Here is a 55,304-nt window from a genome sequence, read left to right as displayed (position 1 = left end):
TTGCCAGGCAAGCGGGCCGGGCTCTTCCTTGAACGCGAAGCGCAGAAGATGGCTTTCGATCACCGATTTCGTGTCGGCGAGATTGGCATCGTCGGGCGAGCTGGCGCGGATGCCCAGGCCATCGGCTGCGGCCTTTAGATAGCCGGTGCCGCAGGAGAACCGGAGCTCGGCGCGATCGCCCGCCTGTTCAACGTCGATCTTGTGGGCGAAATGCTTGCACAGTTGCGTCAGGTATTTCTGGCCGTCTTCCGTCGCAAAATGGGTGGTCGCTTCTTGCATTGGAACTTCCTGTCTATCGGCTTTCGCTGCCCGGGCGGCCGGAAATGACCGCCTGAGCGTCTTGGGTGCTGCCGCCCGGGAGGATCCGGCAGCAATAGTCGGGACCGTCGCGCTAAAAACTCGCTCTGGCGGTCAGGATGAAGGAACGGCCCGGCTCGTAGAGTGGCGTTACCGCTTTGAACTCCTGGCCGTAGGTTGCCCGGTCCGAATAGGTCTCGTCGAAGATGTTCTTCAGTTCCGCCCGCAGCGTGAGATTGGTCCGCTGCGGTGGCACATATTCGACAAACGCGTTAAAGACCTGATAGCCTTCCAGCGCGCTGCTGCCGTGAGGAACATCGTCGTAGTCGAGCGCAATTTCCGCATCGGCGCCGAGGGTGACGCCCCAGTCCGCCAGCGTGTGGACTGCCTGCAAGGTAATGATCTGGCCGGCCGGGGTGGCAAGATAGGTGCCGAGATCGGAGTCCGCGGGCTTGCCGTCGATTTCGACGTCGATATTGGCGTATTTCACCTTGAAATAGCCATCTCCCCAGGTGTAGCCGCCGCCGATCTCGAAGCCCCGCGAGCGGACGTCGTGCGCGTCGATCCCCTTGGTGACCGCAAAACGCGGCGTGCGGGCGTCATCGATATCCGTCTGGAAAACGCTGCCTTCGACGGTGAAGCCGTTGTAGTTTGCCTCCAGCCCGAGGATGTAATTGTCCGCCGTCACCGGCTTCGGGCCCTGTCCATAATCCCACTTGGGATTGATGATGAAGTTTTCGGCAAGCGGTATGCCGGCCCAGACATGCGAATAGCCGGCCTTGGCCGTCAGCAGGTCCTCGATCAGATCGTATTCACCCGAAACATTGCCGCTGAAGCCGGAATTGGTCCACTCCTGACCGGTGGTTCCGGTGAAGTGCTGATTGTCGCCGCGGGCGCCAAAGGAAAGGCGCGTTCGTTCCCACGGCTCGAGCCGTGCTTGGGCGTAGAAGCCGAGGTTGCGGGCCTTTTCCGAGCCGGAATCGAACATGTCCCTGAGTTTCGCCTCGTCGTCGTAGAAGTCGATGCCGGCGATCACGTTGCCGATGTCGAGGGAGAACTTGTTCTCGAACTTGCCGTTGAAGCCGTCCGATGCACCGATCCCCTGGTAGCTGACGGGTAGACCGGGCGCCGGCTTCGGAAAAACAGGCACTTCGACTTCGGTCTTGCTGTAGGCAAGCAGCAGCGTCGGATCCCACCACCCCTCGGGCGTGCTGTCGGTATAGGTGAAGACCGTGTTGCCGCGTTCGAGCGTATAGTCGCGGATAGGCGGCTCCCACGGCTTGCTGCCCGTCGTCGACCCCATGTTGGCCCGGAACGGACGCGGTGCATCGTCCCTTATGCTGTCGTGGCTGATCTCGAAGCGGTCGCCGCTGTCGAACTCGTAGGCGAGTTTGCCAAGCCCGCTCAGGAGGTCCGTGGAGGTACCTTGCACCTCCTGGCCGTTGCCGGCCGTGAAATCGTTACCCTTGCCGAAATTGAAGTAGCCGAGGAACTCGAGCCCGTCCTGCATGCCGTAGGCCGAGAGCCCCGTCGTCACGGTGTCGCCGTTGAAATTGTAGCTGGACGTGACGAAGCCGCCGAAGCCGTCGCCATCCAGCAGATCGCGTGCATCGATCGTTTCATAGGAAATAGCACCGGCAAGCGCCCCCGGGCCGGCATCGGCCGGCGCAACGCCGGCATCGACGCTGACCGTTTTCAGAAGGCCCGGATCGATGAGGTTCGTGCCGTTGTGATGGAAGACCTTGTTGTTCTGGCGGCCGCCATCCATCGTCACGGCAAGGCTGGTTTCCTCGATACCGTGGACATAGACCTTCTGCGACATCGGCAGCGAGCTGCCGACCGAAATGCCGGGCTCGCCCGAAAATACATCGGCAATGTCGGCCGGGTTCTTCCGCTTAAGGTCTTCCGACGAGATGACGATCTCGCCGGCACCGAGCGGACCGGCACCGAAAGCCGAGATCGGATTGAGCACCGTTGCGCCGTCCGTGGCGACCGCTTCGCTGCCGCCTGCCGAGAGAGGCGCGCCGACCAGCGCGGTACCACCCGATATGCTGTAGGAAATGCCGGTGCCGGAAAGCAGCCGCGCAAGCGCCTGGTCGACCGTGAACGTTCCGCTAACTGTGGCCGAGCGAAGTCCCTGCGAGGTTGCGGCCGCCAAGGTCACTTGTAGGCCGGACTGCCGTCCGAAGGCATTCAGCGCGCTGGCAAGCGGCTGGGAAGGGATGTCGAAAGCGCGGGCATTGCCGACGCGGGATGTAGACTGCTGGGCCGACGCGGTGGAAACGGGTATCAGGGCGAGGGACGAAAACGCGGCGATCGCCGTCGTCGTCAGCAGGCGTCCTCCGCCGTGGCGACGTCCTGCCTTGAAAATCAGATGTCCCTTGCGGCGTTTCGGCAAACGCATTCTACCCCCGTCTCGGCATCCCGCACCGCCTTGCAGGCGTGCGTTTCCAACCAAAGACGACCGGCTCCGGATTTTTTTTCACCGGCGCGCGATTTTTTCCTGATTTTTTGACTCCAATTAAAATTGGGTCAGAACCCGGCCATAGGACGTCACCGCGCGCACCTTGCCGCCGAAGGGCTGCACCAGCGCCTGGAGCGCACGATCAGGATCCTTCAGGTCGTAGACGCCGGTCACGCGCTGCCCTGCAAGACCGGGCTGCGGAACGGCGATCCAGGCGGAATGGTAGCGCTGCAGCCGCTCGGCGGCCGCAGCAACGGTCACGTTGTTGACGAACATCCTGCCGCTTCGCCACGCGCCGATCTCGTCCGGCGCGATTGCGCTTCGCGAAACTGCGCCGGTCGCATGGCTCACCGTCGCCATTTCTCCCGGCGCCAGCTCGAAATTCTGTTTGTGTTCGTTGCCGCTGTAGGAGACGGCAACCGTGCCATGCGCCAGTTCGACCGTGGTTTCCGTGCTCGCCAATTGCACGTCGAACGCAGTGCCGAGCACGGAAACCTCGACGCCGCCCGCCTCGACCACGAAGGGACGCGAAGGATCGCGGGCGACGTTGAAATAGGCTTCGCCCTTCAGAATCCTCACATGGCGGCTGCCGGCACCGATTTCGGTAGCGATGGCGCTGCCGCCGCCCAGTTCGACGGTCGTTCCGTCCGCAAGCGCGATCGTCCTGGATTGCGCGGTATCGGTGACGTGATCCGCGTGCCACCACAGGAACAGGGACGGCAGCGAGACGAACAGGGCGAGGCAGGCGGCGAGCGCGAAAACCGCCGCCCCCGCCACAAGCCCCCCGGCCATGCGGCGGCGGGACGACCGTTCGCGCGCAATCTGCGGCTTTGCTCCGCGCCAGAGGTGTTCGTGGGCAGGCGGCACTTCGCCCAGAAGCCGCCAGGTTTTCAGCGCCGCCTCCCAGGATCGGGCATGCAGTTCCGACCGACTGAGCCAGACCTGGAAAGCCGCTTCGGTATCGCGACAGTTGGGGCGCGCCTTCAGTTCGAGGAACCAGTCCATCGCTTCTTCGAGCAACGCTTCCGGAATGTGGTTGTCCTTGCTCAAAGCTTTGCCTGCTACCTCGGTGGTCGATGCGACACTATCGGATTCACTCGGTTTGTCACAAAGACGAATAGCGCCGGATTTTTTTTCACGACCCCCCTAAAATTTCTATGAGGTATTGCCCGCCAGGGTTGTCGCGACGCGCATCATGGCGGTGCGGACGTGGCGATGCGCCGTCGCAACCGAGACGTCGAGGTGAGCGGCAATCTCCTCCAGCGTGTAGCCGCCGAAGCGATGCATCTCCAGCGCCACCCTGACCTGTTCGGGAAGGTTGCCGAGGGCGATCGAGACCTGCCGGATTTCGTCGGCCGCGACGACGATATCTTCAGGCGACGGCGTCTCGATCGGCATAGACCAATAAGGCGGTTCGCTTCTTTCTTCCCGGACCTCGAGCTTGCGCCGCTTGATGAGGTCGAGGGAAAGATTGCGGACGATCCTGTAGAGATAGGCGGGCAACAGGCCGGACGATTTTTCGGAAGAGACCCCAGTTGCGTTCGCCGGCGTGAACCGGATGAACGCCTCCTGCACGATATCCTCGGCCGTTTCGCGGGATCCGACGATACGCGTTGCGTAGGCAACCAGGGCGGTACGATTGGCGAAATAGACCTGATGGCGTGTTTCCATGTCGACCATGGTGTCTGATCCGATCAAAACAACTTCGATTTGACATCCAGCGCCGCCCGCACTGGCTGCCGAGATACGATCGCCTAGCCGGCCGGCCGCACGAACGGCGTGTCTCTTAGCACGCGTAAATAAACTTGTCTTTAATACTCATGTTATTTTTTCAAGACCCACCCGCACCGCCGGATGCCGGGAGCTCGGCGCCGATCCGGCCCCGGCCCGGGCGCAACTCGCGAACAAGATCGATCAGCGCCCTGAGCTTTGCCGGCACATGCCGCCGGCCGGAAAAATAGAGGCAAAGCCCGTCATAAGGCGGCGTCCAGTCATCAAGCACCGGCACGAGCCGCCCGGCTGCGACGTGCTCTTGCACCGCATGATCGGAGAGATAGGCCAGTCCTGCGCCGCAAAGCGTCGCCTCCAGCATCAGGTCGCTGTCGTCGAGGATGAGCGGCCCCGGCACGTCGATTTCGACGCTTTCTCCGCGGCGGTTGAACTCCCAGTGGTAGATCCTGCCGCTCGCCATGCGCGCACGGATACAGGCATGCTGCAGGAGGTCGCCTGGTCGCCGCGGCACTGATCTTTGCCGAAAATAGTCCGGCGAACCGACCACGATCATGCGCGACTGGTGGAACACCGGAACCGCGATCATGTCCGGCGGAACCGCTTCGGCCAGCCGGAAGCCGGCGTCGAAGCCGAGCGCGATGATATCGACCAGCGCGTTGTCCGTCGCGACTTCCAGCGTCATCTGCGGGTAGCGCTTCAGATATTCGACGAGCAGCGGCCGCAGCACCATCTTGGCCGCCCCTGGCGACGTGTTGAGCCGGAGCGTGCCGGTCGGTCGCGCCTGCGATTCCGTCACCCGCTCGACCGCCCCTTCGATGGCTGCAAGGGCGGGAAGGACCTCGGCAACGAAACCCTCGCCCGCCGCCGTCAGCGCCACCGATCGTGTCGTCCGATTGAACAGGCGCACGCCCAGCCGCTCCTCCAGCGCCAGCACCGCATGGCTCAGCGACGATGACGAGACGCCGAGCTCCCGCGCGGCGGCGCGGAAACCGCCAAGCCGCGCAATCGTCGTCACCGCCTCAAGTTCCGAGAGGCTCGCCTTCACTGCTCTATTTTCCTCATCAGCCTGTCTTTGATTGATGATCTTATCCTGACGGTCGCCCGGATGCATATCCCCTTCATCGCAACAGGAAAACGGACGATGAAACTTATCGAACAGATTTACGTCGACGGCGCCTTCGCAACGCCTCATGGCAGCGAGCGCTTCGATCTTTTCAATCCCGCCACCGAGGAAAAGATCGGCGAGGTACGCCTCGGCGATGCCGAGGACGCCCGCGCCGCCATTGCCGCCGCCAGACGTGCCTTTCCGGCGATGAGACGGACGGAACCGGCCGAGCGCGTGTCCCTGTTGCTGGCATTGCGCGATGCCGTCGCCGCCAGGGCCGATGCGCTCCGCGCGGCCATGGCCACCGAATACGGCGCGCCGCAGTCCTTCCTCGCCTTCTCCGTGCCCCATGCCGCCGGCGTGTTCGAGGCCGCCGCGAAAACCGTGGCCGACTATGCCTTCACGCGCAGGATCGGCAATGCCGACGTGATCATGGAACCGGTCGGCGTGGCGGCCGCCATCACGCCGTGGAACAGCAACATCGGCTTCATCTGCACCAAGCTCGCCACCGCGATCGCCGCCGGAACGAGCATCGTGATCAAGCCGTCGGAAATGAGCGCGATCCAGACCCAGACGCTGCTCGAAGCCCTCCACGAAGCCGACTTGCCACCCGGGGTCCTCAACGTCGTCAACGGCCACGGCCACGTCGTCGGCGCGGAGCTCAGCCGGAATCCGGACATCGCCAAGATCACCTTCACCGGCTCGACAACGACGGGACGGACGATCCTGCGCACCGCCGCAGAGACCTTCAAACGCGTAACGCTCGAACTCGGCGGCAAGGGACCGCAGATCCTGCTCGACGATGCCGACCTCGATCGCGCCATCCCGCACGTTCTCGCCTCGGCCTTTCGCAACAGCGGACAGGCCTGCATCGCCGGAACGCGGTTGCTGGTTTCGAAAAGGCGATACGTGGAAATCAACACGCGTCTCGCAGAGGCCGTCGCGACACTCAAGGTCGGCCCCTCCAGCGATCCGGCGGCCGACATCGGCCCGATGGTAAGCGCCAGGCAGTGGGAACGGGTCCAGTCCTATATCCGTCTCGGCCAGCAAGAGGGCGCGACCCTTCTGGTCGGCGGCGAGGGTCGGCCGGACGGACTGGAGCGCGGCTGGTTCGTCCGCCCGACCGTCTTCACAGACGTCACCAACGATATGCGGATTGCGCGCGAAGAGATCTTCGGTCCGGTGCTGAGCGTGGTTCGCTACCGGGACGAGGACGAGGCGATCGCTATCGCCAACGACACGGACTACGGCCTGCAATCCTATGTTCTTGGCAGCGATGCCGAGCACATGCGCGCCGTTGCCCGCCAGCTTGAGGCCGGGCGGGTGGTGATCAACGAAGCGCCGGCCGACGCCCGGGCACCGTTCGGCGGTTTCAAGCATTCCGGGATCGGCCGCGAGTTCGGTCCGTTCGGCCTTGAGGCCTTCCTCGAACCGAAGGCGATCATCGGCTAGAAGGCGTGGCAGCGGCAAGCCGAAAAACGAAGACGGCGGCCCCTTGCGAAGGCCGCCGCATTTTCTCGTCAAGATCCGCCCAGCGTTATGCGGGCTGCTGCTCTTCGCGCGTCTTCACCAGGCTCCAGACCACGCCCGAAGCGATGATCGCGAAGGTCACGCCGAGCGACAGAGCCGCCGGGAACTTCTCGAGCCCCAGGAGATCGGCGACGAAGATCTTCGATCCGATGAAGATCAGGACGACGGCGAGCGCCGGCTTCAGGTAGCGGAAGCGATGGATCATCGCGGCAAGAGCGAAGTAGAGCGCACGCAGACCGAGGATAGCGAAGATGTTCGACGTGTAGACGATGAACGGATCGGTGGTGATCGCGAAGATCGCGGGAACCGAGTCGACAGCGAAGATCACGTCCGCAACCTCGACCATGACCAGCGCCATGAAGAGGGGCGTGATGAACCAGGTCATCTTGCCGGTCTTGGGGTTGACGAGCTTCACGAAGAAGCGCTCGCCGTGATGTTCCTCGGTGACGTTGAAACGGCTGCGCATGAAGCGCACGAGCGCATTGTCCGAGACGTTGGGCTCGGCCTCCTTCATGACAAGCATCTTGATGCCGGTGAAGACGAGGAACGCGGCGAAGATATAGAGAACCCAGGAGAATTCGGCGACCAGTGTCGCGCCGACGCCGATCATGATCGCGCGCAGCACGATGACACCGAGGATACCCCAGAACAGCACGCGGTGCTGATAGATACGCGGAACGGCGAAGAAGGAGAAGATCAGCGCGATGACGAAGACGTTGTCGAGCGCGAGCGTCTTTTCGACGACGAAGCCGGTCATATAGGCAAGACCGGAATCGGCACCGAGATACCACCAGACGAAACCGCCGAAACTCAGGCCGAGGACGATATAGAAGGCGGAAAGCTTCACGCTTTCAGCAACGCCGATCTCCTTGTTCTCCTTGTGGAGAATACCAAGGTCGAACGACAGGATGGCGATGACAAGGGCGAAAAAGCTCGCCCACAACCAGAGCGGCGTTCCCAGCCACACTACAGACATGAAGGAATAATCCACAGACGGGTCCCCATTCGGCACATGTTGTCGGAATAAGGTCCGACATCGCAAGAGTGCCGAAGCTCTCGCCAGAGGGGCCCGGACCAGCGGGTTAGGCGGGAGATAGGAACTCGGTTTTTCCGCATCAAGTACGACACTGCGATTTTTTTCGTGTAGGGAGTGGGAACGATCCGCGGCCGGTCACACGTGACTTTCGGGAGGTAATATGGAAGACAGCGCTGCACGCTTCGAGTGGCGAGGAGCGTTTGAAAACAAGGAGCTGAACGCCCTGCACGCCGAATGCTTCGAGCATGCATTGAGCGACGACGACTGGTGGACCCAGGTCAATCGCTTCAGTCTGGGCTGGGTCTCGATGCGTATCCCGGGCACGCTTGCCGGCTTCGTCAATGTCGCCTGGGACGGGGGCGTCCACGCCTTCCTGCTCGACACGATGGTGACGTCTTCGTTGAGGCGCAGAGGCTATGCCGCGCGGCTCGTCGAAGAGGCGGTGACACACGCCAGGGCCTCGGGCTGCGAATGGCTGCATGTCGACTTCGATCCGCATCTGCGCGATTTCTATTTCGGCCGTTGCGGCTTCGTGCCGACGGATGCCGGTCTCATCCGCCTTCGATAAAAAAATCCTCCAGTACAGCGCCATTGAGAATGGTCGCCCTCGCCGCTTGCGCAATGTGGTGGCTTGATGAACTTCCTATATAAAGCGAACACGACCGTTCGACGTTTCCGCCACGACAAGGACCGATTTGATGACCGAAAAATCCCCCGCCGACAATTTCCCTGCCGGCTACGACGTTCCCAAGGCCTGGACCTGGGACAAGAGCAATGGCGGAACATTTGCCAGCATCAACCGTCCGATCGCCGGCCCGACCCAGGACAAGGATCTTCCTGTCGGCAAGCATCCGCTGCAGCTTTACTCGCTGGCGACGCCCAACGGCGTCAAGGTCACGATCATGCTGGAAGAGCTGCTGGCCGTCGGCCATAAGGACGCCGAGTACGATGCCTGGCCGATCCGCATCGGGGACGGCGACCAGTTCGGCTCCGGCTTCGTCGACATCAACCCGAACTCCAAGATCCCGGCGCTGATGGACCATGCGCCAAGGGGCGGCGGCGCGCCGGTGCGCGTGTTCGAATCGGCGTCCATCCTCACCTATCTCGCCGAGAAGTTCGGCGCCTTCCTGCCGAGCGAGCTTCGCGCCCGCACCGAAACCTTGAACTGGCTGTTCTGGCAGATGGGCTCCGCACCGTTCCTCGGCGGCGGCTTCGGCCATTTCTACGCCTATGCGCCGATGAAGATCAAATACGCCATCGACCGTTACGCGATGGAGGTGAAGCGCCAGCTCGACGTGCTCGATCGCCACCTCGCCGAAAACCGGTTCCTCGCCGGCGACCAGTACACCATCGCCGACATGGCGACCTGGCCCTGGTACGGTAATCTGGCGCTGGGCCAGGTCTACGGCGACGCCGGCACCTTCCTCGAGGTTCAGAGCTACGAGCACGTCCAGCGCTGGACGGCCGAGATCGCCGCCCGCCCGGCCGTCAAGCGCGGCCGCATGGTCAACCGGCTGAGCGGCGATCCATCCGAGCAATTGCATGAGCGGCACGACGCCTCCGACTTCGAGACGAAGACGCAGGACAAGATCGTCGAGAAGCAGACCGCGTAAGGAGAATAGAATGGCAAAGCTGGCTGATATGACGAAACACCGGGGGTTTCCCTACGCCATGCCGGGCACGGGCATCCAGTTCGTCATCCGTCGGGCCAATCCCAAGGGGGCGACGCCGATCAAGGCGTTGCCCCGCCATGCCCGGCCCGGCTCTGGGGCGCACCGCATCGATGCTGCCTTCCTCCACGCCCTCTGGCATCATTTCGGCGCGGAACCATTCGAGCGCGGCAATCTCGATGCCGCCCGGCTGAACCTCCTGTTCGGACGCGAGGTGCTGCCGGTCGACAAGGATTTCGATCCCGTGTCCTATGAAGCGTTGCTCATCATCAACGAGAAGGTTGCCCGCCAAAGCTTCCCGGAATCGTTCGAAGACGTATTCGAGGTGTGATGTCGGCGGCGGCCTGGCCGCCCCAACTATTCGAGGTGGCGCACCGCTCGCCGGTGCGCCTTCTCTTTTTCTCGGGTCACGCGCCGAGTGCGCCGGTCATCGCAAGCACGTCCTTCAGCGGGACGAGGCCCTTCATCGCGCCGCTGCCGGCGGCAGGTTCGCCATCCTCGATCGCGAGGGCGAAGCGAAACGCCGGATCGGCTTCGATGCGTCGGCGCAAGGCGTGGATGCGCGGATAGTTGCGCTCGTAGTCCTTCGGATCGATCGCCTCATGGAAGTCGACCCAGCGGGCCACGCCGGCAAAGACCGCATCGGCAAGCGTCGGACGATCGCCGAGCAGGTAGTCGCTATCGCTCATCATCGCTTCCAGTTGCTGGTGGCGCTTGGCGACGAATTCGCGGCCGAAGGCGCGCAGCGTCTCGCGGTATTCGTCGCTGGCGTCCTCCGCCTCCAGCGCCACCCACATCGAAAAGAAGGCGCCGGTAAAACCGGTGTTGAGGAAGGCGATGAACTGGTGCATGCGGTCCGCCTCGAAGGTGCCGGGCGCGAAGCTGATGCGACGCTCGCGATCGCGCGCCTCCAGCCACAATGCGATCGCCATGGTTTCGGTCAGCACTTCGCCCTTGTCGGTCACCAGAACGGGCGTCTCCACCCGACCGTTGAACCGCTCGTAGGCTTCGGTGCGCATATCCCCGAGCATGTCGACGCGGGTCAGTCGATAGGGCTGGCCGAGCCACTCGAAGGCGGTGACCAGGCCGGCGGAGCTTCCCAGCGGAAAGCCTGAGGTGAAGATCGGTTCAGAGACAGAGTGCATGGTGTCGTTTCTCCATTGTTGATGTCATGGATATATCGACGTGGACGGCGCCTCTGTAGTCGGCCGAACCTGAACTTATCGTCTGCATATGTGGACGATAGATGACGGCCTTTGGCGAACCGTGCCGGAGTTTGGCCGAACGCCATTGCAGGCGGTCGGGATCTTGTCGGGATCGGCCCCTGACAGGGGCCCGCCACTAGGCGGAGCGAGCCGGAGACGGATAGAGGCCGCCTTCGTCGGCATCGACCGTGATCGACAAGGTCACATGCCGCGGCCGCGTCACCGCGAACAACACCGCCTCGGCGATGTCCCGGTTCGTCGCCGCCGCGCCCTTCTCCCGACTGCCGGCCTCCTCCCATGCGCCATCAAGCGGCGAGATGTCTTCGAGGTATGGCGGATGGACGACGATCGAGCGGATGGGCGTACCGGCGAGCTTCTGGCGCAAGCCGTCGGCCAGTGCCGCCTGCGCCCGCTTGGCGGCATAGAACGGCACGGACACGGAGTGGAGCGCCGCGTTTGGCAGGCCGCTGATCGAGCCGATCGTAACGATATCCGGCCGGGGCGAGTGACCGAGCAGGGGCAGCAGTCCCTGGGTGAAAAGGAAGGTCCCGGTAACGGCCGCATTGACGACGCCGAACACCGCGTCTTCAGGATGATCCTCGTCACTGTCCTCGAGCCACATGGCGCCGTTGTTCACGAGGATATCGACGTGCCCGTACTCGGCCTTGATGCTTTCGATCGCCGTAGCCACGCTTTTCGCATCCGCAAGGTCGAGTGCAACGGTTTGAACCCGTCGCTCAAAGTTTCCGGCGATCGTGGCAGCCACGTCCTTGAGGGCGCTCTGGCTGCGCCCGCACAACACGAGATCGCACCCCGCCTCGGCGAGGGCAAAGGCCAGCGCCGCGCCGAGGCCGCGACCGGCACCGGTCACCACCGCAACAGTTCGATTCAGTTGTTTCATCTCTATCCCCTTAAGCGTGCGGGAGAAGGCTCCCCGCGCCACACATCGAGGCCGCACAGTTAGGTATCACCGGTTGAATTTCCAACGGAAAAGCACCGGATGCGACGACCCGGCGCACGTGCCTGCGACGCGCATTCCGTCAGGCAAAGGCATCCGCTAGCAAAGTTTCGGGTGGAGAAACGGGGCCGCCGACCTATCTCGCAGGGCAGGTGGCGAAGGAAACGGGCCGTCCGGCTTGAAACGAAAGGAACGCGTAATGGCCAAGAACACTATCTGTCTCTGGTACGACAAGGACGCCGAGACCGCCGCTCGCTTCTACGCCGAGGTCTTTCCCGACAGCCGGGTCAGCGCCGTGCACCGCGCGCCCGGCGACTATCCGTCCGGCAAGGCAGGTGACGTGTTGACGGTGGAGTTCAGCGTCGCCGGCATCCCCTGCCTCGGTCTCAACGGCGGCCCGATGTTCAAGCACAACGAGGCCTTCTCGTTCCAGATCGCCACCGATGACCAGGAGGAGACCGACCGCTACTGGAACGCCATTGTCGGCAATGGCGGAAAGGAGAGCGCCTGCGGCTGGTGCAAGGACAAATGGGGCATTTCCTGGCAGATCACGCCAAGGGTCCTGACCGATGCCCTGGCGGCCGGCGGCGCCGAGGCAAAGCGCGCCTTCGAGGCGATGATGGACATGGGCAAGATCGACGTTGCCGCGATCGAGGCGGCACGGCGCGGCTGAGACGTCTTCCCCGACGGAACTTTCTGGCCCGCGCCGGCTTACCCAAGGGAGCGCGGGCCGTGTCAACCGGACGCGACAGGGATGGCGAACATGGCGGTTTTTCCGGTTTCCCGCCATGGCCAACGCAACGGCAGTCGAGCGCCCTACCTGTCCGGTTCGCCTCACGCTGTCGGCGATGCTTCGCCGGCAGCATGAGCCGGGTCCGAGGTGCCGACCGTTCCGGTAGCCCGCTGAGCCGGGATCAGGCGCTCAGGATATCGCGAAGCGCCTCGCCGACGCCGGTCGCCGACTGCGGGTTCTGGCCGGTGATCAGCCGTCCGTCGACAACCACCTTCGATGTCCAGTCCGCCGCCGGGTGATGAGTTGCCCCGCGTTCCACAAGCGTGCTCGCGAGCAGGAAGGGCACCGTCTTGTCGAGGCCGACGGCGCGCTCCTCGGAATCGGTGAAGGCGCTGACGTTGCGACCGGCGACCAGATAGCGGCCGTCCGAAAGCTTGACGTTCACGAGCGCTGCCGGACCGTGGCAGACCGCCGCAACGGCGCCGCCGGCCTCGAAGACCGAGCGGGTGACACGGTCGACGGCGCTGCTTTGCGGCAGATCCCACATGGCGCCGTGGCCACCGGCGAAGAAGACGGCTGCGTAGCGCGAGGGGTCGACATCGTCGAGCCTCGCGGTCGTGCGGATCGCGACCCGAAACGTCTCGTCGTTCCAGTACCGGGCATTGGTCTTGTCCTCCAGATCGAGGCCGTCGACCGGCGGCTCGCCACCCTTGATCGATGCGAACTCGACGGCGATGCCGGCGGCCTCGAGCACCGCCAAGGGATGGGTGACCTCGCCGAGGTAGAAGCCGGTCGGCTGGCCGCCATCGCCCTTGGTGCCATGGCTGGTAAGGACAAAAAGCACGGGTTTTTTCGGACTGGCGCTTGTGTTCGGCATCATTTTCTCCTGGTTGAAGCGGGCCTGAGATTGCGGCCGTCGATTGATACTGCTTATCTATTGCTTCGCTTTGCGGCGATAAATGCGCCGCCGCGGAAATGATTTGGACTTTGGAGGCAAGAATGCGACGTTTCGATCACCTCGCCGACGTCGAGGCCTTCATCACCGTCACGGACAAGGGATCGCTGACCGCCGGCGCGGTTGCGCTGGCCACCACGCCATCCGTGCTCAGCCGGGCAATCACCCGCCTCGAAACCAGGCTCGGCACGCAACTGCTGCGGCGCACGACACGGCGCATCAGCCTTACGGAAGCGGGCAGCACCTATCTGGAGCAGGTCCGCGCAGCCTTCGAGACGATCGATCAGGCCGAACGGGCCGTGCAGGGCGAAGGCGCCTTGGCCGGCCGGGTCCGTCTCAGCGTTTCCACCACCTATGGGCATTTCCGCCTGCCGGAGAAACTGACGCGGTTTGCACTCAGCCATCCCGGCGTTACGGTCGAATTGTCGATCGCCAACCGCAATGTCGACCTTGTCGCCGAAGGCTATGACCTCGCCATTCGCCTCGGCCAGCTTCCCGATAGCGGCATGATCGGGAGGAAGCTTGCGGATGCGCCGTTAAGGCTGGTGGCCTCTCCCGATTACCTCGCCCTGCGCGGGACGCCGCAATCGATCGAAGATCTTTCGGCCCATACCTGCCTGCCCTTCGTCATGCCGAGCACCGGCCGGCCGGCCCCCTGGCTGTTGCGGGTCGATGGTTTAGATGTCGACTGGGTACCCCAAGGCTCCGTTCAAGTCGAAGACGATGTTCTCGGCACCGTATCGCTGGCCGAGGCGGGTCTCGGCATCTGCCAGACCTATGACTTCGTCGTGCGGGATCGGCTTTCTCGCGGAAGCCTGGTCGAACTGCTGCCGGCGTTCGGCGGACGATCGCGTCCCTTCTCGCTCATCTATCCGCCCCATCGCCATCTCTCGGCCGCTACACGGGCGTTGATTGATTGCCTTTTGGAATAGACGCAGCCTGAAGCAAGTTTTGACTTCAATGGTCCTTGCCTGGACCGGCTCTTCCGCGGGGTTGATCGAGGACAGCGAAGACGCTTAGCGCGAACCTTGCCGCTTGCCGAGATCGGCAAACAGGGGAACGCGATCCGAACCTGCGATCGCGGATGGCCGCGCCGGTCAGGCTTACGGACCATCACCTCCATGATGACGGCCCGCGCGCCTGCGGCTCGTCTCAGCCGTGCCAGTGCGAGCAGCGGATCACGTTGCAGAAATTGCCGCGATGGAAATGCGGCTCCCTGTCGGCGATGACGTCGGCCTTGACGTTGCCGAAGGTCGTGTGGGGCTTGTGCTTGATGCCGTCGTAGAAGGCCTGGATGATGTCCTCCTTGAAGGTCGGCGTGCGCGGGAAGGCGCGAACCACCGCCTCGCGCTCGGCGTCGGAATATTGCCTGTAGGTGAGGCCGAGCACGTCCATCTCGACGCCTGCGGTCACCAGTGCCACGACCGGATGCATGTGTTCGGGCACGCCCGGGGTCGTATGGAGCGCAATTGCCGTCCACACCGCGTAGGCATCTGCCTCCGAAATACCGTGGCTGCGCAGGAAATCGCGGGCGGCATGGGCGCCATCGACTTCGAAGCGCTCGTTCTGGCTGCTGTGGCTCGGCATCAGGCCGATGTCATGAAACATTGCGCCGGCATAAAGCAGCTCGCGGTCGAAGGTCAGCCCACGATGAATGCCGGCGAGCGCACCAAAATGGTAGACGCGGCTCGAATGGTTGAAGAGCACCTCCGTCTCCGTATCGCGGATATGCTCCGTGATGGCCCTTGCCAGTTTGCTATCGGGAATGGCGGCCTCTTTGGCGATGAACGGCATGTGCTTTCTCCTTGCGGTTTCCACTCGCCAGCAGGGTAGAAACCGACTAGATTGTCTGCAATCGCCGTAACACGGCAAATACAGACAAATACGGATCGAGGCGGACGCAAATGCAGCAGACGACGAGAACAATCGTGGTGGTGGCGCTGCCCGGCGTACAGCTCCTCGACGTCTCGGGCCCGCTGGATGTCTTTGCCGAAGCGAACGCGCAGGTCGGCCGCGAGGCCTATCACCTGCTCGTCGCCGCAGCAGAGCCGGGGCCGCTGCGCAGTTCGTCCGGCGTCCGGTTGATGGCGGACCGCACCATCGGTCATGGTTTCGATGAAACGATCGACACATTGCTTGTTGCCGGATGCCCGAATGCAGCGGAAGTTCCGGCGGATGGCGTGGTTCTGGATTGGCTGCGGCTACACGCGCCAACTGTGCGGCGCTATGGCTCGGTCTGCAGTGGCGCCTTTTTCCTTGCGGCGGCGGGGCTGCTTGCGGGACGGCGGGTGACGACGCACTGGGCCGTGGCCGAAGAGCTCGCGCGGCGTTTCCCCGATGTGACCGTCGACGAAGATTCGATCCATGTGAGCGACGGGCCGCTGCGCACGGCCGCCGGCGTGACGGCCGGACTGGACCTGGCGCTAGCGCTGGTCGAGGAGGATCTCGGGCACGAAATCGCCAAACGGGTGGCGGGCCAGCTGGTGATGTTCTTCAAACGGCCCGGAGGGCAGATGCAGTTCAGCCGCAAGGGCGAGGCGGCACCGGCCGGCCGCTCCGCGCTCCAGGAATTGCAGCGCTGGATCGCCGGCAATCCCGCACAGGACCACAGCGTCGCCAGCCTCGCGAGGCGTATGGATCTCAGCCCGCGCCACTTCTCCCGGCTTTTCCGCAGCGAGGTCGGTATCACGCCGGCAAGCTGGGTCGAGGAGGCGCGGGTGCACGCGGCCCGCCGCCTTCTCGAAAAGGGCCATGACGCACCCAAGCAGGTTGCGGCTCAATGCGGCTTTGCCGATGCCGATACGCTGCGTCGTGCCTTTACACGCCATGTCGGCGTGACGCCGGCCGAGTATCGAAAGCGCTTCTCCAGCCCGGCTCTGCCCGCCGCGTAAGTCGGCGGGCCATGCCCCTACTCGGCCGCCTGCATCCTGCCTCGCGGCTTGCTGAGATAGGGCAACACGAAGAGATAGAGGCCCGTCGGCAGCAGCACGGCAAGCGGCGGCAGCGGCAGGTAGTAGACCCATTCGGGAAGCGTCGCCAAAGGCGTGCCGACAAAGATGGCGGCAACGGCCAGGGAGAAAAGCAGCGACGTCCAACGATGGATTACGCGGATCAGAGAGGTCATTCTGGCACCTTGAGTTTGTACTTCGTCTCCAAGCGGCAGGGTGATCAGTCGAGTTTCGCGACGACCTCTTCCAACTGGGTGAAAAAGCGCTGCCAGCCGACGGTTGCGCCCTGGAAATAGGACTTCTGGTCCGCCCTGAAGCCGCGCTGTTCCATGCGCAGGTTCGTGCCGCCATTGGCAGGAACGAGCGTCCAGGTGACGACACTGGTGAGGTCCTTGGTGTCCCAACGGTAGGCGAGCGAGCGGTTCGCCTCGATCGTCTCGACCTCGCAGTCGACCTGGCCCCAGTCGGCCGAGAGGGTAAAGCGACGGCCGACCTCGGGAATGAAGTCGTTGCGCATCAGCCATTCGGCGATCAGGTGCGGCTGCGTCAGCGCGCGCCAGATCTTCTCCGGCGGATGGGAGAAATTGCGTTCGACGACGACGGAGCGGGTGGTTTCTGTAGTTTTGGTTGTTTCGATCATTGGTCCATTCTCTTCAGGAGATCATCGAGATCGTCGAAGCGGTCCTGCCAGAAGCCGGCCATCTCCGTCGTCCAGTCAACCAGCGTCGCAAGCGCTTCGCGCCGGGCGCCGTAATAGGTGTAGCGGCCTTCATGCCGGTCGTGCACGAGCCCCGCAGCCTTCAGGATCTTGAGATGTTTGGATACGACCGGCTGCGAAACCCCGGCATCGGCCAACAACCCGACCACGGTCGTATCCCCCTGCCGGCAAAGGCGCTCGAAGAGCCCCCGCCGGGTGGGATCGGCAAGTGCCCGGAAAACCGCATCCTGTAACTCAGACATGTCTCATACCCAATTGGCTATGTAATGACGTATAGCCAATTGGGTATGAGTTTGTCAAACGCTAATGTTTCGCCCGCCTGCTTCCCGTTCAAGCGCGCTCCGCCCGCTGCCGTCCCGCCCCTCCGGCACCGCGAGGAGGCCCCCAAGCTCACGCTTGTTGGCGCAATGCAGCGCCCCTATAGAAGAGGAAAATCGCTAGATGTCCGCGATAGGCGGCCGGAGTTGTCTGATGGTTTCGCATATTCGTGCCGTTCCACTCGAAAAGGCATACCGGCTGCTGAACCATGGCCCGACAGTGCTGGTTTCCGCCCGCCATGGCGGCGTTGAGGACGTGATGGCGGCCGCCTGGGCCTGCGCGCTCGATTATGATCCGCCCAAGCTGACGGTCGTGCTCGACAGCGCCACCCGTACCCGCAGCCTTGCGGAAAAAGCGGGGGTGTTCGTCATCCAGGTTCCGACCGCCGCCCAGGCGGTACTGACGCATGCGGTGGGCACAACGAGCCTTCACGACGATCCCGACAAACTTCGCAACGCCGGCGTCGCGCTGTTCGAAATGCCGGAGCATGACCTTCCGCTCGTTGCCGGCTGCTCCGCTTGGCTCGCCTGCCGTCTGATCAGTGAGCCGTCGATTGAGAGCCGTTACGACCTGTTCGTCGGCGAAGTCTTCGCGGCCTGGGCCGACGATCGCGTGTTTCGCGACGGGCGCTGGATGTTCGAGACGGCCGATCCCGCCTTGCGCAGCCTACACTATGTCGCTGGCGGGCACTTCTACGTGATCGGCGATGCGATCGACGTATCCTCCCGATAGCCCCGACTGGCATTCCTAGGCGCCCACCATCGGTGGCCTCGACAGTGCCTGCGGCCTGTTCTCGAAAAGCAGGCCCCGGCCGCGCTTTTCGTGCGACCGGGTCGGTCTTGGGAGGCTGTCCGCGTTGAAACCGGCCAGATGCACGGGCATGAGGCGACGGCCCCTAGAGCCGGTCTCAGCTCTTGCCAGAAAGGGCGATCACCCGGTCGAGCGCTGCGGCAAAGCCTTTCAGCGATACCGCGAACGCCACGTCCTTTTCGGTGTCGCTGGCAAAGGCGCCGATCTTCAGTGCCGTGCCGCTGCGCAGCAACGCAACCGTCGCTTCGGTGAATGTCAAAGGCACGATGCACCCAAACGGCAGGCAGGTGCGGAACCGGGTCGGCTTGCCGCCCGTCGCCTCATCGACGCCAAGCGTGACGCCCTTATCCAGATAAAGACCGAAGGGGAGCGCGAGGCTCCCCTCAAGGCCGGCCTCCGCCGCCGTGCGAAGTTCGATCGTCAGCACATGCTGACCGCTCTTGTGGAACTGGCGCTGCGAGAGGAGGCAATGTTTTTTCCCCTCGATGTCGGCGCAGGCAACGCTCCAGTCCTCGTAGGTCTCCGAAAGCTCGGATGGCGCCGCGGGTTTGCCGGCAGCGTCTTCCCCATAAAGCGGCGTGATGGCGACGAAGGTCGCCATCAGCATTGTCGAGAGCCAGACGAGCCTGCGCATCAGAAGCGCACGTCGAGCTTGGCGTCGACCGCGTTCTGCGTCGTGCCGGAGCCGAACTGGCCGGTATAGGTGATGCCGAGGCTCGCACCGTCGGTCAGCGCGAAGTCGATGCCGGCTTCGATGATCGCCGCGTCCTCGGCGATCGGCGTACCGGCGACCGAGAAGGCGCTGCCCGTGCCGAACGCCATCGTCGAGAACGGCGTCGTGTCGCCAAAGGCGTGCTGCCAGCCGAGCATGCCGCGCAACTTCGCTTCGGTGGCGCCGAGGCTGAGCGGGGCCGAGGCGCGAAGACCGAGCGTCGTGAACGTCGTATCGGTCGTGTTGCTCTGGGTCGACAGAGCCGCAGCACCACCGCGCTCGGTGAAGCTGTCGGTGTGCAGGCTGACATAGGCGAGGTTGGCGAAGGGCTCGAGGGCGACACTCGGCAGGTCGATACGGTAACCGACCTCGCCGAAGGCCTGGAAGGTGCCGGCGTCGTAATCGGCCTTCAGCTCATCGCTGAAACCCGGGAAGGCGACGTTGCGCGACGTGTTGATCGAATGCCAAGTATAGGCAAGACCGGAGCGCAGTGCGACGTCGCCCCACCGGCCGCCGCCATAAACGCCGAGGTGATAGTTGTCGCTGTCGCCGCTGGCAGCGCGATTGTCGACGTCGAAGTTGGTGCGGCTGTAGCCGGCCATGATGCCGACGAGCGCATTGTCCGAAACCGCCGCGTCGAAGCCGGTGATGAAACCGCCGGTCGACTGGTCAAGGCCTGCGGCATTGCCGTTACCGTCGCTGTTGGTCCAGGAGCCGAACACCTGGCCCCAGCCGACCATCGCGGGCGGTGCGACGGGTACGGCGTTGACGGCGGCAACCGCACCCGTCGTGATCTTGTCCTCCGGGCCGTAGGCGAGAACCGGAACGTTTGCCGCACCCACATCGCCGAACGCATCGCGAATGCGGTTGCTGGCGGCGTTGCGCAACAGGCTGCTGTCATTGATCAGCGCCGTCTGCGCCGAGGCGTGGACCTCGCCGGACAACAGGTCGAAGGCGCGGCGTGCCGCATCGCCATCCTGCAGGATCAGGGCATTGTAGAGCGCCAGCGACGGGCCGCTCTGGGCGAGCGTGTTGAGCGCCAGCGCCGTCTTGCGTTGATTGCCGGTGGAGGCCTCGCCTTCGAAGACGCCCGGTTCCGGCTCACCCGGCTTCGGTTCGCCTGGCTTCGGCTCCTCGCCCGGCTTGGGTTCTTCTCCCGGTTTCGTACCGCCGTTCTTGACCTTGATCTTGAGATCGACCTGCTTTTCCTGCTGGTCGAGCGACACTTCGAGGAAGGCGGACTTGGAGATCGCCTCGGCGAATTTTCCTTCGATTACCCGGTCGGCGGTCAGGATCGTGTAGGTCTGCCCGGTTTTGTAGCTGGTGTTGGCGTCGAGCGCCGTCACCTGAACATTGGTGCCGCTGCCGATCTTCGCGATGCCGGTGTTGTCGTTTGTGGCGATGCTCTTGACGACGATGCGGTCGGAGCGGCCGTCACCGGCGATATCGGCTTCATAAATCGACCCGCTCGCCATATCCAGCCGACCCATGATCGTCAGCGTGCCAGTGGAATTGTTGCCGGGCGAAATGATCGCCTTCTTGTCGATATAGGTGTTGCCGACCGTGCCGGAGCCGCCAAGCCGGCCGAAAGCCGAACTGCTCCTCGATTCGCCCCAGACGTTCACTTCACCGGTATAGAAACGGTCGCCCTCGATGCGTCCCGTCGCACCGTCGACAATCAGCGAGCCGTTGGTGACCTCGAAGTTGGTCTCACTATAGTCCAAGGGGCCGTTATCCGAGTCATTGTCGATCGTGTCGACATTGCCCTTCAGCACCAGCTTGCCGCCGGAAACGTTCACCTTGCCATAGAACTTCGACAGGTCACCGGTAAGGATGGTCTCGCCGGAGAAATTCGAGACCATGCCCTTGCCGACCATGACATTGCCGAATTCGTAACCCGTGTTCGTATGGTTGAAGTTGACGTAGCCCCGGCGCGGCCCGAAATCGATCTTCGCGGACGAGTTGACCGTGCCGGCCCCTTGCGCCTGCCGTGCAACAGGTTCGGCGATGTTGTTCAGGTCGACGCCGCCGCCGATCGTCAGATTGCCCATGCCCTCGTTGTTGATGCCGCCGATACCGGAAAGGACGATGTCGCCGCCGACCGAAAGCTTGGCGCCGTTGGCGACGGAAAGATTGGCCCTGCCGCTTTCCCCGATCGTCAACTTGTCAGCAACCTTGAGCTCGCTGCCGGCGCCATCGATGACAGCCTGGATCGTGTCGGTGCTCTCATTTTCTTCCAGAACGGCGGTGTTGGTCGAAACCACGGCGCCCTTCTCGACCGTGAAGCTATCGCCGATCGTGAGCTCGCCGGTGTTGACCCAACGCGTATTAGCGCCGGTGACCAGAACCGTGCCGTTTTCGAAATATGTCTTCCTGGAGTTGACGAGACCGCCGTCCTCGATCCGGACCGCGGCCGTGTTGAGCGTCAGCGCGCCGTCGGCGATGCCCAGGTAGTCGGTGGTGAGCATCGAGCCGGCGCCGCGCACGACGAGCGTTCCATCGCCTTCCTGCAGGGAGCCGACATAGGTTTCCTTGGCGGAGACCCTGCCGCCGTTCTCGACGATCAATGTACCCTTGCCGCCGTAGATGCCGTTTTCGAAACCGCCGATGAAGAGCGCGCGGTAGCCGTTCGGATTGGCGTCGACGATGTCCCAGGACGAACCGGGTCCGGAAACGACGACGGTCGCGACCGAGCCTCTGCTGTCGGCGATATAGCCGTGGGTGCTTTCAACCTTGGCACCGTTGTTGATCGTCAGCGTGGCGCCGGCCGGCCCGCCGCGCACGACCAGCTTGCCGTTCACCGTATGGTCGCTGGACCAGGTCGTGTCGGTGGGCACGAGCAGATCGACGGCCTTCGCCGGCGACGGCACGAACGGCACTGCGGCCAGAGCCAGCGAGAGCAAGCCGGCACGGCCAAGCGCCGTCGAGCTCAGAAGGTTGATCTTCAAAACGTCCGCCTTCGCACAGATATTCAATGTCTGCCCCTTTTCCTTTGCATTCATGGGCGCACAACTTCCAAGCGAATGGATTCGCTGGGAAAGCACGGGTCATGGGGCGGCTATAGCAAGCCCGCAGAAAGCGAGAATTCGGCTTTCTGCAAACGGCAGATTGTGGCGTTGAAGGGCTGTGGCTTTCTGCAAACGGCTTGTTTTCGGCGACGAACGGCGGTCGACAACCGTATGGACTTGAAGGATAAAACCTCGCATGGAGCGAGGACATGAGACGGTTTTGCCTGACGAGGCTGAGTATGCCGCAAGCGTTCGGCGGGCAACGCTCTTTCTCGCGCTCCTCTACCAGTTCATTCAGTTCGTCATCAGCAACACGCTTTGGGCGTTCCTCGGATACGACCCGATAGCGATCGCGCCGATCACCCTGATCCTGATGCTGAACGGGACGCTCATGTCCTATGCGATGGCAGCGGCGCTCTTTCGCTTCCGGAACCGGTCCATCCTCTTCAAGCTTCTGCTCGGCTCCGCCCTGTCGCTCGTTGCTGCAGCAATCAATGCCAGCGTCGATTTCCTCAGTCACGGCCTGATCGAGCATGGCGATCCGGGCGCGATCAACTGGACCAATGTCGGCTACACCGTCATCTATTGCATGGCGCTGTTTCACGGATGGGCGTTTCTCTACATCGCCCTTCTGGCCAACTACGAGCTGCGCGAGCGGGAGCGCCGGCTTGCCGTGACCCGGGAAGAGGCGCTGACGGCGCAGATGCGGGCGCTGCGCTACCAGGTCAATCCGCACTTCCTGTTCAACACCCTGAACTCGATTGCCGGGCTGATCGAGGAAGGTGCGTCGACGGCGGCCCGCCGCATGGTGCTCTCGCTCTCGGCCTTCCTGCGCACCACAGTCGAGCTCGACCCAATGCAGGACGTCTGTCTCGCCGACGAACTCGCCCTGCAGCTCGGCTATCTCAACATCGAGGGTGAACGCTTCTCCGACCGCATGCGGATCAAGCTCGACATCGCGCCGGGCCTTGAGCGGGCACTGGTGCCGAGCCTCATTCTGCAGCCGCTGATCGAAAACGCGATAAAGCACGGCGTCGGCGGTTCGGTCGGCATGGTCGAGATCGTGATCCGCGCCGCAAGGCAGGGCGAAACGCTCGAACTTTCTGTCGAAAACGACCGTGCGAACGATCCCCGGGCGAATAAGCCCGCCGGAACCGGTACCGGGCTGAAGAATGTCGCCGACCGTATCAAGGCCCGGTTTCCCGAGGTCGGCGCCTTCATTTTCGGGCTTGTCGCGCCGCACCGCTTTCGGGCGGCGATCACCATGCCGTTGCGGCTGGCCTGACAGCAGTCACCGGCGGCACCCCGACCAACGACAACAGATAACCGCCGAAAGTCCGGGGCTTTCTGCAAACCGCTTGATTTGACCGACGAACGGCAATCGACATCGGCCGCCGGTTGAACGATAAAAATGGCCATGAAACCTGAGGATGATGCAAGATCGGTGGACGAAAGCGCCTATATCGCCAGCGTGCGGCGCACGACGCTCTGGCTCGGCTTCCTCTACTGGTTCGTGGAATTCCTGATCAGCAGCATTCTGTGGGCGATCCTCGGGATCGACCCGATCATGTCGGCGCCGGGCAAGCTCCTGCTGATGTCCTGCGGCATGGCCTTTTCCTATGGCATCGCAGCCGCGATGTTTCGCGTCCGCCGCCAGCACATCGCGCTGAAGATCGTCGTCGGCTTTACGACCGCTCTCGTTGCCGCCTTCGCCAACACCGGCGTCGACTTTCTGCTCTATCTTTTCATCTTGCGCCCCGACCCGATCACGCCCGATTGGACCAGCATCGGCTACACCCTGGTCTACAGCATGGCGACCTTCGTCGGCTGGTCCTTCTTCTTCGTCGCGCTGCTTTACAGTTTCGAGCTGCGCGAGCGCGAGCGGCGCCTGGCGATCACCCGCGAGGAGGCGCTTGCCGCGCAGATGCGGGCGCTGCGCTACCAGGTCAACCCGCACTTCCTGTTCAACACGCTGAACTCCATCACCGGCCTGATCGAGGAAGGGCAGACGCTCGCCGCCACGCGCATGGTGATGTCGCTGTCCAACTTTCTGCGTACCACGCTGGAGCTCGATCCGTTGCATGACGTGCGGCTCGCCGACGAACTCGCGCTCCAGGCCGGCTACCTCCATATCGAGGGCGAGCGCTACTCTGACCGGATGAGGTTCCGGATGGACATCGACACCGGTCTCGAAGAGGCGCTGGTGCCAAGCCTCATCCTGCAGCCGCTGATTGAAAACGCGGTCAAGCACGGGGTCAGCCGCTCGCCGGACCAGGTGGAAATCGTCATCAGCGCCGCCAAGGTCGGCCAGGCGCTGGAGATCGCAGTCGAAAACGACTTCGCGGCGGCGGCGGAAGCCGGACGGCGACCGGGCACGGGGATCGGCCTGAAGAACGTCGCCGATCGCGTCCAGGCGCGTTTTCCGGGTGTCGGCGCCTGCGTTTCGGGCCTCGTGACACCCCACCGTTTCAGAGCTGCAATCACCATGCCCCTGAGGCTCGCATGAACGAAATCCAGACTGTTCCGCTTTCCGTCCTCGTCATCGACGACGAGCCGCTGGCGCGGCGGCGTCTTCTGCGCCTGCTCGGCGCCATGCCCGCCGTCGAGGTGGTGGGAACGGCCGGCAACGTGCAGCAGGCCTGTTCCATGGTCGCCGAACTTTCGCCGGACGCGATCCTGCTCGATATCCAGATGCCGGGCGGCACCGGCTTCGATGTCCTGGAGCGGCTGGGCAACCACGCACCCGCGGTCGTGTTCGTGACCGCCTTCGACCACTATGCGCTTCGCGCCTTCGAAGCCGCGGCGGTGGACTACGTCACCAAGCCGATCGAATCCAGCCGCCTGCGCACGGCAATCGAACGCGCCCGCGTGGCGATTGCGGCGCGCACCAGTGCCGAACGGGTGCTTGAGCTCAACGAAACTGTGACGGTGCTGCGCCAGGCGCTGCGCAAGCACGAGACCCAGGCGGGCGACCTGTGGATCAAATCCAGGGGAGAGTTCGTGCGCATCGCGCTCGACCGGGTCGTGCGCTTTCAGGCGGAGCGCGACTATGTCCGCATTCACGTCGAAGGTCGATCCTATCTGCACCACGAAAGCCTCGCCTCGCTGGAGCGCCGCCTCGATCCCGCGGGTTTTCTGAGACTGCACCGCAGTTCGATCGTGCGCCGCGACTGTATCGTGGGGCTGAAGCAGGCGCCCTTCGCCGCGCTGATCGCCCTTCTCTCCGACGGCAGCGAGATCCGTGTCGGCCGAACCTATGCCCGCCACATCAGACCGATGACCGGCGAGCGCAATCAGGCGGACTAGGCGCCGCCCGGCTATCGCAGGATAGCCCGCAGCCGCGGGGCTACGAAGTCAACGAAGGCCCTGAGCTTCATCGGCACAAGCCCCTGGGGAAGATAGACGAGCTGGACCGGCAGCGCCGGGTGCTCGAAGGTCTCCAGCAGCGGAACGAGCAGGCCATCGGCGACCGGGCGCGCCACCTGATAGGAAAGTACCCGTGTCAACCCGAGACCGGATATCGCCGCGTCGACGGCAGATTCCGCCGTATTGACGACAAGCCGCGACCGGATCGGCGCGGCCAGCTCGCGCCCGCCGTCGAGGAAACGCCAGACATGGGCGGCCGTGACGTTTTCGAAGGTGATGCAATCGTGATCGGCGAGTTCGCTCGGGTGCCGGAGCACGCCGTGCCGCGCGACATAATCGGGGCTTGCATAGACCACCCGGCGCACCGTGCCGAGCTTCGTCGCCACGAGATTGCTGTCGGGCAGGTTTCCGATCCTCAGCGCCACGTCGATGCGATCGTCGACGAGATTGGCAAACCGGTCGCCCAAGGCAAGGCGCATATCGACCTGGGGGTGGGCCTTGAGGAAGTCGACCACGACGGGAAGCACATGCAGCCGCCCGAAGACGATGGGCGCGGAGACCGTCAGGTCGCCCTTGATCGTGCTGTACTCGCCGGCCGCCACCCGTTCCGCTTCCTCGACGCGTGAGAGGATCTCCTTGGCGGCCTCGACATAGGCTCGGCCCGCTTCGGTCAGGAGGATCTTGCGGTTGGTCCTGGTGATCAGCTGCGCTCCGAGATGTGCTTCCAGCTCGGAGACCTTCCGGCTGATCGTGGCCAACGGCACCTTGAGGTGCCGGGAGGCGGCCGACAGGCTGCCGTTTTCGATGACGGCGAGCAGAACCCCCATGGCGTCGAGACGGTCCATTTTATCCTTCCAATATTCGGAAATCAGACTATCGAAGTCGCATTCTACTGCCGAAAATTGGAAAGTCATAGATTGATCTCGAAGGCGGTTCATCCCGAACCGCCGGAGGGCCGCGACGGTTCTCAAGCTCTTCGAGGACATCTTCCATGAAACTCTACCGCCATCCGCTCTCCGGCCACTCGCACCGGGCGCAGCTCTTCCTGTCGCTGCTCGGCGTGCCGCACGAGCTGATCGACGTCGATCTCAAGGCGCGGGCACACAAGGCGCCGGAGTTCCTGGCGCTCAATCCCTTCGGCCAGGTTCCGGTGCTCGACGACGAGGGCACGGTCATCGCCGACAGCAACGCCATCCTCGTCTATCTCGCCAAGAAGCTCGGCCGCATCGACTGGCTGCCGGAAGATCCGGCCGCAGCGGCAAAAGTGCAGAAATGGCTCTCGGTTGCCGCCGGCGACATCGCCTTCGGTCCGGCCGCCGCGCGTCTCGTCACGGTCTTCGGCGCCAATCTGCAGGCCGAGGACGCAATCGCCCGGGCGCACCGTGTGCTTGCCCAGATCGACGCCGAACTCACTGGCCACGACTTCCTCGTGGGCGCAAGGCCGACCATCGCCGACATCTCGCTCTACAGCTACATCTCCGCCGCGCCCGAAGGCAATGTTGACCTTTCCGACTACGCCCATGTGCGCGCCTGGCTTTCGCGCATCGAGCATCTGCCGGGCTTCGTCGGCTTCCAGAAGACCGCCGTCGGCCTTGCCGCCTGAGCCACCACCCCTGGGACGGCGCCGCCGTCCCAGGGGCCTCGTTTCAACCGGGACACCCGACCATGCCGGACAACGCACAACAGAAGAAGCCGGGTTCGCCCTGGCACGAAGGCGAACTTGCCATCCAACGCAGCCTCGGCGTCGCCGAGCGCATGGATGCGACCGGTCGCAATTTTGTACGCAGCTTCATGCCCGAGCAGCACCAGCAATTCTTCCCGATGCTGCCCTTCGCCATGTTCGGGGCCGTCGATGCGAACGGCGATGTCTGGGCGACGATGCGAGCCGCAGCCCCCGGCTTCATGCAGGCGCCTGATGCCTGGAACCTCGATGTCCGGCTGCCGCGCGACAGGGATGATCCGGCCGACGCCGGCATGGAGGACGCGCACTCCGTCGGGATGCTCGGCATCCAGCTCGAAACCCGCCGCCGGAACCGGCTGAACGGCGCGATCCGACGCGACGGCGACGACGGCTTCACGCTCCGCGTCCGCCAGAGCTTCGGCAACTGCCCGCAATATATCCAGCTTCGCCAGTTCGCTTTTGCGCGCGATCCGTACCAGCCAGCTTCTGTGCGGCCGGTCCATCATTCCGCCTTGGACGACCGCACGCGCGCAATCATCGCCAGTGCCGATACCTTCTTCGTCGCCTCCTATGTCGACCTCGACACCGGCGAGCGGCAGGTCGACGTCTCCCATCGCGGCGGCAAGGCCGGTTTCGTGCAGATCGGCGAAGACGGCGTGCTGACGATTCCAGATTTCTCCGGCAACCTGTTCTTCAACACGCTCGGCAACTTCATGGTCAATCCGCGCGCAGGACTGCTGTTCGTCGACTTTGCAACCGGCGACATGCTGCAGATGACCGGCAGCGCCGAGGTGATCCTTTCCTCGCCCGAGGTGGCGGCCTTTCAAGGAGCCGAACGCCTGTGGCGCTTCCGACCGGAAAAGGTCGTCTATCGTGAGGATGGCCTGCCGCTCCGCTGGGGCTTCGAGGAGGGCGGCTGGTCGCCGAGCCTCACATCCACCGGTGACTGGGACCAGGCGAAGGTCCGCCTTGAAGCCGCGGCCCTTGCCGATGCGTGGCGCCCGTTCCGCGTCGTCCGCGTCGAAGACGAGAGCACGACGATCCGCTCGCTCTACCTCGAACCGGACGACGGCGTCGGGCTCATGGCCCACCTGGCCGGCCAGCACCTGCCCGTTCGCATCAACGTCGACGACGGTCAAAGGCCGCTCGTCCGGAGCTATACGCTGTCCTCGGCGCCGACGGATGATCTCTACCGCATCAGCGTCAAGAAGGACGGAGTGGCTTCCCGGCACCTGCATGGGCTGAAGCCGGGCGATCGGATCGAGGCGCGGGCGCCTGCCGGCAGCTTCACGATCGACGGAACCGAGCGGCGGCCCGCCGTGCTGATCGGCGCCGGCGTCGGCATCACGCCGATCCTTGCCATGCTCAAGCACATCGTCGCCGAAAGCCGCCGCAAGCGGCGCACGCGCCCGACCTGGGTCTTTCAGGCCGCCCGTTCGCCGAAAGAGCGCGCCTTCGATCGGGAGATCGCCGATCTGGTCGCGGAAGGCGAGGGCAACATTCGTCTGGTGCGAGCGCTGAGCCAGCCCGCAACGGCCGCCGAAAACGGGGAATACGACATCGCCGGTCGAATCGACCTTAGCCATCTCAAGGCCACCCTGCCCTTCGACGACTACGATTTCTATCTCTGCGGTCCTGCCGCCTTCACCCAGTCGCTCTATGACGGTCTGCGGGCGCTCAACGTGGCCGATGCCCGCATCCACGCGGAGGCCTTCGGGCTGTCGTCGCTGACACGGCGGCCGGACGGCGGTTCCGCCCCGGCGACGGCACCGGCGGCCACCACCCCGGTTCACGTCGTCTTCGCCAGGTCGAGCAAGGAGGCGCGCTGGCAGCCGGGCGAAGGCACGCTGCTCGATCTGGCGGAGGCGCGGGGATTGAACCCGGAATACGGCTGCCGCAACGGCAGTTGCGGCTCCTGCCGGACACCGGTGCTGGAGGGCAGCGTGACCTACCCCTCGCAGCCTTCCTTCCCGGTCGCCGAAGGCGAAGCGCTCATCTGCTGCGCCGTGCCGGCGGAAAGCGAGGGGGGCAAACTGCATCTTTCGCTCTGAGCCCTGGTTCGGCTAAGGATGATGCACCACATCATCATGCAGTCGACCTCGGCCGAGCGGGATGCGCCATGAACGACCAACAGATCCGCAATATCGTGCTCTGGCTCTCCGAACAGGGCCTCAAGGGGCTGGACGAGCCGGAGCTCTTTGCCGGCTTCTGCGAGCAGTGTCGCGCCGCCGGTCTCGACCTTGCCCGCGCGCTCGGATTGATCGACACGTTGCACCCGGAATTCGAGGGGCGCGCCTTCCAGTGGAACGACGAAAGCGAGATCACGCCGGAAGTGATCCAGTACGGCTCGACGACCACGGGCGAAGCGCTGCTGAACTGGCAGAACTCGATCTTCTACCACATGCTTTGCGACCGAACCGCGGAGCGCCGCATCCGGCTTTCCTCCGACGAGGGCACCACCTACAACATATTGGACAAGCTGAAAGACGAAGGCCACACCGACTGCGTCAGCATGATCCACCACTTCACCGACCAGGGCCGCGTCGGCGAGATGGACTGTTTCTATTCCTACTGGACGACGCGAAGCGAAGGCGGCTTCAGCGAGAATGACATCGAGGCGCTCCGCATCCTTCTGCCGACGCTTGCGCTTGCGGTCAAAGCCGGCTCATGCGTGCGCATCATCAGCACGCTTGCGGACGTCTATCTCGGCGCCGACGCCGGCCAGCGCGTCGTCAAGGGCAGCATCGCGCGCGGGTCGGCCGAACGCATCGAAACGGTCATGTGGTTTTCCGACCTGCGCGGCTATACGCGCATCTCGGACACCGCCGCGCCCGACGAAATCATCCCGCTCCTCAACGACTATTCGGGAACCGTGATCACGGCCATTCACGACCATGGCGGCAGCGTGCTGAAGCTGATCGGTGATGGTGTCCTGGCAATCTTCAATGCCGACGATCCGGGAACCGCCTGCGCCAACGCGATCGCCGCCGAGCGGCAGCTGCGCCGCATGCTCGCGGAACTCAACGCCCGCCGGCAGGACGAGGGCAAGCCGACCACCGAGGTCTATCTCGGGCTTCACATCGGCGAAGTCTTTTACGGCAATATCGGCAGCCAGACACGTCTCGATTTCACCGTGGTCGGACCGGCGGTCAATGAGGTGAGCCGCATTTCGTCGATGTGTCGTTCCGTCGAGCGGCAGATGATCATGTCTTCTGAATTCGTCGCGGCCTGCCCGCGGGAAGAGCAGGAGCACGCAGTGTCGCTCGGCCGTTTTGCGTTGCGCGGCATCGCCAGGGCAAAGGAGCTGTTTACCTGGGATCCGGAGTTGCCGATACGGTAAGAGCCTACTGGCTCATCACGCCGGCGGAGAGGCGCGAGAGGTGGCGGTGCTGCAGCTCGGCCTGCACCTCGTCCTGAAAAACCAGGACCTGATGGCGCACTTCGTCTTCCGAACATCCGCAGGCGAAAAGCTCATCCGCGAGAGCGCGGCAGCGGCGACGCCAGAATTGCAGCGCTTCGGCACCGTGCAGATCTTCAAGCTCGGCAGCGGCGCTGCGAATGGCATGCAGTCGCCTGACCACCGGAAACGGAACGATGGTGTTGGTTTCCGTGGCTTCCACTGATTGATTGCTTGCCATCGTCTCGTTTGCCCCCTGGACTTCGTGCGTTGACGCGAACGCACAAAGACGCCCTACGCGTAGTGATATCGAGCAATGGCTCCGCTTCCGGTGTCCCCAACCGAAGGCGATTTGCTCTGCTGATTCCATTTCTACGAAGCCTATGGTTAACGTTTCCTTCCCTTCGGTACCGAAGCGACCCAATTGCGCCTCGAGAGATGAGAGACACCGTTCGCGTCACACGGGCGACACGCTTTTGCGCATTTCTGGGTTGGTTTCGCCCTAAAAACATGACATTGAAAATCATCTTTCTATCGGCGCCCCATGGCGCGCCCGCCCCCAGTGAGTGCACGTGCATGCTGAAGCGTTTCTTCGCGTTTTACCGCCCCTACCGGGGCCTGTTCATCCTCGACTTCTCCTGCGCCGTGCTGTCGGGCCTGCTGGAACTCGGCTTCCCGATCGCGGTGAAGCTGTTCGTCGACCAGCTTCTGCCGAGCCAGGAATGGACGCTGATCCTGCTGTCCTCGGTCGGCCTCCTCATCGTCTACCTCCTCAACACCGGCCTGATGGCGACCGTCACCTATTGGGGTCACATGCTCGGCATCAATATCGAGACGGACATGCGGCGCATGGCCTTCGACCACATGCAGAAACTCTCCTTCTCGTTCTTCGACAACCAGAAGACCGGCCATCTGGTCGGGCGGCTGACGAAGGATCTCGAAGAAATCGGCGAAGTCGCCCATCACGGGCCGGAGGATCTGTTCATCGCGGTCATGACCTTCATCGGCGCGCTGGTGCTGATGCTGATGGTGCACTGGCAACTGGCGCTGATCACGGCTGCGGTCGTGCCGTTGACCGCCTGGGTGACGAGCCGCTACGGCGGACGGATGACGCGGAACTTCCGCAATCTCTACGGCCGGGTCGGCGACTTCAACGCCCGCATCGAGGAGAATGTCGGCGGCATGCGCGTGGTGCAGGCCTTCGCCAACGAAGCGCATGAACGCAGCCTGTTTGAAACCGACAACCAGAACTATCGCCGCACCAAGCTCGAGGCATACCGCATCATGGCGGCAAGCACCTCGCTCAGCTACATGAGCATGCGGCTGACGCAGCTGATCGTGATGATCACCGGCTGCTATTTCGTGCTGACGGGCGAACTGACGAATGGCGGCTTCGTCGGCTTCCTGCTGTTGGTCGGCGTCTTCTTCCGGCCTGTCGAAAAGATCAACTCGGTCATCGAGACCTATCCGAAGGGCATCGCCGGCTTCAGGCGCTTCCTCGAACTGATGGAGACCGAACCCGACATCGAGGATCGGCCTGGTGCGACCGCCGTCGCCGGCCTCAAGGGCGACATCTCCTATCGCGGCGTTTCGTTCGGCTATAGCGCCGAGAAGCCGATCATCCAGAACATCGACCTGACGATCCATGCTGGCGAGACCATCGCCTTCGTCGGTCCGTCGGGCGCCGGCAAGACGACGATCTGCTCGCTGCTGCCGCGTTTCTACGAGGTGAGCGAAGGCGCAATCACAGTCGACGGCACCGATATCCGCGATATCACCCTGTCGTCGCTGCGTGGCCAGATCGGCATCGTGCAGCAGGATGTCTTCCTCTTTGCGGGCACCATCCGCGACAACATCGCCTATGGGCGGCTCGGGGCGAGCGAAGCCGATATCCTCGACGCGGCGCGCCGCGCCAAGCTCGATGGCATGATTGCAGCCCTCCCCGATGGCATGGACACGGTGATCGGCGAACGCGGCGTCAAGCTTTCCGGCGGGCAGAAGCAGCGGCTGGCGATCGCCCGCATGTTCCTGAAAAACCCGGCGATCCTCATTCTCGACGAGGCCACGTCGGCACTCGACACCGAAACCGAGAGAGCGATCCAGCAGTCGCTTGCCGAACTTTCCAAGGGGCGCACGACGCTGATCATCGCGCACCGGCTGGCAACGATCCGCGATGCCGACCGCATCGTCGTCGTCGATGGCAGCGGCATTCGCGAGCAGGGTCCGCACGCAACGTTGTTGGCCGCCAAGGGCGCCTATAGCCGGCTCTATCACGCCCAGGCAGGCGCCGGCTGAGGAGAGCTGCCGGCGCGGCATTGCATGTGCAGGGAGGGGGCGGTACGAACGCAGGCAAACTCCGCCCCTGCTCTTCGTCAGATCGATCCGCCAACACCATGTCTTTTCCTGAACTCTCCATCCTCGAACGCGCCTTGACAGCCCTGCCCCAGCACTATCCCGGTCCCGGCGGCGTCGCCGGCGTGGTCCGGGATGGGCGGGTTATCCTGCGCCATAGCTGGGGCTATGCGGACCTCGGCGCCCGCAGGCCGATGACGGCGGAAACGCGCATACCGATCTGCTCGATCACCAAGCATTTGACCTGCGCCGTGCTTCTGGACGCCGTCGGAGAGCCGGCGAAGCTCGACCGCGCACTCGACGCCTATCTGCCCCTGCTAGAAGGCAAGCGGCCGACCGCGGCTCATCTCTGTCACAACCAGTCTGGGCTGCGCGACTACTGGGCGCTGACCGTGCTCCAGGGCGCCACGCACGACGGCGTCTTCCGCCGCGAGGACGCACGCCCGCTGCTCTCCTCCGCGCGTTCGACGCATTTCGAGCCGGGCACGCGCTACTCCTATTCGAACGGCAATTTCCGCATCCTCGCCGACCTCATCGAAGAGCGTACCGGCCGCTCGATGGCCGAGCTCTACCAGCGCTCCGTCTTCGGTCCGGCCGACATGCAGACGGCTGCCCTTACCGCCGATACGAGCCTGCCGCCCGATGGCATCGTCGGCTACGAGGGCAACGAAACGGCTGGCTATTTCGAGGCGGCCAACCGCATCTATTGGGCAGGGGACGCCGGCATTTCCGCCTCGCTCGACGACATGCTCGCCTGGGAATGTTTCATCGACCGGACGCGCGGGGACGAGGGCGGCCTCTACCGCCGGCTTTCGGCACCGCAGGCCTATGCCGACGGCCGCCCGGCTTCCTACGGCTTCGGCCTTGCGCATGAAAAGATCGGCGACGTCGCCATCAGCGGCCATGGCGGCGCGCTCCGCGGCTTCCGCAGCCGCAGGCTTTACGCACCCACGGAGCGCCTTTCCGTCGTGGTGATGTTCAACCACGAAGCCGATGCCTACGCGGCGGCAACGACGGTGATGAAGGCAGCCCTTGGCCACAGCGATGCCGAGCCCGCGGTCGGCACCTGGGACGCCGGCGGCACCGAAAGCCATCTCGATCCGGAAACAGGCCTCGCGCTCGTCACCAGGCCCATCGGCAAATCCCGCGTTTCGCTGAGCTTCGCCACGGCTGCCGAATCGCTTGTCGCCGGCCCTGATGGCAGCGCGCACTCGGCCGCCGTTAGCCTTCGCGTGGATGGCGCCTCGCTCCACATGGACCGACCGCGCGAGAACCTCACGGTCAATGCCGCGCGCATTTCCGGCACCGCCAAGCCCGATATCGCCGGCCGCTACCATGCGGCAGAACTCGACGCCCATCTCGACATCGTCTCCACCAACGGCGTTTTCTATGGTGGTTTCGACGGTTCGCTCGGCACAGGCGCCATGCACGCCATGCGACCGCTGGCCGAAGATGTCTGGCTGCTTCGCTGCAAACGCTCGATGGACGCACCGGCGCCGGGAGATTGGACCGTGCTCATTTCGCGTGACGCAGAAGGCAAGGTTAAGGGGCTGACGATCGGCTGCTGGCTCGCCCGGCGGATCGACTATGCCAAGATCGGCTGATGCGGCACGCGCTCCGTCGGATATGTTAGGCGGAAGGGCGGCGAGGTGCCGTCTGACGAGGACACGGAAGACCACAGCGTGAAACAGAAGCGACCGACCGCCGCCCGCGAAACCGGCCGACGCCCGGCGGCCGATGCCGGCAAACGCGTGACGATCGCCCGCGCGCTTTCCAAGCTTGGTTACTGCTCACGCACGCAGGCCGAGACGCTCGTGCTTGAGGGGCGCGTCAGCATCAACGGACGCAAGACGGTGGATCTCACCGCATGGGTCGATATCGACAAGGATCGCCTCGCCGTAGACGGCAAGGCTGTTCTTGCCGAAGGCAAGGTCTACCTGATGCTGAACAAGCCGCGCGGACTGGTGACGACCCGGCATGACCCGGAAGGCCGGCCGACGGTCTTCGATTGCCTCAAGGACATCGACTCCGCCCATCTCTCTCCCGTCGGTCGTCTCGACAAGGCGAGCGAAGGCCTGCTGCTCTTTACCAACGACACGGTGCTTGCGCAGCGTCTGCTCGACCCGGAAACCCATGTCGGCAAGGTCTACCACGTGCAACTGGCCGGGCAGATCAACGAGGCGCAGCTAACACAAATGGTCGCCGGCATCGACGAAGGCGGCGAGACGTTGCGTGCGGCCCGGGCCCAAGGCTTGAGGGCGGGCGACCGCAACATGTGGATCGAGGTGGAGCTCGAAGAGGGTCGCAACCGCCAGATCCGCCGCATGCTCGACGCGCTCGGCTTCGAGGTGCTGCGGCTGCTGCGGGTTTCGATCGGGACGGTCGCTCTCGGCGATTTGCCGAAGGGCGCGACGCGTGCGCTCACTGCCGATGAGGTTTCCTACCTCAGGCAGCGTACTGGCCTTTGAGCAAGCCTGCGGCAGCGCATTGACGGTTGGCATGGGTGGAAATCCACCCATGCTGCGGGTCGCATGTTTCCAAATCCACCCAAAATCGCGTCGCCCGCGCGACAAATGCGTGCCGTCCACCCCTTAAGCCGTTGTCTGTGCTAGGATTGCACCTGCAAATGGGGGCATCCAGTACCGGCGTGGGAGGAAACCTTGCCGGCTGGCCATATTTCATCCGGGAGGAAGAAGATGAAAACCCTCAACACATTGCTTGGCGCCGTCGCCGCCCTTTCGCTTTTTGCCGTTTCCGCCAACGCACAGACCTATCCCGAACGTTCGATCACCATGGTCGTGCCCTTCTCCGCCGGCGGCCCGACGGATACAGTTGCGCGCCTCGTCGCTGAATCCATGTCGAAGGATCTCGGCCAACAGATCATCGTCGAGAATGTCGGCGGCGCCGGCGGCACGCTTGGTGCCGGCCGCGTCGCTCAGGCCGATCCGGACGGCTACACGGTGCTGCTCCACCATATCGGCATGGCAACGAGCGCCACGCTCTACCGCAAGCTCGCCTATGACACGCTGAACGCCTTCGAATATGTCGGCCTCGTTACCGAAGTGCCGATGACGATCGTCGCGCGCAAGAACCTCGAGCCGACCGACCTCAAGGGGCTCGTCGACTATGTGAAGGCGAACAAGGACACCGTTACCGTCGCCAACGCCGGCATCGGCGCCGCTTCGCATCTCTGCGGCATGATGTTCATGAGTGCCATCGAAACGCCGCTGACGACCGTGCCCTACAAGGGCACTGGCCCGGCGATGACCGATCTTCTCGGCGGTCAGGTCGACATCATGTGCGACCAGACCACCAACACCACGAAGCAGATCCAGGGCGGCACGATCAAGGCCTATGCGGTCACCTCGCCCGAGCGCCTGAAGGTCTTCCCGGATCTGCAGACCACCGCTGAAGGCGGTCTGTCGAACCTGCAGGTCGGCATCTGGCACGGCGTCTACACGCCGAAGGGTACGCCCGCCGAAGTGAACGAGCGCCTGTCGAAGGCTCTGCAGGTCGCGCTTAAGGATCCGAACGTCGTCGCACGCTTTGGCGAACTCGGCACCGAACCCTCTTCGGACGCCGACGCGACCCCGGCCGCACTGAAGACCAAGCTGGAAGGCGAGATCGCCCGCTGGAAGCCGGTGATCGAAGCAGCCGGTCAGTACGCCGACTGATCCATCGCTCATCGCGCCGCGCTCTCGATCGATGTCGGAGCGCGGCGGTTCTGGCATGGGATGGTCGCGTCGGTATCAGAGCCGGCGCCGTCAATGGCGGTTGACAGCTGTCAACGCGGCTAGCCCAATGTGCGAACCCGGCGTGAGCCGGCAATGCCAATGCGGGAGGCCGTCGACGCCTCGACCCGGCTACCCCCGCTAAAACAAATGGGGATACGATGAAATCACTCTCCTTCGACAGCACCAACGTGCTCTGCGGCGGGATCCTGACTGCGGTCGGGCTGTTCTTCGCCTGGCAGGCCTTCAACCTCGAGCTTGGCACGGCCTTTCGCATGGGCCCCGGCTATTTCCCGCTCTTGCTCGCGATCATCCTGACGATCCTCGGCATCGTGATCCTCGTGCAGTCCACCCGCGTCCAGGGGGAGCCGATCGGCGCGATCGCGCTGCGCGGCATGCTCTTCATTCTGCCGGCGCCGGTTTTTTTCGGCCTCACGGTCCGCGGCCTCGGCTTCGTGCCGGCACTGTTCTTCACGGCGCTGATCGCCTGCTTCGCGTCAGGCCGCATGACGCCACTGATGGCGTTGGCGCTTTCGGCGGGGCTGACAGCCTTCTCGGTCGCCGTGTTCAGCTACGGCCTCGGTCTGCCCTTCCAGCGCTTCGGCCCCTGGGTCCAGTTCTAGGAGGCGCATGATGGAACTCTTCAGCAATCTCGCGCTCGGTTTCGCGACCGCCGCCTCCCCTGCCAACCTGCTCTTCTGCCTGATCGGCGTGCTGCTCGGCACCCTGATCGGCGTCCTGCCCGGCATCGGCGCCACGGCGACCATCGCCATGCTCTTGCCGATCACCTTCCAGCTCGAGCCGGTCTCCTCGCTGATCATGCTCGCCGGCATCTATTACGGCGCGCAATATGGCGGCTCGACCACGGCAATCCTGATCAACATGCCGGGTGAATCCTCCTCGGCGGTCACGGCGATCGACGGCTACCAGATGGCCCGCAAGGGACGGGCCGGCGCCGCCTTGGCCATCGCAGCGCTTGGCTCGTTCTTCGCCGGCACGGTTTCGACTTTCCTCGTCGCAATCTTCGCGCCGCCGCTGACGGAAATCGCCCTGAAGTTCGGTGCCGCCGAATACTTCTCGCTGATGATCGTCGGCCTCGTCTCGTCGATCGCGCTCGCGCACGGGTCGATCGTCAAGGCACTTGCGATGGTCGCGCTGGGGCTGCTGCTCGGCCTCGTCGGCACCGACATCTATTCCGGCACGCCCCGCTTTACCCTCGGCATCCGCGAATATGCCGATGGCCTCAATTTCGTGGCGCTTGCCGTCGGTGTCTTCGGCATCGCCGAAATTCTGCGCAACCTTGAAAACGAGCGTACCCGCGAGGTGCTGATGGCGAAGGTCACCGACCTGATGCCGACGCGCGACGACTTCAAGCGCATGTTCGCGCCGGTCGTGCGCGGCACCATCATCGGCTCGGCGCTTGGCATCCTGCCCGGCGGCGGCGCGATCCTGGCCGCCTTCGCCTCCTACACGGTGGAGAAGCGCGTCTCGGATCGCCCCGAAGAGTTCGGCCACGGCGCCATCGCCGGCGTCGCCGGTCCGGAAAGCGCCAACAATGCCGGCGCGCAGACGTCGTTCATTCCGCTGCTGACCCTCGGCATTCCCGCCAATCCGGTGATGGCCTTGATGATCGGCGCGATGATCATTCAGGGCATCGTGCCCGGTCCGAACGTCGCCTCCGAACAGCCGGCCCTCTTCTGGGGCATCATCGCCTCAATGTGGATCGGCAACCTGATGTTGGTGGTCCTGAACCTGCCGCTGATCGGGCTCTGGGTGAAGCTGCTCAAGATCCCCTATTACGTGCTGTTCCCGATCATTATGGCCTTCTGCTCGATCGGGGTATACAGCGTCAACTCCAACGTCTACGACCTCTATGCCGTCGCCTTCTTCGGCCTGGTCGGCTACCTGCTCCTGAAGCTGCGTTGCGAACCGGCGCCGCTACTGCTCGGCTTCGTGCTCGGACCGCTGCTCGAAGAAAATCTCCGCCGGGCCATGATCCTGTCGCGCGGCGACCCGACGACCTTCGTCACACGGCCGATCAGCGCCATCCTGCTTCTGATCGCAGCTCTGGTGCTCGTTGTCGTGTTCCTGCCGAGCGTCAAGGCCAAACGCCAGCAGGTCTTCGTCGAGGAAGACTGAGAAAAATCGGAAATTATAACATATAATCAATACTTTAACATACCGTGCGGATCTCATCCGCGCGGTTCTTTTTTGCATGCGGCATTCTGCCCCTGCGCGGTTTGCCACATTGAGCTTTATCAAGCCGGTCGCCTATCTCTGCCTCATCGAAACAGGAGTAGGCCGGAGCGATGACAAGTCGCGCAAAAACCAGATGGGACAATGCCCTGCGCATGCTCTGCGCCGCGGCACTATTCCTGCTTGGTTTTGCCCATCTCGGCCCGGCCCTGGCCGCTCCCCTGCCGGCGATCGAGCGGGCGCTCTATGCCCTGCCCGACGGATCCCTGCCCGACTTTTGCCAGACAGGGCTGGGCGAAGACGGCAAGGATCAGCCCGGTCATAAACACGTCTGCAGCGCCTGTCGGTTCTTCTGGGCTCTGCTGGCGCCGCCGAACGGTTCGCCCGGCGAACGTCTGGAAGGAAGCCGCACCCCCGCAGTGCCGATCACGGCGGTTCGGCCGACGCCACAATTTCACTCACCGAATGCCAGTCCGCGAGGCCCGCCGCAGGTCGTCACCCGGCTTTGACCTCTGTTGACAGCTGTCAACATCCCCTTCGGCGCCGGTCGGCATCGAGGCGTGACGCCTCGCTTGCATCGGTCATGCGGACGTTTTTCATGCCAGAAACCCTGATCACCACCGCCGCACCAGCGGCTCCCCCTCGCGCGTCCCCGATGAGGCCTCCGCGCCCGGCGATAAGCAGTCGCGTCGTCGGCGAGAACCTGACCCTGCTTTACGAGGGCGGTCGCAACCGCTCGCTCTACCGCGTCGTCGACGGCTGCGTCGTGCTTTCGCAGCTTCTCGACGACGGACGGCGGCAAATCACCGACGTGCTCGGACCCGGCCGGCTCTTCGGCTTCACCGTCGACGGTCGCAATATCGCCACTGCCGAAACGCTCAGCATCGCGCGCATCGAGCCTTTGGGCGACGCCGACCTCAATGCCACCAACCCAGCCGTTGCAAGCGAGCTGAAAACGACACTCCAGCGGATGCAGGTCCATGCCACCCTGCTTGGCCGCAAGACCGCCAGCGAGAAGGTCGCGAGCGCCCTGGTCGAACTGGCGCGCCTGTTCAACCGGACGGGGCGCAACGGCGCCCCTGCCCGGCTGAGTTTCCATCTGCACCTCACGCGCGCCGACCTCGCGGACTGGCTGGGCCTTACCGTCGAAACGGTCAGCCGCTGTCTCAACCGCTTCAAGCGCGAAGGCCTGATCGACTTCAGCCACCCGAAGACAATGCGCGTCCTCGACCCCGAACGCCTCGAGGCCACTGCCGGCTTCACCCGCCACCGGGCCGGCGACGCCGCGCGGCCCTGAATAGACCACGCGCCGCCTGTCCCCCCATGCGGCCACCCACGCAAAGGAAAAGCAATGATTGCGAGACTCGTCTACCACGTGCCGGTGTTCGGCTGGATGCTGAAGGAGGCCGTGCAGGGCTCACAGACGGCCAAGGTGCTGTTCCTCGTCAACTGCGCGCTGATATGGCTGCTCGCCATCGTCACCTTCGGATATCCGGCAATCATCATCCCGGCATTGACGCTCGTGCCCGTGATCTTCGTTCTGTTGATCCTGATCACGACGGGCTGACCGCATTCACCCTGGCGCTAGCCCGCTGTGCGGGCGCGTCCTCGGCTAAAGCACACCCCAGCCGCGGTAACGCCCGCGGCCGGTCATTTCGCGAATGCCGAGTTCGCGAACGAGGTTCAGCGCGCCGCGTGGCGTCACGCCAACATGCTTGGCCACCAAAGCCGCCGAAACGATCGGTCGTGACAGAACCAGCTCGATCAAGCCCGGCAGGCTGCTGTTGGAACGACGATCGCGAATGCGCATATCCATCTGGGTCTTGGCCAACGACAGCCGGTCGAGCTCTTTCAGACCGAGGTCGGCCGTTACCGTCATCGCCTCCAGAAACGCGCTCCAGCGGGTCGAGGCATCTTGGGACCGGCGGCGCTCGTGGCGGATCGTCTTCAGCCCGGTGTTGAACGACAGCAGATGCGTCGTGACCTTGCCTCTTGAACGCAGATAGGCGCCGACGAGCAGCGCCCCCAGCCAATGCTGACGGCGCAAGGGTTCCTTGCGATCCCAGGCGTCGAAGAGCAAGGCGGCGCCAAGACAGGGCGGCAGTTGATCGGCCGCCGCGAGCATCTGGCGCCAATCGTCAAGCCGCGCGTCCTCATCCCAATCCTCATCGAAGAGCAGGCCGAGTTGTCCCACGGGCTCCCGGGCCGCTGCGAGGGCCGCCCGTTCCGCGATCTCCAGCGTATCCTGGTCATGGGCGTCGAGCAGGCGCTGCGAGCGGGCGATGGCCGCATCGATGGCCGCGAACTCGGCAGCCATCGGATTGCCATCCCCTTCCTCGAGCGCTGGCTCGGGCTCGAGGTCGCTACCATCCACCGTTTGCCTTTCCTCCGACGGCGCGGCCGGCGTGACATAGGCTGGATCCGCGGTTGCGCTCTGTTCGCCCCTGAGTGCGGCGAGCCCCTGGGCGGACAGAGCCCAGCCGGGCTCGGCCAGCCAGATGCGACGGCGGGCTTTCAGGACGGAGTGGGCGATGGTCAGTTCATGGGTCGGCGTTCGCGCATCCATATGGGCGTCGTGCAGGACAAGATCTTCGACATGCACGAGTTCTCCCGCTACCCAAAGCGCTGCAACGGCATCAAAGAAATGCCCGCGCTCGCGGTAACCCTCCTCCACCACATGGCGGTTCGTGCGTTCATCGAGGCGCGCCAATGCGTCTTCGGCCGAAATCATAAGGGGGATCAGCGTCGGGTGGTAAGGATCGGGAGACTGGTAGCGCATTATTGAACGAAGACGGTTGCTGCGAAAACGGAACGTAACACGAGAATCATTTCCGCCACAGGCAAGAGACGTTTTCTCCACTGATTGAAGACCGGCAGGCCGGCAATGCCGATCCGAGCGAACGACCGGACGGTGGCACTTCTCCTTCCGTGTCACCCTTATTTCTGTGGCCGGACATGCTTCCCGGCAGTGCGTTGACAGCTGTCAACCGCGATCCGTCCCGTCGTCGGAGGACACCGAACCCAACAGTTCCTCCAGGATGATCTGCGCCGTCTCCTCCGCACCAACCGTGTTCGCAATCACCCGCCCCAGGGCGTGCAGATTTGGCTGGATGGCTTCAAAGGTGGCTACGACCGCATCCCCCATCCGGCTACGCCCTTCGCGGTTCGCCTCCCGTTGAACGACCGTCTCAAGCGGCGCCCACAGGGTAAAGACATGGACGGATAGGTTCAGCGGCAGCTGGCCTTGGAACAGGGTTATGCTCTCTGGCCGCTCGAAAACGTAATCGAACAGGACGCGTCTCGCCCCCATTTCCACATAGCTGGCAACAAGCGCGGCACCGGCTCTATAGGTTGATCCGGCTCCCAGGTGTTCGCGGACGTTTTCCGGGGCGAAGTGACGCAACGCATCACCCGAAATATTGATCGCTCCATCCCAACGGCTCGCAAGGATTCGGCTCACTGTCGATTTGCCGACACCCGCCGGCCCATTGATGATCACGACTTGCACCACTTGCTTCCGTCCTCCTAAGGCCAAGCACTCGTTGCCCGGGACGTGGAGCGAAGAATAAACCGGCCCCGTCTTTGCCAGGATCTTTCGCAACTTGAGACCGACATCACGCGCTCCAGCCTCTCTGCCAGGGGAGGGGGCCTTTGCATGCCAAAAGCAAGCGCGGTTGACAGCTGGCAACAGCCTGCGAATCCACGAGTTTGTCCATCTGGTAGCCACGTAGGCAGTGAGGCTCGATTTTCATCATCCCGCTCTAAGAGGAGAAAATTGAAGCGTTTCCGGTCTCGTCCGAGCAACGGAACAGAACGCCTCCTTACTTTCCGAAAGAGACGGAAACCACAATGTTTTCCGGGGAATGGCGCAGGTCTGAAAACAGCCTCAAGCGTAAGAATAACGTAGAGATGTCAACGAATCCCTTCAGCCCACAGTGTCCCGCATTTCCCCGTCACAGACAAGTCAGGGCGTTCCCGCCCATGCGACAGTCCGGGCTCTCTTATGCCTCATCCGCTCCTGGCAACAATTCCCGCCTGGGCTCGCAGACGCGCCGAGAGCATCGCCGACACGGTGAACGTCCGGCTTCTTGCCCGACGCGTCAGGTCACGCAGATATCCCCCGGCCGAATGGATGTGCTCGGACCGTTCGAGCAGGCACGCGAGCACCGTCGCGGTCGTTTCGGGACCGAGTACCGTGCAAGCCTCGTCGTAGGCCTCGGAACTGATACCGAGCATCGTCCTGACGACGGTTGCAGCCGTAAACATGTCGCGCCAGCTGCCAATGTGCCCTGTCGGTCCATAGTCTCGGATCTGAGGGCACGCTTTCAACACCACCGGCAGCGCGATGACATGATCGTGCAGTCGGGAAGGGGAGGGTAACGGTGGGTGTCCTGCGACGGCTTCACCATCGGCGCCGAATTGCGTCTCGGCGTCTGCCTGATCCGAAATTCCCCTTTCAGGCCTTTCACGAGCGATTTCAGATTCAGATTGATAATCGGATTCTGAATTCTGTATGTGCCGCTCATCCTGGCGTTCATTGGCGGCCATATTCTGCGTTTTCAGCAAGTTTTCCAGATAATTAGTCAGATTGTCGCGCAGTGCCGAGAGAAGGTCGAGGGTGCGCTCCACTTCGGTGATCGAAGGTTTGCGTGAGAGTGCCATGTAGACGGCCTGGCACTGAGTGTCTGCCTCGTCGGCAAGGAGGATGTCGGATGAACGCAAGAGCTCGACGAGCTTGATGACATCGCGGCGGCAAAGGCTTAAGCGTTCGCGCATCACCTGAAGGTATCGACGGTCAGCTTCCAGCCGCGCGGCTTCCGCCGCAAATTCGGAGGCGCGCGTCAGCATCGGTGCGAGATCGAAGCCAAAGGCCTGGCCGATGGTGCCCTTGCGATCACGCCGGGCGTAACGCTTGCCGTTGGGGCTGTCGCGCCGCAGGATGAGGCCAGCCTCGACAAGAGCCGTCAGGTGCCGCCTCAATGTCGTCTCGGCCATGCCGTGCGTGCGGACGGCAAGCTGCTCATTCGACGGAAAGACGACGAGCCCGGCGGACGGGTCGAGTTCAGTTTTCGGATAGAAAGACAGCAGTGCATTCAACACCGCAAGCGAACGATCGGAAACCCCAAGGCTGGTCTTGGCGGCACATACCGTTCGAAACAATTTCCACTTGTCGACGCTCCCGTCGTCGACGGCCGGTGCGCTGGAAAGTTGGTGCGCCAACATCCCAAGCGTCATCGACCGCCGCCCGAAGGGCGTCGTGACAATCCCACGATCCATTTTTCTTCACCTTTTCCAAGGCAAAAGAAATCCGTTCGCCGAAACGACGTTGAAAACTCTTGACACCGATTCGCGGAAATGGGATTCTCTAGTTGCTACACGAGAGAAGGGTTTCCGCAGCGCTAGTCGTTCGGGAGCCTTTTTCTTTTGCTCAGTTAGTCTCCTGTTTCCTCTTGATATTCGAGGTACAGAGATTTGAGCCTCTGCCTCACGAAATCTGCAAAGCCCGGTGCTGCCTTGCTGCTGAAGGCAAGCGTCGTCTCGCCGTCCGTTTCACGGATACGCACCGGGGTTGTGTTGTCTGGTGCCAGCCATGGGATCGGCTTGGCACGCGCCCTGGAGGCGCTTAAGAAAGTGCACAAGGCGTCGAAACGCTGATCACTGCCGGCCTTCTGGAATTCTCTGCCTTGCATGAAGGCATCTGCTGCTTCGGGCTTGCCGTCCAGCGCGAAGAGGTCAGCGAGTTCAAACCAACGGCGGCGCCCGATCGACGGCGCAGGACCGATGGCTTCGATCGCTGCAATCGGTAGCCGGCGAACAACCGAAATCATCTTCGACAGGGCGGCCTTGTCGACGCCCAGCGCGGACATGATGATCTCACGCGAAAATCCACGATCCTCAAGGCGGCTAGCAAAGAGCGAGCGCTCGATGAAGGAGAGGTCGGAACGCGCGTTGTTTTCCTGTCCCTGCGAGACGACCAACTGCTCGTCGTTGAGATTGCGGACGACGGCGCGAACGTGGCTGCCGATCTTGCGGGCGGCTGCGAGCCGGCGATGACCGTAGGCGACCTGGTACCGCCCCTCGGCAGTCGGGTGCGGTCGCACCAGGATCGGCACCTGTTGGCCGTGCTCACGCATCTGTTCAGCAAGGCTCATTTGCGCTTCGGCCGCAATCCCGAGGCGATCGACGATGAAGGACGCATCGATGAGCGCCGGATCGAGTTCGACGACGGCAAGCCCTTCGGCGAGTTGCCGTTCGAGCTCCTGGGCGCGTTCGACCTTCTGCGTGATGTTCGACAGCGAACGGGTGATGCCTCCGACGGCGGTCGAGGGCCGTGCACCGGCAGTCAGCCCGGCGATCGGCCGGTCATTGCCGGGTGCCAGGTTGGCGTCGTCGATGCGCTCGGATATCCCGATGAGGTTCTTGCGGGCCATGGATTACCTCCTCCCCCAGACCTTGCGGACCAATTCCTCGATCTCGCCATTGACGAGGTTGAGTGAGTCCATGGCGCGGTCGTAGGTGCCGCGGACAAACTGCGAGCGCTCGACTTCATAGAGCGTTTGCTTCGTCACGCCGGCGTCGGAGATGGCGGTCGACTTCACCATGGCGTTCTGCAGCATGCGATTGCCGAAGATGGCGCGCATGAAACCGGTCATCTGGCTCTGAGGACCGTCGTTCGGTTCGAACCGTGTTCCGAGATAGCGCATCCAATCATAACTGGTGCGGCCGCCCGCCTTCTCGACGACGCTCATCAACTCGCTCGTCATCGACAGGAACTGCGACATCGACATGACGTCGAGCATCTGCGGGTGCACCGTGATCAGAACCGAGGTGGCGGCGCAGAGCGCTGACATGGTGAGGAAGCCGAGCTGCGGCGGGCAATCGATGACGACGATGTCGTAGAAGCTCTCGATATCGGCGAGCACATCGCCGATACGGGCAAAGAAGAGGGTCTCGGCGGCACCGCCGGTCATCATTGCCTTCGGCGTTTCGTGTTCGAACTCCATGAGTTCGAGATTGCCGGGGATCAGATGCAGGTTGGCGGTGTAGGTCGACCGTACGATATCGGCTATCGGCCGCGGGGCGTCGTAGCGGATTGACCCATAGAGCGTTTCGCCTTCGCCGACATCCAGTTCCGGCTGATGGCCGAACAGCGCCGAAAGCGAGGCCTGCGGATCGAGATCGATCGCCAGCGTGCGATAGCCGCGAAGCGCCAGATATTGGGCGAGATGGGCGGATGTCGTCGTCTTTGCCGACCCGCCCTTGAAGTTCATGACGGACAGGACCTGCAGCTTTTCATCGCCGCGCCGATGCGGGACATACTTGCCCGACTTGCCGCCATCGTCGAGAACCCGGCGGATACGCTCGATATCGGAAACGGCATACATGCGCCGACCGTTTGACAAGGGCGCCGGGCCATGACCCTCTGAGGCCACCTGCCTCAGATAGCCTTCGCCGATTCCGATGAAGGCGGCCGCTTCGGCAGGACTGAAGAGGCGCATCTGCTTTTGTGCCTGCGGGGGGAAGATTTTCTTTTGGTGCTGCTGCAACTGATGGGCAAGTTCCAAAGCATCGGCAGCCAGAAGCGTCGGCAGATGCTCCTGTGCGTCCTGGCTCTGAATTTTTTGCTGCAACATCGATATCCCCGAAAACTGCGCAAAAATCGTCATATCCGGACAATATGCGCAGATGCACTATGCTCCGATTCGGCGCGGTTTTACAAATGCATAGCGTTTTGGCCGATGTCCCGGCCTCGCGGTTGAACGGGAGCTGGCGAAGCCGGTCGGGTTGTCCGCGGACAACTTCGTTGAGGCCGAAAATCATCATCAATTAAAGCATAGATTTAATAGACTATTGACAGCCGACCTGATTGTGTCAGGATTGTGTCGATCAGCGATCGGATGCATGGAGCTTCATGATGTTCTATCTAGGCGGAATGACCCTCGGCTATCTTGCGCCGCCCCCGCCGAAGGCGGTGAAGACCAAACGGCAAGCCGGAACGGATGTCGAGTTAGCGACATCCTCCGACAAGGCGGAGTGCGACGAGTCCGATCGCAATCAGGAATGGGCGCGCGCATTCCTGACGCCCTGGCACCTCCTCTATTGAGGATCGCTATAGCGGCGCGAAGCTGCGGCGGCCAAGCGTTGACAGCTGTCAACGGCGAGAGCGGCTTTCAGCCGTCGTGGAAAAGCGCAAATCGGCGAGGGAAGGGCTGTTTCGCGGCTGCGAATTGATTAAGTTCGCTGTCATGGACACCAAGCAAGATCGATCCATTTCAAGTGACCCGCCTGGCGATGCGGCCGACAATCAGGGGCAGGTGCTGTCGCTGCATCAGCGCATCCTTGGTGACGTCGAAGGGCGTATTCTTTCCGGGGAGTGGCCGCCCGGACACCGCATCCCGTTCGAGCACGAACTGACCGAGCAATACGACTGCTCGCGCATGACGGTGAACAAGGCCCTGACCGAACTCGTCAAGCGCGGACTGATCGAGCGGCGGCGCAAGTCGGGAAGCTACGTTACATTCCCGCAGGTCCAATCCGCCGTCATGGAGATCCACGACGTCAAACTCGAAGTCCAGTCCCTGGGGCTCGATTACAGCTTCCGCGTGGATGAGCGAAAAGTGCGCAAGGTTGAGAGCCGGGATCGTGAACGCCTGGATCTCCCGAGCTCGGCGAAGCTTCTGGACGTAACGTGCCGACATTTTGCCGGCTCGCGTCCCTTTTGCTTCGAGGAGCGGTTGATCAGCCTTTCTGCGGTTCCGGAGGCCGAAGAGGAAACGTTCGAGACCGCGGCGCCCGGTTCGTGGCTGCTCGGCAAGGTGCCGTGGAGCACGGCCGAACACCGCATTCGCGCCGTGGCGGCCAGCAAATCGGCAGCGCAAGCGCTCGACATCGCCACCGGCACCGCCTGTCTCGTCATCGAACGGCGGACCTGGAGCGGACGAGCGCCGGTCACGCATGTGCGGCTCACCTATCCCGGCGACCGCCACGAACTCGTTGCGCAGTTCGCCCCCAGCCCCATCGGCTAATCGAAGGATCGGTTGTCCGCGGACAACCGATGAAGCAGGCCCTCGATCGACGATTCGGCGCCGGTTATCCTGCGGCGACGCGCAGCTTCGGTGCTGGTTCGTTGCCGGAAAAAGCGAAGACCTCGATGGGTTCACCGATGCCCCTGACCGGGTAGGCGCCGAGATGCTCCATGCTCGACGCGCAGCCGGCCAGTTCGACAAAGGCACGCGACAGCAGCACCGGGCGCTTGGTCTCCTTGGTCAGGCTCTCGAGCCTCGAAGCGATGTTGACGGCGGGGCCGATGACGGTGAAGTCGAGCCGGCGGCGCGAGCCGATATTGCCGTACATCACGTCGCCGACATGCACGCCGATCCCGTAGCCGAGCGGTTCGCGGCCTTTCGAGAGGTTGTCCTGGTTGAGGACGGCGATGGCTGCCTCTGCCTCCCGGATCGCCTGGAGCAGGTTCTCGGCGGCGTCGGGGTTGCTTAACGGGAAGATCGCCAGCAGCCCGTCACCCATGAATTTGAGGATCTCGCCGCCATGGCGCTCAATCGGTTCCGACATGGCGTCGAAATAGGCGTTGAGCAGTTCGATCACGTCGTCGCGCGGCCAGAGATCGGAAAGCTTGGTGAAATTGCGCAGGTCGCAGATCAGGATGGCGGCACCGACGGTGACGCCGCTGCCCCGTGTGGTAGCGCCGGCAAGGATCTGTTCGCTCGCATGCGGGCCGACATAGGTTTCGAGCAGCGTTCGGACGAAGCGGTTTTTCAGCCTGATTTCACTGACCAGCGCCAGCGCCGGTACGATTTTCGCGAGAAAGGCCAGATGTTCGTCTTCGAAGCCGCCCTTCCGGTCGGTGGCAAAGGTGACGATGTGGCGTTTGCCGAGCGTGTGCTCAAGCGGCCAGGCGATGTATTCGGTCAGGCCTTCGGCCCTGAGGTCAACATAAAGCGAGCTCTGTTCCTGCTCTTCCGTCAAGTCCTCGAGGTTGGTTCGAACCTCGGTGCCACCGTTGTTGATCACGTAGAGCGGGCTGTTGAGGTAGAGAGCGGTGTTCTGGGTGCCATAATCGTAGAGATCGATTTCGCCCTCGGCCAGCCCTTTGCGCCAAAGGATGCGAGCGCCGAGCCATTGCGGATGGTTGATGCGGAAGTGCAACGTGGCGCGCGCAACAGGAATACCGGCTGTCTGCAGCCGTTCGCCCAACTCGACAAGGATATTGTCGATGAAGCGCTCGTTGCGCGTTTCGATGATCAGCCAGTCGAGCACGTTTTGGCGTCGAGCCGGAAAGCTGCCATCCTCGGGTGAAGGCGAGGGGGCCTCAGATGGGGTCTGCATTGCTGTTCTCCATGACGCTCAAACGGGTGAAGCCGCGTAAGCCGAACGATGTATTGCAGCAAATGTGGAGCATCGGCAGCGCCTTGATAAGGGGCAACCTGAAAAGCTTTTGAGAAATCTGGGGCGGCATGCCCGCCGGTCTCCGTCAGGCGACTGGTCGTGTCGGCGCGGCTGCGGGTCGATTTCCGTCGATCAGCACCAATTGCAGGCGCACCCGCGTGCCACGCCACGGGCCGGCGAGGATGTCGATACGGCCGCCATGGAGCCGCGCGATCTCGCGCGCGAGATTGAGCCCGAGACCGGCGCCGGTGGAGCGCGGGCGCAGTCGATAGAAGGGCTCGAAGACGCGCTCGCGCTCCTCCGCGGGAATGCCTGGACCTTCGTCGTGGACTTCGAGTCCGCCGGAGCCATCGACCAGCACGGTGATCGTGCCGGCGCCACCGCCGTGTTCGATGGCGTTGCGCATCAGGTTGGCGACAGCCTGCTCGATCTGCCGCGGGCGCGCGCTGACCAGGGCGGCAGGCGCTTCGGCTTCGAATGCCAGCTCGTAGCCGGCTTCGAACGCCAGCGGCGCGAAATCCGCCGCCATGGCCCTCCCGAGAGAAACGAGGTCCACCACCTCGAGCGGGCCGCCGGCATGTTCGAGGACTTGCCGATCGAGAAGCTGCTGGGCGAGATGCGACAGGCGCTCGATATCGAGCCTCAGGCGGGTGGTCTCGGGGTCTTCCTGCAGAAGCTCGGCCCGGGTCCGCAGGATTGCGATCGGGGTGCGCAGTTCATGCGCGGCGTCGGTCAGGAAGCGGTTGCGTTGGTCGTATCCTTCTCCAAGCCGCGCCAGGGCTCTGTTGAAGGCCTGCACCAGAGGGGCGATTTCGGTCGGCACTTCCCGGGTTTCGAGCTGCACCGCGCGGTTGTCGATGTCGATGCGCCCCGCTTGGTCGGCGGTCGATACCAGGCTTGCGAGCGAGCGACGCACGACGGCCGGCGTCGTCAGCAGGGTCGAGACGCCCATGACCAGGACGATCGGCAAAAGGAAACAAAGGACAACAAGCACGAGCATCGGCATGACCTCCATCCAGGACGTCCTGCCGTCGAGGTCTCGCGCCATATCGACATTGATGCTGATCTGCACGTCCAATGGCTCATTGTCGCGCCGGGAAGAGACGGTCGCGGTGAGGATCTGCACCCGGCCGGCTTCGGTCTCGACATTGTGGAGGACCGCGTCCGGCAGCGTACCGCCTTCATCGAAAAGCAATTTCGCGCCCTCGACCCGCCGCAGCAGGTCGTCACGGGCTTCTTCGTATGGGGCGGGGACGTTTCCGTAGCGCACGACCTGGCCGCCGGCGTCACGGACGACGTACCAGAGATTGGGGTAGGATTGGCGGAGCTCCTGCAGGTCCTCTGTCTCGCGCACGATCAGCGCGCCGTTCGCGTCGCGCCCGACGGCGCGGTCGAGAACATCGACCGCGGCTTCGTTGTCGACCAGGAGGCGCGGCTGGGCGATGAACACGGCCAGAAAAAGCAGGCCGATGAAGACGAACAACGTGGCCGCCTGCAAAAGGATCAGTCGTCGGACGAGGACCCATTGCAGCGAGCGCGGGCGGGCCTTGGTCATGTCGTCGCGCGCAGGAGATAGCCGAGATTGCGGATCGCCCGGATCTCGACGCCGGCGCCGACCTCGTCGAGTTTGCGGCGCAGGCGGGAAAGATGGGAATCGAGCGCATTCGATTCGATCTCGTCTTCCATGGCGTAGACCGACTCCTCCAGCGTCGCCCTGAGCACGGTTCGCCCGGGCCGTCGCATCAGCGCTTCAAGCGCAAGCCGTTCCCGGCGCAGGAGGTCGAGAGGCTTGTCGTCCACGGCGGCCTCGCGATTGCGGAAGTCGTAGATGAGCCGCCCAACCTTGGTCTGCTCCGACTTGAGCGTGACCGGCCGGCGGGCAAGCGCGCGCAATCGCGCCATCAATTCCTCAACGGCAAAGGGCTTCGAAAGGTAGTCGTCGGCACCGGCATCAAGGCCGCTGACCCGGTCGTTGATCGATCCGAGCGCCGTCAGCATCAGGATCGGCGCCTCGACGCCAAGGCTTCTGAGCTTCGGGATGAGGTGCAGCCCTTCGCCATCGGGCACCCGACGGTCGAGCACGACCACATCATAGGGCCAGAGCTCGGCAACGGCTTCGGCATCCGCGAGCGTCGAGACGTGATCGACGATTACCTGGCGCCGCGCCAGGGCGGCCTTGAGGGCCGAGGCCATCTCCGGCTCGTCTTCCAGCAGCAAGATGCGCATGCCAGTTTCCTTCCTGTGCCCGCATCGATGCGGGTCGCCGATCCGTCACTTCACCCTGTTTGCCCGTGGCGTCATTCGCATTCCAGCTTGGGCTGGCGGAAGTTGGTGATGTACCAGCGGCCGTGCTGCATCCGGGCATAGAAGGTATAGAAACATTCCTGTTCCTCGACATAGCCCGGCGTCGAATATTCCTCGTAGCGCATTCCGCGCCGGGTGTCCCTGATTTCGCCGCTCGACGAACCCGAGACGACATTCGTCGAGATCTTGCGCCATTGATAGGCGCGCTCGTTCCAGCCGAGATCAAGGACATTGGTGGGCGGACCGTAGTCGATGATGACGGATTCGACCGGCTGGCCGATATAGGTTTTCATGGTGTCGGAGGCACAACCGGTCAAAAATGCAGCGGCGGCGGCGAAGCAGGCGAGGGTGCGAAACCCTTTGATGGCGAACATGGCGGATCCCGGTTTTCCTGCAGCATCCGCCGTCCACAGGACGCGCGATGCCAGCAGTCATCGTCGACGTGTCACTCGTCCGGAACGATGGCGATCCGGATCGATGTAACGATTGATTGACCGGGAGCTAAAGGGCCAAGATTACAGGGGCATTGCAGGGGAGGGGCGGGCCGACGAAACGGCGCAGGAGCCGCCTGATGACGTTCCGACTGGGGCGGCTCAGGCGGCGCGGCTCGCCTCACGCTTCCGCGTCGTCACCTTGGGATCTGCGGCATAGACCAGGCCCGGCGACACGATCCATTCGCCGGAGCGAAGTGCCTGCACATCAAAACCACCGCCAATCAGGCGCGGTGCCACGCCGACGAAACGATAGACAAGGCCATCTCCGTCGCGCACGGCTTCGCGTATGGGGCGATCGTCCAGATAGCCGATAACGGCCCCCTCGAACGCGACATCCACCAGCGTGAAATATTCCGTCGGCAGGCGGCGGCTTGCCTTGGAGGAGAGTTTGAACCCGTTCCTGAATTTCATAAGTCTTGCTCGTCATGGGGCGCCTTGCGAACCGGGGAGGGCCGGTGCCGGCAGGCGTCTGTGCTGTCTTGTTGCGTTTACGCCCGTGGCCAGGCGGGACCTCACCAACGAAAATCGGGCCGATCTCTGGAAGGGTGAGGGCGGGCGGCACCGGGTGTTCCGGCGCGGGACGCGCCACGTCTCAAGCCATCGAAAAACGGCACCAGCATGGCAGCTTGCCTCAGGCGGGCATCGGCCCAGTGCTGCTTTGCTTTTGTCTAGCGTGGATCGGGATAGGGAATCGCTTGGGAAGCTGGAGCGGGAAGATCAGGAAAGCATAAAGGCGAAGCTGGGTGATTGCTCACGGCACGCTAGCAAAGCATCGCGTTCTGCGCATGCCGCATCTCGCCGCCGAACAATGGACTAAGTGTAGGTTCGGAAAGCAGAAAACCCTGGACATGGGTTGCGCCGGCACCTTGCGCCGCCTCGAATTGTGCATAGGTTTCAACGCCTTCGACCACCACGACCGGGGCGACGCAGGATGCGAGCCCCACCATGTGCAAAAGGAAACGCTCCGCGTCGGCCCGTCCAAGCCGCAGGAAGAACCCATCGATCTTCACGATATTGACCGGCAGGGACAGGAGCGCCTCCGGCGTCGAAAAGCCCGTTCCGAAGTCATCGACGGCGACGCGATATCCGAGATCACGCACGCTTCGCACGAAGCGCCCGGCGGTCGGAAGCGCCGAGATCGGCAGGCTCTCGGCGAGCTCCAGCACGAGACGCGATGCCAGCCACCGATGTGTTGAGAGCAGGTCCAAGAGGAGTGCCCGGTTGCGTTCGTCGCAGATGCTCTCGACCGAGATGTTGCAGCCGAGGTCGCCGGTGGGATGGCGCGCCAGCCAGTCGAAGGCAAGCGTGAGCATGTGCCTGTCGAGCGCTGCGATGCGGCCTGCCGCCTCCAGATAGCGTATGAACTCGCTGGCGGTCATGACCTCGCCGTCGGGTCTCACGAGCCTTCCGAGGCATTCGGAATAGAGGACGATGCCGACATCGGCGACGGCGTTGACGTGTTGCAGTGAAAAGCCGACGCGGCCTTCCTTGGCGGCGTGGTCGAAAATTTCCACAACACGATCAATCATTTAAACTCCATTGCGTTGGATGTTGTCCGGGCGCAGCCACCGGCCCATCAGGGACGAGCCGGCGGCTGGTCCTGGTTATTGGGCAATCTCCGGCTCCGGTTCGACGACGACAACCGTTGGCGGCGGCAGCGTGCCGCGGATCTCGTCGATCTTGCCGACGGCGGGGCCGACCCCGAGAATCCCCTTGGCTTCGTCGACCATGTCGTCGGTCACCACGCCATCCTTGGTGAAGCCCGCCAGCGCCTGGCGCAACGCTTCGTCGCTCAGCGCCGGATCGGCCGGGATGGCGTCGACGCCGTTTTCCGCCTCGAACTGCGCATAGGCGATTGCGTAGGCGGAAACGGCCGCCATCTTCGGATCGTTCGAATTGAGATAGGCGTGGTAGTTGCGGTTGAGCGAGTTGAACCCTCGCTTAGATCCGGGCGCCACCACGGGATCTACCACGGGATCGACCACCGGGTCCGATACGACCACGACCGTTTTGGCGGGTTTCTCGGCTTTTGCCGATTTGGCTGCCTTGGTCGCCTTGGTCTTGCTGCCGGAGGTCCCGGATTTGTGCTGCGACTTTCCGCTGGACTTGCCGGTCTTCGTTTCCTTGCTTCCGCGGGAAGTGTCGGACTTGCCGTGACCGGAACTGCCACCGTGGCTACCGCCATTGCCACCACCGTTGCCGCCGCCACCATTGCCACCACCGCCGCCATTGCCGCCTTTGGCGTAGGCGGAATCGATCAGCCCCAAGGTACCGGCAGCCACGGGCGCAACTGCCAGTGTCAGCGCCAGGATGCTCCGGGCGATCAGCTTCGTCACAGGCATAGATATCTCCTCGTTTCCAACCGGTCGTTCTCATTTGCTTACGGATCGAGACACGACCTTCGATGTGAAGACGATATCTGCGCCTCCGAGACGGCGCCATCGGCCCCCGACCATTGCCTTTTCGCCTAGGACCTAGGTCCTATTCCGGAGCATCAAAGGTCCGAACAGATCGGTCGCGATGGCTGCGCCATTGACCCTGTCATGAGAGTGGTTAGGTTGGCGCGGCCTTGCTACAATCGTCGCGCCGCACGAGCCGGCGGCCCGATCCGAGAGACCTGGTGCGCATTCATCGACTCATTACCCGCTGGAATTCGCAGTCCCTTGCCAGGCAGTTCCTGCTGATCGGAGGAGCGGTCGCGGCCTGTGCCATGGTTCTGGTCGGCGCCTTCGTTTCCGACAGGATTGAAGATGCGGTCACGCGAAACTCCGCTGCGACGACGGCGCTTTACGTCGACAGCGTGATCGCGCCGCTGCTGCCCGACATGCAGACGAACGAAGTACTCGACGAAACGGTCGCGCGTGCGCTGGACGAGACCCTTGGCCAGGGCGCGCTGGGTGAGCGGCTCCTCTCGTTCCGGCTCTGGCGTGCCGACGGCACGCTCCTTTATGCGAGCGACCAGGCCACTGTCGGCACGAAGGTCGAACTCAGCGGTGAACTTCAGACGGCATTCTCCGGCAGGATGGTCGCACGGTTCGACCAGGAAGGGGATGTCACAGCTGACAAGGGGGCGGGCGTGCCGGCGCTTGCAATCTACAATCCCGTGCTGCAGCCCTGGTCGGGGCAGGTGGTTGCGGTGTCGGAGTTTCATGAAGTCGCCCATGATTTTCAGCAAAGTCTC

General features: G+C 63.4%; 55 protein-coding genes (2 of these 55 only partly in view). 26 read left to right on the top strand and 29 right to left on the bottom strand.

The window, feature by feature from the left end; genetic code table 11:
• The 5 genes from XB14_RS20405 to XB14_RS20385 all read right to left on the bottom strand — a co-directional run.
• Positions 1-279, bottom strand: partial view of a DUF2218 domain-containing protein gene (locus XB14_RS20405; protein ID WP_077963416.1) — the 5' portion only. It extends 12 nt beyond the left edge of the window; the window shows 279 of its 291 coding nt (coding positions 1-279); its start codon is at positions 277-279; the stop codon falls past the left edge of the window.
• Positions 280-391: 112 nt separating this feature from the next.
• Complete coding sequence (locus XB14_RS20400; RefSeq protein WP_077963415.1) at positions 392-2,701, bottom strand: TonB-dependent receptor; 2,310 nt, start codon at positions 2,699-2,701, stop codon at positions 392-394.
• Between the two features lie 117 nt (positions 2,702-2,818).
• Positions 2,819-3,811: a FecR family protein gene (locus tag XB14_RS20395; RefSeq protein WP_077963414.1), complete on the bottom strand. Its 993-nt coding sequence runs from the start codon at positions 3,809-3,811 to the stop codon at positions 2,819-2,821.
• Positions 3,812-3,916: 105 nt separating this feature from the next.
• Positions 3,917-4,441, bottom strand: a complete 525-nt coding sequence (locus XB14_RS20390; protein WP_077963413.1) for an RNA polymerase sigma factor — start codon at positions 4,439-4,441, stop codon at positions 3,917-3,919.
• 151 nt (positions 4,442-4,592) lie between these two features.
• Positions 4,593-5,537, bottom strand: coding sequence for a LysR family transcriptional regulator (locus tag XB14_RS20385; protein ID WP_143348458.1), 945 nt, complete (start codon positions 5,535-5,537; stop codon positions 4,593-4,595).
• Between the two features lie 96 nt (positions 5,538-5,633).
• Between XB14_RS20385 and XB14_RS20380 the strand changes: the two genes are divergently transcribed.
• On the top strand, positions 5,634-7,049 hold the full coding sequence (locus XB14_RS20380; protein ID WP_077963411.1) for an aldehyde dehydrogenase family protein: 1,416 nt from the start codon (positions 5,634-5,636) through the stop codon (positions 7,047-7,049).
• An 85-nt stretch (positions 7,050-7,134) separates the two neighbouring features.
• Here the strand turns inward: XB14_RS20380 and XB14_RS20375 are convergent, their stop codons facing one another.
• Positions 7,135-8,103, bottom strand: a complete 969-nt coding sequence (locus XB14_RS20375) for a TerC family protein (protein WP_419178609.1) — start codon at positions 8,101-8,103, stop codon at positions 7,135-7,137.
• Positions 8,104-8,323: 220 nt separating this feature from the next.
• Here XB14_RS20375 and XB14_RS20370 point away from each other — a divergent pair, with 220 nt between their 5' ends.
• From XB14_RS20370 to XB14_RS20360, 3 genes are all read left to right on the top strand, one after another.
• Entirely contained in the window at positions 8,324-8,731 is a 408-nt protein-coding gene (locus tag XB14_RS20370) for a GNAT family N-acetyltransferase (RefSeq protein WP_077963409.1), read from the top strand.
• Positions 8,732-8,861: 130 nt separating this feature from the next.
• On the top strand, positions 8,862-9,776 hold the full coding sequence (gene yghU / locus XB14_RS20365) for a glutathione-dependent disulfide-bond oxidoreductase (protein WP_077963408.1): 915 nt from the start codon (positions 8,862-8,864) through the stop codon (positions 9,774-9,776).
• Between the two features lie 10 nt (positions 9,777-9,786).
• Positions 9,787-10,164 carry a hypothetical protein gene (locus XB14_RS20360; protein WP_057255252.1) on the top strand — a complete coding sequence of 126 codons (378 nt, stop codon included), beginning with the start codon at positions 9,787-9,789 and terminating at the stop codon, positions 10,162-10,164.
• 76 nt (positions 10,165-10,240) lie between these two features.
• Here XB14_RS20360 and XB14_RS20355 read toward each other — a convergent pair whose 3' ends face one another.
• Together XB14_RS20355 and XB14_RS20350 are read right to left on the bottom strand one after the other, a co-directional pair.
• On the bottom strand, positions 10,241-10,978 hold the full coding sequence (locus XB14_RS20355; RefSeq protein WP_077963407.1) for a glutathione S-transferase family protein: 738 nt from the start codon (positions 10,976-10,978) through the stop codon (positions 10,241-10,243).
• 196 nt (positions 10,979-11,174) lie between these two features.
• Positions 11,175-11,939 (bottom strand): SDR family oxidoreductase, encoded by a 765-nt coding sequence (locus tag XB14_RS20350; RefSeq protein ID WP_077963406.1) that lies wholly within the window; start codon positions 11,937-11,939, stop codon positions 11,175-11,177.
• Positions 11,940-12,195: 256 nt separating this feature from the next.
• On the opposite strand from XB14_RS20350, the gene XB14_RS20345 reads away from it, so the two are divergent.
• Positions 12,196-12,669, top strand: coding sequence for a VOC family protein (locus XB14_RS20345; RefSeq protein ID WP_077963405.1), 474 nt, complete (start codon positions 12,196-12,198; stop codon positions 12,667-12,669).
• Between the two features lie 241 nt (positions 12,670-12,910).
• On the opposite strand, the gene XB14_RS20340 is transcribed toward XB14_RS20345, so the two are convergent.
• Entirely contained in the window at positions 12,911-13,606 is a 696-nt protein-coding gene (locus XB14_RS20340) for a type 1 glutamine amidotransferase domain-containing protein (RefSeq protein WP_077963404.1), read from the bottom strand.
• 122 nt (positions 13,607-13,728) lie between these two features.
• Between XB14_RS20340 and XB14_RS20335 the strand changes: the two genes are divergently transcribed.
• On the top strand, positions 13,729-14,616 hold the full coding sequence (locus XB14_RS20335) for a LysR family transcriptional regulator (protein WP_077963403.1): 888 nt from the start codon (positions 13,729-13,731) through the stop codon (positions 14,614-14,616).
• A gap of 220 nt (positions 14,617-14,836) precedes the next feature.
• Here the strand turns inward: XB14_RS20335 and XB14_RS20330 are convergent, their stop codons facing one another.
• Positions 14,837-15,478, bottom strand: a complete 642-nt coding sequence (locus XB14_RS20330) for an HD domain-containing protein (protein ID WP_143348456.1) — start codon at positions 15,476-15,478, stop codon at positions 14,837-14,839.
• A gap of 110 nt (positions 15,479-15,588) precedes the next feature.
• On the opposite strand from XB14_RS20330, the gene XB14_RS20325 reads away from it, so the two are divergent.
• Entirely contained in the window at positions 15,589-16,575 is a 987-nt protein-coding gene (locus XB14_RS20325) for a GlxA family transcriptional regulator (RefSeq protein ID WP_077963402.1), read from the top strand.
• 17 nt (positions 16,576-16,592) lie between these two features.
• Here XB14_RS20325 and XB14_RS20320 read toward each other — a convergent pair whose 3' ends face one another.
• The 3 genes from XB14_RS20320 to XB14_RS20310 are packed head-to-tail and all read right to left on the bottom strand — an operon-like array spanning position 16,593 to position 17,592.
• Complete coding sequence (locus XB14_RS20320; RefSeq protein WP_077963401.1) at positions 16,593-16,808, bottom strand: hypothetical protein; 216 nt, start codon at positions 16,806-16,808, stop codon at positions 16,593-16,595.
• A gap of 44 nt (positions 16,809-16,852) precedes the next feature.
• Positions 16,853-17,272 carry an SRPBCC family protein gene (locus XB14_RS20315; protein WP_077963400.1) on the bottom strand — a complete coding sequence of 140 codons (420 nt, stop codon included), beginning with the start codon at positions 17,270-17,272 and terminating at the stop codon, positions 16,853-16,855.
• Entirely contained in the window at positions 17,269-17,592 is a 324-nt protein-coding gene (locus XB14_RS20310) for an ArsR/SmtB family transcription factor (RefSeq protein WP_077963399.1), read from the bottom strand. Before XB14_RS20310 ends, XB14_RS20315 begins: the two co-directional genes overlap by 4 nt.
• A gap of 229 nt (positions 17,593-17,821) precedes the next feature.
• On the opposite strand from XB14_RS20310, the gene XB14_RS20305 reads away from it, so the two are divergent.
• The gene (locus tag XB14_RS20305; RefSeq protein ID WP_077963398.1) at positions 17,822-18,400 is read left to right on the top strand and encodes a flavin reductase family protein; all 579 of its coding nucleotides are present in this window, start codon (positions 17,822-17,824) and stop codon (positions 18,398-18,400) included.
• 175 nt (positions 18,401-18,575) lie between these two features.
• Here the strand turns inward: XB14_RS20305 and XB14_RS20300 are convergent, their stop codons facing one another.
• The gene (locus XB14_RS20300; protein ID WP_077963397.1) at positions 18,576-19,112 is read right to left on the bottom strand and encodes an invasion associated locus B family protein; all 537 of its coding nucleotides are present in this window, start codon (positions 19,110-19,112) and stop codon (positions 18,576-18,578) included.
• Positions 19,112-22,138 carry an autotransporter domain-containing protein gene (locus tag XB14_RS20295; RefSeq protein ID WP_179119625.1) on the bottom strand — a complete coding sequence of 1,009 codons (3,027 nt, stop codon included), beginning with the start codon at positions 22,136-22,138 and terminating at the stop codon, positions 19,112-19,114. Before XB14_RS20295 ends, XB14_RS20300 begins: the two co-directional genes overlap by 1 nt.
• A 256-nt stretch (positions 22,139-22,394) precedes the next feature.
• On the opposite strand from XB14_RS20295, the gene XB14_RS20290 reads away from it, so the two are divergent.
• From XB14_RS20290 to XB14_RS20280, 3 genes are all read left to right on the top strand, one after another.
• The gene (locus tag XB14_RS20290) at positions 22,395-23,483 is read left to right on the top strand and encodes a sensor histidine kinase (protein ID WP_077963395.1); all 1,089 of its coding nucleotides are present in this window, start codon (positions 22,395-22,397) and stop codon (positions 23,481-23,483) included.
• A 132-nt stretch (positions 23,484-23,615) separates the two neighbouring features.
• Positions 23,616-24,704: a sensor histidine kinase gene (locus XB14_RS20285; protein ID WP_143348455.1), complete on the top strand. Its 1,089-nt coding sequence runs from the start codon at positions 23,616-23,618 to the stop codon at positions 24,702-24,704.
• Positions 24,701-25,504: a LytR/AlgR family response regulator transcription factor gene (locus tag XB14_RS20280; RefSeq protein ID WP_077963393.1), complete on the top strand. Its 804-nt coding sequence runs from the start codon at positions 24,701-24,703 to the stop codon at positions 25,502-25,504. The genes XB14_RS20285 and XB14_RS20280 overlap by 4 nt, the downstream gene beginning before the upstream one ends.
• 11 nt (positions 25,505-25,515) lie before the next feature.
• Here the strand turns inward: XB14_RS20280 and XB14_RS20275 are convergent, their stop codons facing one another.
• A complete protein-coding gene (locus XB14_RS20275) occupies positions 25,516-26,409 on the bottom strand; it encodes a LysR family transcriptional regulator (RefSeq protein ID WP_077963392.1) in 894 nt (297 codons plus the stop codon).
• 146 nt (positions 26,410-26,555) lie between these two features.
• Here XB14_RS20275 and XB14_RS20270 point away from each other — a divergent pair, with 146 nt between their 5' ends.
• The 3 genes from XB14_RS20270 (at position 26,556) to XB14_RS20260 (ending at position 30,585) form a co-directional block, all read left to right on the top strand.
• Entirely contained in the window at positions 26,556-27,167 is a 612-nt protein-coding gene (locus tag XB14_RS20270; RefSeq protein WP_077963391.1) for a glutathione S-transferase family protein, read from the top strand.
• A gap of 62 nt (positions 27,168-27,229) precedes the next feature.
• Entirely contained in the window at positions 27,230-29,296 is a 2,067-nt protein-coding gene (locus XB14_RS20265; RefSeq protein WP_077963390.1) for a pyridoxamine 5'-phosphate oxidase family protein, read from the top strand.
• A gap of 68 nt (positions 29,297-29,364) precedes the next feature.
• The gene (locus tag XB14_RS20260) at positions 29,365-30,585 is read left to right on the top strand and encodes an adenylate/guanylate cyclase domain-containing protein (RefSeq protein ID WP_077963389.1); all 1,221 of its coding nucleotides are present in this window, start codon (positions 29,365-29,367) and stop codon (positions 30,583-30,585) included.
• 4 nt (positions 30,586-30,589) lie between these two features.
• On the opposite strand, the gene XB14_RS20255 is transcribed toward XB14_RS20260, so the two are convergent.
• Complete coding sequence (locus XB14_RS20255; RefSeq protein ID WP_077963388.1) at positions 30,590-30,883, bottom strand: DUF6074 family protein; 294 nt, start codon at positions 30,881-30,883, stop codon at positions 30,590-30,592.
• Between the two features lie 335 nt (positions 30,884-31,218).
• Between XB14_RS20255 and XB14_RS20250 the strand changes: the two genes are divergently transcribed.
• The 9 genes from XB14_RS20250 (at position 31,219) to XB14_RS20210 (ending at position 40,488) form a co-directional block, all read left to right on the top strand.
• A complete protein-coding gene (locus tag XB14_RS20250; protein ID WP_077963387.1) occupies positions 31,219-32,937 on the top strand; it encodes an ABC transporter ATP-binding protein in 1,719 nt (572 codons plus the stop codon).
• Between the two features lie 98 nt (positions 32,938-33,035).
• The gene (locus XB14_RS20245; protein WP_077963386.1) at positions 33,036-34,598 is read left to right on the top strand and encodes a D-aminopeptidase; all 1,563 of its coding nucleotides are present in this window, start codon (positions 33,036-33,038) and stop codon (positions 34,596-34,598) included.
• A gap of 78 nt (positions 34,599-34,676) precedes the next feature.
• Positions 34,677-35,462 (top strand): pseudouridine synthase, encoded by a 786-nt coding sequence (locus XB14_RS20240; protein ID WP_077963385.1) that lies wholly within the window; start codon positions 34,677-34,679, stop codon positions 35,460-35,462.
• Positions 35,463-35,690: 228 nt separating this feature from the next.
• Complete coding sequence (locus XB14_RS20235) at positions 35,691-36,668, top strand: tripartite tricarboxylate transporter substrate-binding protein (protein WP_077963384.1); 978 nt, start codon at positions 35,691-35,693, stop codon at positions 36,666-36,668.
• A gap of 218 nt (positions 36,669-36,886) precedes the next feature.
• On the top strand, positions 36,887-37,348 hold the full coding sequence (locus XB14_RS20230) for a tripartite tricarboxylate transporter TctB family protein (RefSeq protein WP_077963383.1): 462 nt from the start codon (positions 36,887-36,889) through the stop codon (positions 37,346-37,348).
• Positions 37,349-37,358: 10 nt separating this feature from the next.
• Positions 37,359-38,864, top strand: a complete 1,506-nt coding sequence (locus tag XB14_RS20225; protein ID WP_077963382.1) for a tripartite tricarboxylate transporter permease — start codon at positions 37,359-37,361, stop codon at positions 38,862-38,864.
• 170 nt (positions 38,865-39,034) lie between these two features.
• Positions 39,035-39,430, top strand: a complete 396-nt coding sequence (locus XB14_RS20220; RefSeq protein WP_143348454.1) for a hypothetical protein — start codon at positions 39,035-39,037, stop codon at positions 39,428-39,430.
• A gap of 89 nt (positions 39,431-39,519) precedes the next feature.
• Positions 39,520-40,218 carry a helix-turn-helix domain-containing protein gene (locus tag XB14_RS20215; protein WP_179119624.1) on the top strand — a complete coding sequence of 233 codons (699 nt, stop codon included), beginning with the start codon at positions 39,520-39,522 and terminating at the stop codon, positions 40,216-40,218.
• 54 nt (positions 40,219-40,272) lie between these two features.
• Positions 40,273-40,488, top strand: a complete 216-nt coding sequence (locus XB14_RS20210) for a hypothetical protein (RefSeq protein ID WP_077963379.1) — start codon at positions 40,273-40,275, stop codon at positions 40,486-40,488.
• Positions 40,489-40,533: 45 nt separating this feature from the next.
• Here XB14_RS20210 and XB14_RS20205 read toward each other — a convergent pair whose 3' ends face one another.
• The 5 genes from XB14_RS20205 to repA all read right to left on the bottom strand — a co-directional run bounded on the left by XB14_RS20205 (position 40,534) and on the right by repA (position 46,552).
• Entirely contained in the window at positions 40,534-41,700 is a 1,167-nt protein-coding gene (locus XB14_RS20205) for an RHE_PE00001 family protein (RefSeq protein ID WP_077963378.1), read from the bottom strand.
• Between the two features lie 204 nt (positions 41,701-41,904).
• Positions 41,905-42,429, bottom strand: a complete 525-nt coding sequence (locus XB14_RS20200) for an AAA family ATPase (RefSeq protein WP_143348453.1) — start codon at positions 42,427-42,429, stop codon at positions 41,905-41,907.
• Positions 42,430-42,929: 500 nt separating this feature from the next.
• Complete coding sequence (gene repC, locus XB14_RS20195) at positions 42,930-44,198, bottom strand: plasmid replication protein RepC (RefSeq protein WP_077963376.1); 1,269 nt, start codon at positions 44,196-44,198, stop codon at positions 42,930-42,932.
• 155 nt (positions 44,199-44,353) lie between these two features.
• On the bottom strand, positions 44,354-45,352 hold the full coding sequence (gene repB, locus XB14_RS20190) for a plasmid partitioning protein RepB (RefSeq protein ID WP_077963375.1): 999 nt from the start codon (positions 45,350-45,352) through the stop codon (positions 44,354-44,356).
• Positions 45,353-45,355: 3 nt separating this feature from the next.
• Positions 45,356-46,552 (bottom strand): plasmid partitioning protein RepA, encoded by a 1,197-nt coding sequence (gene repA, locus XB14_RS20185; RefSeq protein WP_077963520.1) that lies wholly within the window; start codon positions 46,550-46,552, stop codon positions 45,356-45,358.
• A 281-nt stretch (positions 46,553-46,833) separates the two neighbouring features.
• On the opposite strand from repA, the gene XB14_RS20180 reads away from it, so the two are divergent.
• Together XB14_RS20180 and hutC are read left to right on the top strand one after the other, a co-directional pair.
• Positions 46,834-47,025 carry a hypothetical protein gene (locus XB14_RS20180; protein ID WP_234804090.1) on the top strand — a complete coding sequence of 64 codons (192 nt, stop codon included), beginning with the start codon at positions 46,834-46,836 and terminating at the stop codon, positions 47,023-47,025.
• A 142-nt stretch (positions 47,026-47,167) separates the two neighbouring features.
• Positions 47,168-47,947 (top strand): histidine utilization repressor, encoded by a 780-nt coding sequence (gene hutC, locus XB14_RS20175; RefSeq protein ID WP_077963519.1) that lies wholly within the window; start codon positions 47,168-47,170, stop codon positions 47,945-47,947.
• A 64-nt stretch (positions 47,948-48,011) separates the two neighbouring features.
• Here the strand turns inward: hutC and XB14_RS20170 are convergent, their stop codons facing one another.
• The 7 genes from XB14_RS20170 to XB14_RS20140 all read right to left on the bottom strand — a co-directional run bounded on the left by XB14_RS20170 (position 48,012) and on the right by XB14_RS20140 (position 54,465).
• Positions 48,012-49,265, bottom strand: coding sequence for an adenylate/guanylate cyclase domain-containing protein (locus XB14_RS20170; protein WP_077963373.1), 1,254 nt, complete (start codon positions 49,263-49,265; stop codon positions 48,012-48,014).
• A 145-nt stretch (positions 49,266-49,410) separates the two neighbouring features.
• Positions 49,411-50,880, bottom strand: a complete 1,470-nt coding sequence (locus XB14_RS20165) for a sensor histidine kinase (RefSeq protein WP_077963372.1) — start codon at positions 50,878-50,880, stop codon at positions 49,411-49,413.
• On the bottom strand, positions 50,877-51,551 hold the full coding sequence (locus tag XB14_RS20160) for a response regulator transcription factor (protein ID WP_077963371.1): 675 nt from the start codon (positions 51,549-51,551) through the stop codon (positions 50,877-50,879). Before XB14_RS20160 ends, XB14_RS20165 begins: the two co-directional genes overlap by 4 nt.
• Positions 51,552-51,622: 71 nt before the next feature.
• Positions 51,623-52,003, bottom strand: coding sequence for a hypothetical protein (locus XB14_RS20155; protein ID WP_077963370.1), 381 nt, complete (start codon positions 52,001-52,003; stop codon positions 51,623-51,625).
• Between the two features lie 219 nt (positions 52,004-52,222).
• Positions 52,223-52,534, bottom strand: coding sequence for a hypothetical protein (locus tag XB14_RS20150; RefSeq protein WP_077963369.1), 312 nt, complete (start codon positions 52,532-52,534; stop codon positions 52,223-52,225).
• 350 nt (positions 52,535-52,884) lie between these two features.
• The gene (locus XB14_RS20145) at positions 52,885-53,652 is read right to left on the bottom strand and encodes an EAL domain-containing protein (protein WP_077963368.1); all 768 of its coding nucleotides are present in this window, start codon (positions 53,650-53,652) and stop codon (positions 52,885-52,887) included.
• 75 nt (positions 53,653-53,727) lie between these two features.
• Positions 53,728-54,465 carry a hypothetical protein gene (locus tag XB14_RS20140; RefSeq protein ID WP_077963367.1) on the bottom strand — a complete coding sequence of 246 codons (738 nt, stop codon included), beginning with the start codon at positions 54,463-54,465 and terminating at the stop codon, positions 53,728-53,730.
• A 278-nt stretch (positions 54,466-54,743) separates the two neighbouring features.
• Between XB14_RS20140 and XB14_RS20135 the strand changes: the two genes are divergently transcribed.
• A protein-coding gene (locus XB14_RS20135; RefSeq protein ID WP_077963366.1) for a sensor histidine kinase crosses the window boundary here: on the top strand, positions 54,744-55,304 show its start. The gene runs 825 nt beyond the window's last position; only the first 561 of its 1,386 coding nucleotides appear in the window; the start codon lies at positions 54,744-54,746; its stop codon lies beyond the right edge, outside the window.

Source organism: Ensifer adhaerens, from assembly GCF_002007205.1.
GTDB classification, from domain to species: Bacteria; Pseudomonadota; Alphaproteobacteria; order Rhizobiales; family Rhizobiaceae; genus Ensifer; species Ensifer adhaerens_D.
The sequence above is the reverse complement of the archived record's forward strand: the minus strand, read 5'-3'. Positions and strand labels throughout refer to the sequence as shown.

What these genes read in the sequence shown, in the direction of transcription:
- XB14_RS20400 (WP_077963415.1), bottom strand. Translation starts at nt 2,701, where the DNA reads ATGCGTTTGCCGAAACGCCGCAAGGGACATCTGATTTTCAAGGCAGGA.
- XB14_RS20390 (WP_077963413.1), bottom strand. Translation starts at nt 4,441, where the DNA reads ATGGTCGACATGGAAACACGCCATCAGGTCTATTTCGCCAATCGTACC.
- XB14_RS20380 (WP_077963411.1), top strand. Translation starts at nt 5,634, where the DNA reads ATGAAACTTATCGAACAGATTTACGTCGACGGCGCCTTCGCAACGCCT.
- XB14_RS20375 (WP_419178609.1), bottom strand. Translation starts at nt 8,103, where the DNA reads ATGTCTGTAGTGTGGCTGGGAACGCCGCTCTGGTTGTGGGCGAGCTTT.
- XB14_RS20370 (WP_077963409.1), top strand. Translation starts at nt 8,324, where the DNA reads ATGGAAGACAGCGCTGCACGCTTCGAGTGGCGAGGAGCGTTTGAAAAC.
- yghU (WP_077963408.1), top strand. Translation starts at nt 8,862, where the DNA reads ATGACCGAAAAATCCCCCGCCGACAATTTCCCTGCCGGCTACGACGTT.
- XB14_RS20360 (WP_057255252.1), top strand. Translation starts at nt 9,787, where the DNA reads ATGGCAAAGCTGGCTGATATGACGAAACACCGGGGGTTTCCCTACGCC.
- XB14_RS20355 (WP_077963407.1), bottom strand. Translation starts at nt 10,978, where the DNA reads ATGCACTCTGTCTCTGAACCGATCTTCACCTCAGGCTTTCCGCTGGGA.
- XB14_RS20350 (WP_077963406.1), bottom strand. Translation starts at nt 11,939, where the DNA reads ATGAAACAACTGAATCGAACTGTTGCGGTGGTGACCGGTGCCGGTCGC.
- XB14_RS20345 (WP_077963405.1), top strand. Translation starts at nt 12,196, where the DNA reads ATGGCCAAGAACACTATCTGTCTCTGGTACGACAAGGACGCCGAGACC.
- XB14_RS20340 (WP_077963404.1), bottom strand. Translation starts at nt 13,606, where the DNA reads ATGCCGAACACAAGCGCCAGTCCGAAAAAACCCGTGCTTTTTGTCCTT.
- XB14_RS20335 (WP_077963403.1), top strand. Translation starts at nt 13,729, where the DNA reads ATGCGACGTTTCGATCACCTCGCCGACGTCGAGGCCTTCATCACCGTC.
- XB14_RS20330 (WP_143348456.1), bottom strand. Translation starts at nt 15,478, where the DNA reads ATGCCGTTCATCGCCAAAGAGGCCGCCATTCCCGATAGCAAACTGGCA.
- XB14_RS20325 (WP_077963402.1), top strand. Translation starts at nt 15,589, where the DNA reads ATGCAGCAGACGACGAGAACAATCGTGGTGGTGGCGCTGCCCGGCGTA.
- XB14_RS20320 (WP_077963401.1), bottom strand. Translation starts at nt 16,808, where the DNA reads ATGACCTCTCTGATCCGCGTAATCCATCGTTGGACGTCGCTGCTTTTC.
- XB14_RS20315 (WP_077963400.1), bottom strand. Translation starts at nt 17,272, where the DNA reads ATGATCGAAACAACCAAAACTACAGAAACCACCCGCTCCGTCGTCGTC.
- XB14_RS20310 (WP_077963399.1), bottom strand. Translation starts at nt 17,592, where the DNA reads ATGTCTGAGTTACAGGATGCGGTTTTCCGGGCACTTGCCGATCCCACC.
- XB14_RS20305 (WP_077963398.1), top strand. Translation starts at nt 17,822, where the DNA reads ATGGTTTCGCATATTCGTGCCGTTCCACTCGAAAAGGCATACCGGCTG.
- XB14_RS20300 (WP_077963397.1), bottom strand. Translation starts at nt 19,112, where the DNA reads ATGCGCAGGCTCGTCTGGCTCTCGACAATGCTGATGGCGACCTTCGTC.
- XB14_RS20290 (WP_077963395.1), top strand. Translation starts at nt 22,395, where the DNA reads ATGGAGCGAGGACATGAGACGGTTTTGCCTGACGAGGCTGAGTATGCC.
- XB14_RS20285 (WP_143348455.1), top strand. Translation starts at nt 23,616, where the DNA reads ATGAAACCTGAGGATGATGCAAGATCGGTGGACGAAAGCGCCTATATC.
- XB14_RS20280 (WP_077963393.1), top strand. Translation starts at nt 24,701, where the DNA reads ATGAACGAAATCCAGACTGTTCCGCTTTCCGTCCTCGTCATCGACGAC.
- XB14_RS20275 (WP_077963392.1), bottom strand. Translation starts at nt 26,409, where the DNA reads ATGGACCGTCTCGACGCCATGGGGGTTCTGCTCGCCGTCATCGAAAAC.
- XB14_RS20270 (WP_077963391.1), top strand. Translation starts at nt 26,556, where the DNA reads ATGAAACTCTACCGCCATCCGCTCTCCGGCCACTCGCACCGGGCGCAG.
- XB14_RS20265 (WP_077963390.1), top strand. Translation starts at nt 27,230, where the DNA reads ATGCCGGACAACGCACAACAGAAGAAGCCGGGTTCGCCCTGGCACGAA.
- XB14_RS20260 (WP_077963389.1), top strand. Translation starts at nt 29,365, where the DNA reads ATGAACGACCAACAGATCCGCAATATCGTGCTCTGGCTCTCCGAACAG.
- XB14_RS20255 (WP_077963388.1), bottom strand. Translation starts at nt 30,883, where the DNA reads ATGGCAAGCAATCAATCAGTGGAAGCCACGGAAACCAACACCATCGTT.
- XB14_RS20250 (WP_077963387.1), top strand. Translation starts at nt 31,219, where the DNA reads ATGCTGAAGCGTTTCTTCGCGTTTTACCGCCCCTACCGGGGCCTGTTC.
- XB14_RS20245 (WP_077963386.1), top strand. Translation starts at nt 33,036, where the DNA reads ATGTCTTTTCCTGAACTCTCCATCCTCGAACGCGCCTTGACAGCCCTG.
- XB14_RS20235 (WP_077963384.1), top strand. Translation starts at nt 35,691, where the DNA reads ATGAAAACCCTCAACACATTGCTTGGCGCCGTCGCCGCCCTTTCGCTT.
- XB14_RS20230 (WP_077963383.1), top strand. Translation starts at nt 36,887, where the DNA reads ATGAAATCACTCTCCTTCGACAGCACCAACGTGCTCTGCGGCGGGATC.
- XB14_RS20225 (WP_077963382.1), top strand. Translation starts at nt 37,359, where the DNA reads ATGGAACTCTTCAGCAATCTCGCGCTCGGTTTCGCGACCGCCGCCTCC.
- XB14_RS20220 (WP_143348454.1), top strand. Translation starts at nt 39,035, where the DNA reads ATGACAAGTCGCGCAAAAACCAGATGGGACAATGCCCTGCGCATGCTC.
- XB14_RS20215 (WP_179119624.1), top strand. Translation starts at nt 39,520, where the DNA reads ATGCCAGAAACCCTGATCACCACCGCCGCACCAGCGGCTCCCCCTCGC.
- XB14_RS20210 (WP_077963379.1), top strand. Translation starts at nt 40,273, where the DNA reads ATGATTGCGAGACTCGTCTACCACGTGCCGGTGTTCGGCTGGATGCTG.
- XB14_RS20205 (WP_077963378.1), bottom strand. Translation starts at nt 41,700, where the DNA reads ATGCGCTACCAGTCTCCCGATCCTTACCACCCGACGCTGATCCCCCTT.
- repC (WP_077963376.1), bottom strand. Translation starts at nt 44,198, where the DNA reads ATGGATCGTGGGATTGTCACGACGCCCTTCGGGCGGCGGTCGATGACG.
- repB (WP_077963375.1), bottom strand. Translation starts at nt 45,352, where the DNA reads ATGGCCCGCAAGAACCTCATCGGGATATCCGAGCGCATCGACGACGCC.
- XB14_RS20180 (WP_234804090.1), top strand. Translation starts at nt 46,834, where the DNA reads ATGATGTTCTATCTAGGCGGAATGACCCTCGGCTATCTTGCGCCGCCC.
- hutC (WP_077963519.1), top strand. Translation starts at nt 47,168, where the DNA reads ATGGACACCAAGCAAGATCGATCCATTTCAAGTGACCCGCCTGGCGAT.
- XB14_RS20170 (WP_077963373.1), bottom strand. Translation starts at nt 49,265, where the DNA reads ATGCAGACCCCATCTGAGGCCCCCTCGCCTTCACCCGAGGATGGCAGC.
- XB14_RS20165 (WP_077963372.1), bottom strand. Translation starts at nt 50,880, where the DNA reads ATGACCAAGGCCCGCCCGCGCTCGCTGCAATGGGTCCTCGTCCGACGA.
- XB14_RS20160 (WP_077963371.1), bottom strand. Translation starts at nt 51,551, where the DNA reads ATGCGCATCTTGCTGCTGGAAGACGAGCCGGAGATGGCCTCGGCCCTC.
- XB14_RS20155 (WP_077963370.1), bottom strand. Translation starts at nt 52,003, where the DNA reads ATGTTCGCCATCAAAGGGTTTCGCACCCTCGCCTGCTTCGCCGCCGCC.
- XB14_RS20150 (WP_077963369.1), bottom strand. Translation starts at nt 52,534, where the DNA reads ATGAAATTCAGGAACGGGTTCAAACTCTCCTCCAAGGCAAGCCGCCGC.
- XB14_RS20145 (WP_077963368.1), bottom strand. Translation starts at nt 53,652, where the DNA reads ATGATTGATCGTGTTGTGGAAATTTTCGACCACGCCGCCAAGGAAGGC.
- XB14_RS20140 (WP_077963367.1), bottom strand. Translation starts at nt 54,465, where the DNA reads ATGCCTGTGACGAAGCTGATCGCCCGGAGCATCCTGGCGCTGACACTG.